This is a genomic window from Clostridium sp. CTA-6, assembly GCF_054768115.1.
This window is the reverse complement of record NZ_BAAAAU010000010.1, coordinates 57,672-115,342: the sequence shown is the minus strand read 5'-3', so window position 1 is coordinate 115,342 and position 57,671 is coordinate 57,672. Positions and strand designations below refer to the sequence as shown.

Here is a 57,671-nt window from a genome sequence, read left to right as displayed (position 1 = left end):
TTTTGGGTATTTTAGGTGAGACTTATGAAATAAAAATGCTGCTAACTTCTATAATAATTATTATAATAATTATTATGGTAGGATTTCCTTTATACCTTTTATCCTTTATATTTATACTTATTAAAAGTGGGTATAAACTTATAAAAAAAGAGGGTGCTCGTGTAACTAATTTTTTATCTTTATCCTTAGGAATATTTATTATATTATGGATTTGGTTTACACCAAATATTATACGAGGGGTTACAAATCCTATACTTACAGGAATTATAGGATTTATAACTTTCTTAATTAGTTATTTTTTTATGATGATGTTTATTTTTGCAATATCAGCAGCAATTAATACTTATATGCCAAAAAGAAAAAAATATGATTACATTATTGTTTTAGGTAGTGGTTTAATTGGTGATAGAGTTCCCCCTCTATTAGCTAGTCGAATAGACAAGGGGATTGAAATATACAAAAATCAGCTTGAAAAAGGTCATCCATCCAAAATTATATTTACAGGAGCTAAGGGTGCTGATGAGAAAATTTCAGAAGGGCTTGCCATGTGGAAATATGCAAAGGATAAGGGAATTCCAAATGAGCATATGATAATTGAGGATCAGGCAGTAAATACCTATGAGAATCTATCTAATTCAAAGAAACTTTTAGAAGAGGATTATGGCACAAGAGAAAAACAATATAGATGCATTGTAGTAACTAATAATTTTCATCTATTTCGTTCTTTAATATGGGCTAGAATAGTAGGGCTAGAATGTGATGGTGCAGGTTCTAAAACTAAACTATATTTCTCACTTAATGCACTTATTCGTGAATATATAGGAGTTATGTATATTTACAAAAAAATTAATATACTTATTATAAGTTTGGCATTTTTATTTAGTATCTTAATGACTATTATAGATTTTTATTTTGTTAGACCTTTCTTATAATAATTAAATTTTTTAGATATTATAATCATACTGTCAAATTAACTATTTTGGTAGTGTGATTTTTTTATCAGGATATAGTGTAATAAAAATTTACTGGGATAAAAATAAATTGTAAAGAAAAATATAACACCAAGTTTTTACAAAAAAGTATTGAAATATATTAGGTTTTATGATAGTATAATTTTAAAAATTAAATATTATAAAGCCCTTTAAATGATCCTGAGAGATTGTAAGGCATATAAGTAATAAGTCTATACAAATGTCTTGGCTAAGGGTCGAGACATTTTTTGTTTATATATAGATGAAAGGTGGAATTAGGGTGAATTTAAAGGCTGTAATAATGGATGAGGTAAAAATAAAAAGATCTATCACTAGAATCTCTCATGAAATAATAGAGAAAAATAAAGGTGGACAAGATATAGTATTGGTAGGAATAAAAAGAAGAGGAGTACCAATAGCTAAAAGAATTGCAGAGAATATAAAGAACTTTGAAGGTATAGATATTTCTGTAGGGATTTTAGATATATCCCTATATAGAGATGATTTATCTGAGTTATCACAGGATCCAATAGTTAAAAATAATAAATTAGATATAGATATTAAAGATAAAAAAATAATATTAGTAGATGATGTAATTTATACTGGAAGAACTGTAAGAGCAGCTATACAAGCAATATTTGATAATGGAAGACCAGGTAAAATTCAATTAGCTGTCTTAGTAGATAGGGGTCATAGGGAACTTCCAATAAGACCAGATTATGTTGGTAAAAATATACCTACTTCATTAAGCGAAGCTATTTTAGTAGAACTTAATGAAATAGATGGTAATGATTCAGTTAAAATCCTTGTACATCCTTTATATAGATAATATTAAAGGTTAATTGCAGAAAATTTTTATATTATATATAAATTTTGTACAGGGTTTTTATAAAGTTATTTTAAACTTAAAATTCAAGTTTAATTAACAATTATTATATTTATCTCGTTAAAAATTACAATATAATATTTAAATCAAGAGAAATGTTAATAATTGATAAAAAAGGTTAAATAATAGAATAAAGAAAATTAAACTGTGCTATTTTTGTAATGAACATTTTGGAGTTTTTAGAAATATATAGTGATTGTTAAAAAAATGACGAAATCTTGGGTAAAACTATGGTTAAATTTACCACATTGTGGCACAGAGGTTAAATTTGTCTTAAATAATGGAAGTAGACCATTTCTAAGTTAGAAATGGTCTATTTTTTTTGTTAAACTATTGTTATAACTGCAATTAATCTTTAAATATTAAATATAAAGGAGGAAGAAGATTGGAAAATAAATTAGCTTATATGAAAGAAAGAGAAGAAGTGTTTACACCTCTTTTAGCTATTGAAGAGGCATCAAGATGTTTGTTGTGTCATGATGCACCCTGTACAAAAGCATGTCCAGCAGGTACAGACCCTGGGAAATTCATACGTTCATTACGTTTTAGAAATTTTAAGGGTGCCGTAGCTACAATTCGTGAAAATAATATACTAGGAGGGGTCTGTGCAAGAGTCTGTCCTACAGATAAATATTGTGAAGGAGCCTGTAGTAGGTGTGGTATAGATAAACCTATTCAAATAGGAAAACTTCAACGTTATTTAACAGATTATGAACAATCAATAGGAATAGAAGCTTTAGAGGCTATAAAGGCAACAAAAGAAAAAGTAGCTATTATAGGTTCAGGTCCAAGTGGACTTGCAGCAGCTGCTGAATTAGCTTTAGAAGGGTATAAGATTACTGTATTTGAAGCCAGAAATCAATTAGGTGGATGGTTAACTTATGGAATACCAGAAGATAGGCTTCCACAATCAGTTGTTGAAAATGAAATCAGATTCATAAAAAAATTAGGTGTTCATTTTAGAACTAACTGTAAAGTTGGAAGAGATGTTAATATAGATGATCTTAGAAAAGAAGGTTTTGAAGCATTTTTAGTAGCAGTAGGGATGCAAAAGAGTAAAGATATAGAAATAAAAGGCAATGATTTAGAAGGAGTTATTGCTGGAACAGATTTTTTAGCAGAAGTTAAAACTTCTAAGGGAAAAGTTAAAGTTGGCAGTAAAGTTATAGTTATAGGCGGTGGAGATGTAGCTATGGATTGTGCTGTAACTGCTAAATTGTTAGGAGCAGAGGATGTGAAAATAGTTTATAGAAGAACTATAGAAAAAATGCCAGCTGATAGAAAAGAAATAGCTTATACTCAAGATTTAAATATACCGATATTTACAGGATTAAAACCAGCTGAAATAATTGGACAAGCTGGAAAAGTGGCTAGATTTAAAGCTACAGGAATGTTTGATGATTCAGAATTAAATCTTCCAGTAGATAGGATTATATTTGCTATTGGACAAGAAGCAGAAGAAATAAAAGAATTAAAAGAAGCAGTAAAAGAAGTAGCTGCAACAAAGGGAGTAACAACAGTAGAATTTAATGAAAAGGGAACAATTGAAACTATAGATTATAGTACAAATATAGAAGGAACTTTTGCTTCAGGAGATATAATTGAAGGAGATAAAACTGTTGTAAATGCTGTAAAAGAAGGAAAAGAAGCGGCAAAGGCTATAGTAAAATATTTATTAGCTAAGAAAGAAGGTGTAAGATAATGAAAAGAAGAGATCTTTCCATAGAATTTTGTGGAGTAAAATGTGAAAATCCATTTTTCTTATCATCATCACCAGTAGGAAACTGTTATGAAATGTGTGCTAAAGCTTTAGAAACTGGTTGGGGAGGTATAGTATTTAAAACTATAGGTTTCTTTATTGCAAAGGAAGTTTCTCCACGTTTTACGAATTTAGAAAAAGAAGGAACTCCATTTTTAGGATTTAAAAATATGGAGCAAATAGCAGAACACTCACTAGAAGAAAATTTAGAAGCTATGAAAAAACTAAAACAAAATTATCCCAATAAAGTTTTAGTAGCTTCAATCATGGGACAAAATGAAAAAGAATGGGAAGAACTTGCAAGGCTTGTTACAGAAGTGGGAGCAGATATAATAGAATGTAATTTTTCATGTCCACAAATGACCAGTAGCGCTATGGGATCAGATGTGGGACAAAATCCACAGTTAGTTAAAAAATATTGTGAGGCAGTAAGAAGAGGAACTGATATTCCAATATTAGCTAAAATGACTCCAAATATAGGGGATATGAGTGTTCCAGCAATAGCTTCTATGGAAGGTGGAGCAACAGGTATAGCTACAATAAATACAATTAAATGTATTACAGGAGTAGATTTGGATAAATTTATAGGATATCCTATTGTAAACGGAAAGTCATCAATTTCAGGATATTCAGGAAAAGCAGTAAAACCAATAGCTTTAAGATTTATACAACAACTTGTTACAGATGAAAGACTTAAAGATATTCCAATAAGCGGCATCGGTGGAATAGAAACTTGGGAAGATGCTGCAGAATTTATATTATTAGGTTCAAGAAACTTACAAGTAACTACTGCTATAATGCAATATGGATATAGAATAGTAGAAGATATGATAGAAGGTCTTTCATATTATATGGAAGAAAAGGGATTTGAAAAATTAGAAGATATGGTGGGATTAGCAAATAAAAACATAATTCCAGCAGAGGATTTAGATAGAGGATATATTGTGTACCCAAAATTTAATGAAGAAAACTGTGTAGGATGTGGAAGATGCTATATATCTTGCTATGATGGTGGACATCAAGCAATCAAGTGGGATGTTGAAAATAGAAAACCTATATTAGAAAAAGAAAACTGTGTAGGATGTCATTTATGTGCTAATGTGTGTCCAGTACAGTGTATATCAAAAGGAGAAATAGAGTTTAAAAAGGATGAAATAGCTAGGAAGGTAATACTTTAATATAAATAAAATACACAAATGTAAAAACATAGGAACGTAAAAAAATACAGCCAGTACTTTGGAGGTATAACTAATATGAGTTTATTAATGTGTATTTCAATAAGTGTAGGAATTTTGTCTGGACTTTGGGGATGTTTAAGTTCCAATTTTGGACTAATAACTTGGGTAGGTTTTATAGGATGTACAAGTTATTATGCCGCCGGTGGTAAGTTACAAGGATTAAAAAAATCTGTTGTTACTAATATGACTGGAGTTTTATGGGCTATGTTAATTATTATAACATCTAGTTATTTAGGTTTTCCATTAGAAGGAGCTATAATGATAGGAATATTTTCCTTTGTAATGTGTGCACAGGCAAGATTTCAATTGTTATCTTTTATACCTGGAACCTTTTGTGGAAGTTGTTCAACCTTTGGTGTTAATGGAAATTGGCAAGGAGTAATTATAGCTTTGCTTTGTGGAGCAATTTTAGGTTATACTTCTGAAATAGGGGGGATTTGGCTTCATAAATTAATAGGAAAAGAAGTACAAGACAAAAATAAATATTTAAGTAACTAGAAAAGAATATATAGTAATTAGCTAGAAAATTATTTAATTAAACATTAAGGAAATTTTAATTGTAGTAAATGGCATTAAATATCAACATGATATGAAAATTCAATAATTTTATAAAGAGATTAAAACCCACTAATCATAAGTGGGTTTTAATTTGTAATTCAGGTAGTTTAATATTATTTAAGCAAATATCTAGTATTTATTATAATAAAGAAAGATATGTTACTTTAAAAAATAGGTGAATTTTAAAATCCACTAGATTAAGAATTACTAAACTTTATTTATTCATAGGGTCTATTACGTATGTTTTTTATCTTTGCTATATTAAAATTAAGTCTATCCTTAATAGGATTTTTTATATTAAAATTTTTATGATGAATTCTATTTCAAAGTAAAAATAATGAATTAGAATAGATTAATATATATAATTAATGTAATCTTTAAAATACTTGTATTTAACTTTGGAGATTTTGATATAATTATATATAAGATATATTAAAATATAAGTTATATTTTAGAGAGGAATTCATACTTATGGATAGAGTTATTATGCACGTTGATATGGATGCATTTTTTGCATCTGTAGAACAAATGGATAATAAAAAACTTAAAGGTAAGCCTGTAATAGTAGGGGGAATAGGAGAAAGAGGAGTAGTTTCTACCGCATCTTATGAGGCAAGAAAATATGGTGTGCATTCTGCTATGCCTGTTTTTATGGCTAAGAAGAAATGTCCATTCGGTATATATGTACCAGGAAGACATAATAGGTATAGAGAAGTTTCAAATAATATATTTAAAATATTATATAAAGTTACTCCTATTATTGAACCTGTATCTATAGATGAGGCATATTTAGATATTAGCCATATTAAAGAAAAACCTATTAAAGTAGCAAAATATATAAAAAATAGAGTTAAAGATGAAATAGGATTGACTCTATCTGTAGGAATTTCATATAATAAATTTTTAGCCAAACTTGCTTCTGATTGGAATAAACCAGATGGTATAAAAATAATAAATAAAGATATGATTCCAAGAATACTTATGCCGCTTCCTATAAATAAGATTCATGGAATAGGTAAAAAGTCAGTGGAAAAATTACACAATATAGGTGTTTTTACTGTGGCAGATATGCATAAGTTATCTAAGGATTTTTGTATAGAGTATTTTGGAAAATTTGGAGTAGAAATATATGACAGAATAAGAGGAATAGATTATAGAGAAGTAAAAGTCAGTAGAGAAAGAAAATCTATAGGTAAGGAGATAACCCTTAAAAAGGATATAATAAATAAAGAGGAAATGAAAAAATATCTTTTGGACTTTTCAAATAAAATATCTACTAATTTATATAAAAGAAATAGTGCCGGGAAAACTGTTACCGTAAAAATAAAAACTTCTAATTTTAAAACTCATACAAGGAGTAAAACAGTAAATGATTATACAAGGGATAAAGATGAAATTTATAGTATAGCCTGTGATATATTAGATAATATAAATTTTAAAGAACCTATAAGACTTATAGGTCTTACTGTATCAAATCTAGGAGAAAATAAAATTAAGCAACTAACCTTTAATATTTATTAAGTTAAATAAAGTCCCTTAAATATGATTAAAAATCAATATTAATTTTAAATTTATACGAAACTGTAAATGATTTATAAATAATACGAAATATATTATAAAGATAAATAGTCTTATACTCTATGGACAGGATATGAAGTAACCAGCCACAGAGTATAAAATTATTTTAAAGCCTTATTAATTTTATCAACATAATGTTTAACTTGTTTATCTTCTAATGGAGCTTCTTTGTACCAAGGGGTCTCTATTTTACCTTTATTGTTAAAATATTTAGCTTTCATTATAATTTCAGGTCTATATTCAAAATGTAGTGTATCAAAATGGTTCCATTTTCCGCCCCATATAAAATTATTTTTTTCAAAGGTCTCTACAATTTCTTTTGGATAGGAAGCTATTCTTTTTTCTCCTTCACTTTCAGTAGCCCATTTCCAATAATCTCTATTATCCCTTACTAAATCAATGGCAATTCCAAAAGCATGAGGACTTAAAAGATTTGTCCCTGCAATATGTCTATAGTTAAAGGTCCCATTAAGAGGGGAGATATAAGAATTTAATTTGTTATTACTTTTTGAAATACTACTAAGTTCGTCTAAAGTATTTTTTAAGCTTTCTGCACCTTTACTGTTATTATTAAATTGAACTGTTCCATAAGCTGTATTAATGGTTTTTAAGTTTTTTTGAATTTTGCTAGAATTATTTCCATAAACATCTTCTAACAAAGGGTATACTCTAAATCTACCGGGATCAAAATTTTTATCCATTACTTTACCTGTTATATTCAAAGGATAAATTTGTTCCATCATATCCTGGATATCTGAATTATATATTTTTTCTTGAAAATTTTTTTCTTTTTTATCATCATAAAGAATCTTTTTACCAGATTCCATTACTATATACACTTTATCATTTTCACATTCAATATCTTTTATATATTCACCATAAGACATCATTAAACATAATATATCCTGTTTCATAGTTACATTATATGATTCTTCATCTTTATTATTACTTTTTATATTTGAAGCTTTAACTACATAAGTATTACTACAAAAAATAAAAAATAATATATTAAAAAAAATGATTTTTTTTAATAATTTTTTTATTTCAAATCACCTCTTTCTAAAAATGTACTCTAACTAACCAAAACTTTATTCCCTTATCATTCCAGCCTAAATCCCAAGGAACTTTATTTCTATCTGTATTATGACAACTTACTAAAGAGTAACCTTTGGAGTCTGCTCCAGTTACTACAGATATATGAGTTATATCTCCTTTTTTTTCATAGGCTACAAAATCTCCAGGTAAAAGATTGTAAGAAGCTTTATATACTTTTTCATAATCTCCATGAGCAATTACAGAAGCTCTACCACTATGAATCATATAATCTTTAAATCCATCTGCATTTATCCAAGCTCTAGTAGCTCCCTTAGAATCGTAGTTCCAGGCAGAGTTTTTTCTAAATTTTCCTCCCTCAAATAAAATTTGAGATGCAAAATTTGCACAATCTCCTCCTTGAGGGTTATAATTTCTATATTTTTTATTATATTTATATCCATATTTTCCATTACTAGCAGTTCCACAATATTTATCCGCATATTCTATAGAATTTAATCTTCTTTCATCTAAATCAGAAAAGTCTTTGGAACTATTGCTTAATATATATTCCCTTATATCATCTGGTTTTTTTAGATTATTTATATTAAGAGAATCTGCAAAGGGATCTTTATACCATTCCTTTGTAATTACCCATTCATCTTCTTGTTTAGCGAGATTAACTAAATGATTTGTACCTATGGTAGAGGTATTTACTTTTTCAGGGTCATTTTCATAAATATATTTATACTCAGTAGAACATAATAAATTAATTGAATATTTATCCTTATTTTCTTTTATATTTCTAATAACAACCTTAGGTTTTATATCAATAAATTTAACCCCTTGCTTTTTTTCCCAGTTATGAAGATATTTTATCTTTTTTTTCTCATGTTCATAGGCCCATACACCATATTTAGTATCAGTGTCATAAATAGATTCAATAAATTCTAAGTCCCCTTTTAACAATGCTTTATTTCTATTTTCAAAAATATCATCTATTAATTTAGTAATTTCAGTATTATGAATATTATCATTAGCTTTATAAACTAAAACATTTTTCCATTGAAATAATGATATAAAAGAAATTGATAAAATTATTACTATAATAAAGTTAACTATAATTTTATTAGTTTTATTTCTTTGAAAAAATCCCATAATCTTTATCTCCTTTATCTGGTATTATAAAGCATTTTCCCAAGTTTATTTTATAATTTAAGTCTATAATATTATGGTTTAAAATCTATTAAAATAAACATTTTAATTTTTCATAATTATATAAAAAAAGGATTAATTTCAAAATTTATAAAAAATAAAATACAAAAAATACTATCTAAAAATTAAATACATTTTGAGATAGCATTTTATCTAGTAAATATATGGTTTAGCTTATGTAATTTAATGTTTATATTTAAGAATAAGAAAGATATAATTATTATTTATAACATAACTTTATAGTAAACTTAGCACCTTTCCATTCACTTTCACTAGCTATTATTTGACCATTGTGTTTATGGGTAATAATATCATAGGCTAAGGATAATCCTAGACCGGTTCCTAGTCCAAAGGGTTTTGTTGTGAAAAAAGGTTCAAATAGCTTTGGTGCAATTTCATCAGAAAATCCCATACCATTATCGGATATTTCACAAACTAAAAAATTGTCTTCACTATAGGTTTCTATTTTTAAGATATTAGTATTAATTTCTTTATTTCCACCTAAAAATTCTATTTTTTTATTCATTTCATAGATAGCATTTTTAAGTATATTCATAATAACTTGACTAATTTCTATTTTATTACATAGTATAGAAGGTAAGTTTTCTGAAAGATTTAAATGGATTTTATCAAAAATCATCATATCAAAATTTAATATATCTAATACATAATTTATTATTTCATTAAAATCTTCTTTACTTAAACCTATTGGCTTTGATAGTTCTTTGCTTTGACTAAGTTTAAACATTTCTTCTTGCTGAATAAGTTGAGCTTTTAAGCTGTGAATGTTTTTTTCATTTTTTATTAGCTCTTTAGCAGCATATTCAAGTTCTTTTTCATGGTCTAATCTTGCCAAAGCTCCAGAAAGCATTTCCGAAATTAGTTTTAATAAAAATTGAGTATCTTCATTCCAACTTTTATTTTGAAAGTTATTGTCTAATCCTACATATCCCACTAAATTATCTTTGTAGCATATAGGTAAAACAATAAGAGATTTTATTCCTTGTTCTGAAAGAATTTCTTTTTCTATCTCTGCAGTCATCTTTTCTACATTTTCAATAATAATAATTTTATTATTTTTTAATTCATTCATCCACCAAGGAAATAATGAAGTTTTTAAATCTTGAAGATTATTTTTTTCAGAGCTAATTCCTTTAGCGCACCATTCATAAACATTATCCATGTACTCTAAATTATTTCTGAATAAAAATATATAAGCTCTACAGGAATTCGTTTTTTTACCCAGTTCTTCTAAACATTCCTCAATTAAATATTCTTTACGCAAGTTAATATTTACAAGTTTAGATGAAATATTTGAAAGTATTTCTATGAAAATTTTAGATTTTTCACAACAGTTATCATTAGATTTCCACTTGATTTTCCTATTTTCTTTCATAGCTAAATTCTCCTTTATATTGATTTAAGATAATATATAGTAAATTTCTTTATTAGGTCTTTAAAGTTATTAATAAAGCATTTTATATTGTTAGTAATTTTAAGAAAAACTATTTCTTTTAGATTGTTGAAAATATTAAGTTTTTATAGTTACAAAACTTAGGTAATTAATAAATTATATATCGGCTAATTCATCTAAATCCTTTAAAGAACAATTTCCATAATTTAAACATAATTTGATTTTTTATTTATAAAGAATTTATAAAAAGCTAAAAAGAAATTATAAAATTTATAATTTGTGGAAAACTCTATAATAAAAAATATACAATATATAGTGAAAAAATAAGATCTTTATACAATATGTAGAGTTTATCTTATTAAACAATGGTTCTATGATATTGATTTTGAAGATAATTACTTATATAATTTATTTAACAATAGTTATTTTATAATATATTCTATTGATTAAATAAATTTTTAGAAAGTAAGGTTTTAACAATGAATATTAAAATAAAAAAGAGAAATGGACAATATGAACCACTACAAGTAGAAAAAACCAAGAAAATGGTTAAGTTAGCCTGTGAGGGCATAGAAGGCTGTGATCCTCTTGAATTAGAATTGGATTCTAGAATTCAATTTAGAGATGGTATGACTACTAAGGAAATTCAAAGAACTTTGATACAAACTGCTATCGAAAAGGTTATTCAAAATAGTAAAGATAACAATGGAAATAATATAAAAAAAACTAATGCTAATTGGCAGTATGTTGCTGCAAGGCTTTTATGCTTTGATTTATACAAGGAAGCTAAAATCAGCCGACACTATAATAGCTTTGGTTATGGTGATTATTATGAATTAGTAAAAAAGCTAGTTAAAATGAAACTTTATGGGGAATATTTAATCGAAAATTATTCTGATGAAGAAATCAAGGAATTATCAAAATACATAGTGCCAGAAAGAGATGAACTATTTAATTATGAAGGATTAAAACTATTAAATGACAGATATTTAATTAAAGGACATAATGGAGAAGTACTAGAGCTACCTCAAGAACGTTTTATGACTATAGCTATGCATTTAGCTATTCCTGAAGGAGATAAAAAAATTTTTTATGCAAAAGGGTTTTATGATATTTTAAGTGAGCTAAAGGTTACAGTGGCAACTCCTACGCTAGGAAATGCAGGTACCCCCTTTTATCAGTTAAGTAGTTGTTTTATTTCCACTGTAGGAGATAATTTATGGTCAATTTATGATGTTAATCAAAAGTTTGCACAGGTTTCAAAACATGGCGGAGCACTAGGCATTTATATGGGAAAAATAAGAGCTTTAAATAGTGAAATAAGAGGACATAAAAATGCATCTGGTGGAGTTGTACCTTGGATAAGACTTTATAATGATACAGCTGTAGCTGTAGATCAGCTTGGCAAGAGAAAAGGTGGAGCATCTATAACTTTAGATATATGGCATAAAGATATATTTGATTTTTTAGACCTGAAAACTAATAATGGAGATGATAGAAGAAAGGCTCATGATATTTTCCCTTCTGTAAGTATCCCAGATTTATTTATGGAAAGATTAGAAAAAAGAGAACAGTGGTCCTTATTTGATCCTTACATGGTAGAGAAGATAATGGATTATAAGCTTGAGGATTATTTTGATGATGTGGATTGTAAAGAATTTACAAAAAGGTATTTAGAATGTGAAAAAAACATTAATATCCCAAGGAATACAGTACCAGCCCTTGACATCATGAAAAAATTAATGAAAAGTGCAGTAGAAACAGGAACTCCTTTTATTTTCTTTAGGGATACTGTAAATATAGCAAATCCTAATAAGCACAAAGGTATGATATATTCATCCAATCTTTGTCATGAAATAGCTCAAAATATGAGTGAAAGTGAACTTGTAGAAGAAGAAATAATTGATGAGAATGGTTATTCAGAGGTTGTTCAAAGAATTAAGGCTGGAGATATGGTAACCTGTAACCTTAACTCAATAAACCTTAGCAAAGTAGAAAAAGAAGATTTTAGTAAGTGTATCCCTCTCCAAATAAGGATGCTAGATAATGTTATATCTCTTAATAAGCTTCCTGTTAAAGAGGCCAGAGTTACCAGTGACAAGTATAGAGCTATTGGTTTAGGAACAAGTGGATATCATCACTTCCTTGTAAATAACAAGATAAGATGGGAAAGTGATGAGCATATTAAAGTAGCAGATGAAATCTATGAAGAAATAGCATATACGGCTATAAAGGCTTCTATGGAATTAGCTAAGGAGAAGGGCAGTTATCCAGCCTTTAAAGGTTCAGAGTGGGAAACAGGGAAGTATTTTGAAAGAAGAGGTTATAATTCTGAAAAATGGCAACAACTTCAAAGTGATATCAAAAGATATGGTATGAGAAATGGTTACATTACAGCTATTGCCCCTACAGGTAGTACTTCCAATATAGCTAATACAACTGCAGGAATAGATCCTGTATTTAAGAAGTTTTTTATGGAAGAAAAGAAGGGTAGCTTTACACCAAAAACAGCACCAGATTTAAATGAAGAAAATTTTTGGTATTACAAAGAAGCTCATACTATAGACCAGCAATGGAGTATTAAGGCTTGTGCTGCGAGACAAAAACATATAGATCAGGCTCAATCCTTTAATTTATATATAACTCCAGAAATAAAAGCTAAAGAAATTCTTAATATGTATATGGAATCTTGGAAACAAGGAGTTAAAACCATATATTATGTAAGAAATAAATCTTTAGAAATGGATGAATGTACAAGTTGCTCAAGTTAACTGAATACCTAAGATTATAAATATAAAAATATTATAATCTTGTAGTAGATAAGGTCATAGTATTAAAGTATATATTTAATATGATAACTATACACGTATGTAGAATGATTTATTAGTTAGAAAATTGTTAAATATACTTTTAAAATAATAACCATACTTACAAAATAGATAGTAAAGAAAGGAGCTCTATATTTAATGCTTAAAAAAATGATATTTAACGAAAAGGGTCAACGGGGAACGGAATCAATGATAAATGGAAACACTACTAACTTAAGAGAATGGAATAGAATAAAATATAGTTGGGCCAGCGATTTTTATAGAACAATGCTTAATAATTTTTGGATACCAGAGGAAATTTCTTTAAATGAGGATGTAAAACAATTTCCATACTTAACAGACGGAGAGAGAAATGCCTTTGATAAGATTATTTCTTTTTTAAATTTCCTTGATTCCGTGCAAAGTGAAAATCTTCCTAATATATCAAGATATATAACTGCTGCAGAAGTTTCTTCTCTTTTAAATATTCAAACCTTTCAAGAAGAAATACATGCACAAAGTTATTCATACATACTTGATACAGTTACAAATCCAATTACTAGAGATAAAATATATGATCAATGGAGAGAAGATGAACAGCTTTTAGAAAGAAATAAATTTATAGCAGGTATTTATGAAAAGTTTAATAAAGAACCTGAAATTTATAATTTTTTAAGAGTAATAATGGCAAATTATATATTAGAGGGAATATACTTTTATTCTGGTTTTAGTTTCTTTTATACCTTAGCAAGACAAGGGAAAATGACTGCCACTAGTACAATTTTTAAATATATAAATAGAGATGAAGTTACTCACCTTGTGCTTTTTCAAAATATTATTAAAGAACTAAAAAGTGAAAATCCAAATATTTTTACAGAAGAATTAGAAGAAGAATTTAGAGAAATGATGAGAATGGGTGTAGAGCATGAAATAAAATGGGGACAGTATGTTACTAATAATGAAATCTTAGGCCTTAATGATGAATTAATAGATAAATATATTAAATATCTTTCTAATCTAAGATTAACAGCTATAGGTTTGAAGCCTCTATATCCAGAAATCAATAAACATCCTATGGAGTGGATTGATAGTTTTTCAAAATTAAATAGTACAAAGACCGACTTCTTTGAAGCAAAGGTTACAAACTATACAAAAGCAGCGGTCTTTGATTTTGATGATCTTGATTAATTAAATCAATAATTATAAATGAAGTTATAAAAATAGCCTAACAAAGTTTTAAAATACATTTTGTTAGGCTATTATTTATAATATTTATAAATAATTATTGTCTTTAGATGGAGTTTTTAATTTTAACTGAAGGTTAAAATGGGTTAGATAGGTACTTATTATTCTTACTTTAAAAATCACATCTAGGCAATCTATGATTTTGTAAAATTTGTTTTTATATATTAAATAAGACTATTAGGGATGATAGCAATGAAATATGTATTTTAAGGTTTATTTAAGGTACAAGTGATAATTAGTTAAGATTAGCTTTATATAATGGTATCATATTAATGATTTAGGAGGATAATTATGAAGGAAAAAGGACTTACAGGATTTCAGTTAAAGCTAATAGGATTATTTTTAATGATATTTGATCATATTCATGAAATGTTTGGATTCACAAACAGCATACCTGTAGCATTTAATTGGGTAGGAAGAATAGTAGCACCTATATTTATATTTATGACAGTACAAGGATTTATTCATACAAGAAATAGAAAAAAATATGCAACAAGACTTTATATAGGATCAGTACTTATGAGTTTGGGAAATTCCTTTATACCAAAATACTTTGAAAGAACAGATAGTTTTGGATTGATGAATAATATATTTACTACACTTTTTGTAATTGTTATGTACCTATCTATTATAGAGTATTTAGGAAAAGCTATAAAGGAAAAGAAAGTTTTAGGCATTATTAAAGGAATATGCTTGTTTATACTACCTATAGTTATAGGATTTGTAATGATTATGAATATTACAGCACCAGGCATGATGTATGCTATGTTTTTAATTCCTACTCCATTACTTGTAGAAGGTGGACCTGTATTTATATTACTTGGAATAATAATGTACTTATTTAAAGAAAAAAAGAACATGCTTATAATAGTATATTCAGCTTTGAGTATTATTATTATGTTAACAGGTGGAGATATTACTATACAAGGACTTTTATTTAAAAATTATCAATGGATGATGATATTCGCAGCACCTTTATTCTATTTATACAATGGTAAAAAGGGAAAGGGCATGAAATATTTATTCTATGTATTTTATCCAGCACATATCTATATATTTTATATAATTTCTGTGTATATGATGAAAAGATAAAATTTAATTCACATAGATATTTTGTATCAATTTTAATTGAATTAATTTAAGAACTAATTATAATATTCCTTATTTTAAAAGGGAAAGCCATGAAATTAAGGTTAATAACTTAATTTCATGGCTTTTATTTATTATATAACAACTTATAAAATTTCTTATTTGTAGAGGACTCTATAATATTTTAAAATTTACAAAAAAAGATAGTATTTAAAAGGAAGATGCAGTTTAACATTAAGTATGTTTAAAAGTCTATTTGAGAAAGCTTAGTACCTTCAAAAAAATATATATTTAATTTTTTATATAATTTAATTTTAAATTTACATAAAAAATAAGCTTAAAATTTGTTTTAAAAGAATTTATTACTATATTTTTGTTAAAAAATAGACGAAAAATTGAAAAAAATATTTAAATTTTGTATTTTCTGATATATAATGAAAATAGCAAAAAATAATGGCGTAAAATCTAGTGGAAAAGGGGAGGAAACAAGATTTTTACCAAGTAAAAAGGGGGAAAATAAATGAAGGTTAAAAATATTGTCCAAAAGAGTATTTTTGCTAAGATGATGTTGTATATTCTTACAGCAGTATTGGTTGTGTTTTTAGCTTCTGGTATTTTTTTAGAGCTAAAGACTAAAGATATTGTGACTAAGATGAATTATGAGCATCTTCTAACGGAAGCAAAGGCAGCTTCTAATCAAAACAATGAATTTTTTAAAAAGAATGAAGTTTTAGTAAGACAAATGGCAACTAATCAAGATATTATAAAATTAATGAAGGGTGTAAAGACTAGGGATAAAGTTCGAAGTCATCCAGATTATAAAGATGTAATAAATTCTTTACAGCAAATAAAAAAAATGGATAAAAATCTTGCTACAGTATGGATTGGTCTACAAGATGCTAGTTATTTAGTTACCCAAGATCAGTGGGACTCTCCAACAAATTGGATTATTAAGGAAAAATCTTGGTATAAAGAAGCCTTAAAATTAAAACCTGGGGAAGTGCTTTACACAGAACCTTATGTAGATTCTGTAACAGGAAAGATGGTAATTAGTGTTATACAGGTAGTATATGATGAAAAAGGAACTAGTTTAGGTGCAGTGGCTATAGATGTACTACTTGATGAATTGCCTAGTATTATGGAAAAGTATAAGATCGGTAAAAGTGGATTTGTATTCTTAATAAGTAAAAAAGGGGAACTAGTTTATCATCCTGTAAAAGAAATGATTTTGAAAAATAATATGACAAAAGAAAAAGGAGAAATGGGAGACATAGGAAGAAATATGGTTGCACAAAAGCAGGGTACAGGAATGTATTCTTATAAAAATAACCATAAATATGTAGGCTATTATCCTATATCATCTAATGGATGGTCTGTTGCAGCGGTAATAGATCAAAGTGAATTTAATGAAAAAGTTTCTATGGTAAGAAAATTACTTATTATCTCCTATGCACTAGGAGGAATTATTATTGCAGCGCTAATTTTCCTAGTAGGAAAAGCTATAGTAAAACCTATTAAAAGTCTTGAAGGATATGGACAGAAAATGGCAGACCTAGATTTTACAGAGGATATATCAAAGGAACTAGTGGAAAAGGAAGATGAAATAGGACTATTAGCAAAGGCTTTTGAAAATATTTCTGTAAATTTAAGAGATTTTGCTAGAAAAACTTTAGAAAGTGCAGAGCAGGTAGCAGCTTCCTCAGAGGAGCTTACTTCTACTAGTCAACAAACTGCAGAAGCAGCAAATGAAATTACTAAAACTATAGAGGAAATGGCTAACTCTGCAGAGGATCAGGCAAGGCAAACAGAGAGTGGCGCTATGAATGTAAATGTTCTTGGAGAGACAATTTCAAAAAATCAACAGATGATGGGGAGCTTAAATAAGGCTATAGAAAAAGTAGATATTTTGAAAAATGAAGGGGTAACTACTTTAAAAGAATTAGTAGAAAAGACTATGGATAGCGAAAAGATATCGAAGGAAGTATATAAAGTAATTATTGATAGCAATAAGAGTGCAGAAAAAATTGAAAATGCTAGTGAAATGATAAAAAGTATAGCATCTCAAACTAATCTTTTAGCTTTAAATGCAGCTATTGAGGCCGCTAGAGCGGGAGAATCAGGTAAAGGTTTTGCTGTGGTAGCGGATGAAATAAGAAAATTAGCAGAGCAATCTAATGCTTTCACCGATGAAATTTCTTTGGTAATTAATGAATTAGCGGTTCAGACAGAAAAAGCAGTTGAAAGTATGGAAATAGTTAGTGACAATACCAAAAAACAAACTAAGAGTGTAGAAAACACAAATAAAAAATTTGAAGGTATTTCTATAGCTATTGATGAAATGCAGAAAGTAGTACAAACATTAAATGAATCAGGAAAGGATATGGAAAGCAAGAAGAATGAGATAATTGCAGTAATTGATAATTTATCTGCTATTTCCCAGGAAAATGCTGCGGGGACAGAAGAGACAGTGGCTGCAGTAGAAGAACAAACTGCTTCTATTTCAGAACTAGCTAATGCCAGTGAGTCTTTAGCTAAGTTAGCAGAGGATATGCAGGTGAGTATTTCTAGATTTAAATATTAAATACTTCTAAATTAAGTATTATATAGGCTGAATGGTATTTAAGATAAATATTGTTCAGCCTATTTTTATACAATACATAATATGAAGAAATTAATAAAATATGGTAAAATAATACATAAGAAGCAACTAAATGAAAAAATTATTTTGCCGTTATGTCTAACTGTACTAGTGTTGGTAGGCTGTGGAACTAAAAGTGCAGTAAATATCAAAAATTATAACAAGTTAAAATATGGAATGAATTATAATGAAGTTAAGAAAATCCTAGGAGAAGGTCAAAAAAAGGTAGTGAAAATCATAAAAACTTCAAGCATTCTATTTTTTTATGGGGAGTTTCTTTATATTTAAAAATCACTAACAAATGGAATTACTTCTATAAATTTTATGTATTTTAACACTTATTAAGTTTAAGATTCATATATTTGTTAGTGTAGTTAATTAATATTTATATAGATATATAATTTTTATCTAGCTAGTAAACATGATATAATAATAAAACATTGAAAAATTAATTATTATGGTATAATATAAACATAATTTTAATAAATAATAAAGTGAAGCTTAGTTTAGAATAAGCTTTTATTTATTGGAAATTTAACTAAAGAAAATTAATGCCTTTACAAATATTACTTTTATATTATAAAATAGAAAGTATTAGAATTGTAAAGTGTATAGCAAATATAGTGAATTTTAGATTTGCAGATAAATTATAGGAGAGTGATAAATTGAATAAAAAAGTTTTATCTTTTATTATAATGTTAACCCTAATTTTAAGTACAAGTACTAGCAGTGTATTGGCCGCACCAGATACTAAAGAGTCAGGGGATTTAAAAGAAACTAGAGAGCAAAAGAAACAAATCCAGCAAAGAGTTGAAAAAATGGACAGTGAAATTGATAGTGTAATAAATGAAATTGATAAAAATAAGCAACTTATGAATAAAATTAATAATGATGTTAAAGATACAGAGAAAAAATTAACTCAGGTAAAAAACAACGTAAAAGCCAAAGAAGAACTATTTGGGAAAAGAGTAAGGGCTATGTATATAAGTGGTGGAGATAGCTACCTAGATATACTTTTCGCCTCAGAAAGTTTAAGTGATTTTATGTCAAGGATAGATACAGTTTCAAAAATAATGAAATTTGATAAAAATGTTGTTATTAAGTTAAAGGAAGAAAAAGAAGCTATAGTAAAGGAAAAAGAAAACTTAGACCAAGAGAAAAATAAATTAGTATCCTTAAAGAAGAGCAATGAAGTTACTTTATTGAGGCTTAATAAGAGTGTAGAAGAAGAAAAGAAAGCTCTTAGTAACGTAAAAGAAAAAGAAAATCAAATAGTAGCTAGTGAAGCTGCAAAGGCTAAAGAAGCTCAAGAGAATAGTAAACGAGCTAAAGAAGCTGAAGAGAATAGTAAGCAAGCTAAAGAGGTTGCATCTAATAATAGCAACAGTTCAAATGGGGAAACTTTATCTCGAGGAGAATCAAACTCTACGTCCTATTCGAAAGTAATGGTAATGGAAGCAACTGCATATGCAGGAGATGGCATAACTGCTTCAGGAAACGGAACAAGTAGAAATCCTAATGGATATAGTACCATAGCTGTAGATCCTAGAGTAATAAGTATAGGAACTAGAGTGTATGTGGAAGGTTATGGATATGCTATTGCCCATGATACTGGTGGTGCTATTAAAGGTAATAGAATAGATTTATTTATGAATTCAGAGGCTGAATGTAATAGTTGGGGAAGAAGAACTGTAAAAGTTTATGTAATAGGATAGTAAGTATTTATTTTAGAAATAAATAAAAATTATTTTATATGTAGTAATAAATAGTGGCAATTAATTTATGTAGAATAATATTGTTTTAAAATTAAATTTTAATGTGAAAATATTTAACTTTATAATAATATACCCTGTAGAATAGATGAGTAAAAAGGAATCTATTTTATAGGGTATATTTTATTTTATAGGAATTTATAAAATTTTTTAAGTATTAAAAGTTATTTGTAGTATAAGATTATATTAAAGTAAGTTTAATAATTCTAAAAATATATTAATATAATTTTTATAAAACAAAAATTAGCTTAAAAAAATTATATAAAACATGTATAATTATTATATAACATAATATTATAAGGATTAGGGAGAAACATATATGAACAGACTACTTAGGACGATTATAGAAAATAATAGAAAGTGGATAGGGGAAGGAAAGGTTGCTTCATATATTCCCGAACTTTCTAAAATGAATAAAAACTTATTAGGCATTTCTGTATGTACCTTAGGGGGAGAGGAATATTGGGAAGGAGATGCTGAAGTCAAATTTACAATTCAAAGTATATCAAAAATAGTAACCTTAATGTTAGCTATAATAGACAATGGAGAGGATTATGTTTTTTCAAAGGTAGGAATGGAACCTACAGAAACAGCTTTTAATTCTATAGTAAATTTAGAAGCAAAAGAATCTCAGAAACCTATAAATCCAATGATAAATGCCGGTGCTATAGTTGTAGCTTCTATGGTAGCTGGAAAAGATTCTGATGAAAAGGTTGAAAGAATTTTAAAGTTTACTAGAAAAATAAGTGGTAACAATAACATTGATATAAATCTAAATGTATATGAGTCTGAAAAAGAAACGGGACACAGAAACAGAGCACTTGCTTACTTTATGAAAAGTACAGGAGCCCTTGAGGGGAATGTAGAAGAAGTTTTAGATGTATATTTTAAACAATGTTCCATAGAAATTACTTGTAAAGATTTAGCTAGAATAGGAGTTATGTTGGCCAATGATGGTGTATCTCCTTATACTGGTGATAGAATAGTTCCAAGGTATGTGGCTAGAATTGTAAAAACTATAATGGTGACCTGTGGTATGTACGATGCATCAGGAAATTTTGCTGTACATATTGGAATACCTGCTAAAAGTGGAGTTGGAGGAGGCATACTTGCCTGTGCTCCAAGAAGAATGGGTATAGGAGTTCTAGGTACAGCTTTAGATGAAAAAGGTAATAGTATAGCTGGAATTAAGATATTAGAAGAGCTTTCAAAGCAATTAGATTTAAGTATTTTTTAAAAGAGAAGAATATTTAAATTTGAAATAATACTAGATAAAAAATAATAAAATATTTATTAGGCTTAAAAAATTTTACAATAAAGTAAGGGGATTTTAAAATTTTATTTAGGAGGCAATAAGTGGCATACAATATTGTAGATTTAATAGATAGAGCTATAGATACAGGGAATAAGGTTATTGAAATATATATTGATATGAATAAAGAATATGATGATATTAATTCTTTCAAAATATTTTCCAAGATATTTATGAAATATGAAAAGGAAAAGATAGATTATTATCATTCATTAAAAATCAGGCTAAATAAAGAAAAAATAAAAGAAATAGATTTATATATATATGATAAGATATCTTCTTTAATTGCTCAGTTTAATAATAAAATCTCAACAAATTGTTATAAAGATAAAACCATAAAAGAATTTATAGAATGTGTATTAAATATGAATAAGGATATAAGAGCACTATTTATAGATATAAGAGGTAGAATGATACAAAAAAATGGAGATGGGGATAGTTATGAATATAAAATATTAACGGATATTATAAAAATGGAAGAAAAATATATAAAGGATCTAGAAAGAGTATATAAAAAATAAGGGGTTTATCATTAAATATAAATTTATTTAGTGATAAATCCATTTAATCTTACTATGTAGAAATTTATAAAATTTCTCATTTATAGATTCTTATACAATATTTTGAATTTCATTATCTTATGGCATTTTTAGGACAAATATTTATACATTTTCCACATTGGATACAATCAGGATGCTCAATTGGATTTCCTTTATAATCATAAGGAACTATACCCATAGGGCAAGTTGTTTTGCAAAGTTTACAAGAAATACAACTTGAAGATACAGTTAATTTTTTTCTATCCTCTTTAAAATAAGATATTAGAGATGCAATACTTCCCATAGGACAAAAGTTACACCACGTTCTATTATTATAGAAAAAACTTAATATAATACCTATAAAGGTTGTAACTACAATCATTCTATAAAAAACCATACCTATACCTACAGCATTTCCCCAGTTTTTATATATTCCACTTCCAAACATATAAAACATAAATATAATAACAGATGTTCTGAAAAGTTTAGATTTAAGAAATTTAGGAACCTTATTTTTTCTACTAAAATTAATTAGAACATTGTCAAAGAAACTACCTCTTGGACATATATTTCCACACCAAAACCTTCCTTTACCTAAAATGGCTAAGAAAATAGGACCTAGCATACAAATAATAGCTGTCAAAGCTATTGTAGGATTAAACATACCTGCTATTATAAAAAATATAAGAATAATATAACTATATTTTTTCAAAAAACTAAAAAAAGAAAATTTCATTTAATCACCTCATAAAAAATAATAATATACCCATATGGGGTATGCAAAGATTTTAATATATTACAAAAACTATGTCAATAGAATATATTAGAAAAACAGTCTAAATATAACAAAATATAAGCTTAAACTTAGTTTTATTTTTCAACTGAGTAGCATTTCATATTAAATCAGTACTTTTTAAGGAATTCACATCAAGTTTTAACTCTGTGTAAGAATCATAGAGTTTGGTTCTCTATTTAAAGGAAATGATATCTTTTTGCTTCGGTGAGTAAGGAAATTACATAACTCTAGTTATTATTAAAATTGGTTTGGTACTTAAGATTAGGTTTCTTTGATTAATAGAGAGTAGTATAATTTTTAGATAATTAATAGATAAAAAAATAACATAATTTATTGATTATATTGTTGAATTTTAATAATTTAATATAAAATATAAACAATAAATAATACAAGTTAAACAATAGACTTTTCCTATAACATATTAAAATTTCATATGATATATAACTTTTTAATAAATAATAAGTTTTTTTAAACAAGAGTAAACTGTTGATATATATGATGAATAAGAGGATTGCTTTTTTGCTATTTTAATCATATTTTATTGCAAATTGTTTTAAATAATATGCTAAACATAATTAATATAATATTATTTAGATAATATGTTGAAATTATACTTATAGTATGTTAATATAATAACAAGGATATTGTTAATAATATAACAAATAGCTTTCATCTAAATTTCAATATTATTATATAAAGAGGTGTATATAAGATGGAAAAATTAAAAGTTTTAGTTCCAGTGGATTCATCTGAAAGAAGCAATTATTCTTTAAATTTATTAAAAAATATGTTTGATAAAAAACAGGTGGAAGTTACTTTAATAAATGTTAAAGAAGTTCAAGTAAATAATATTTTTTTAATTCAACAACAAATTAACAAACTTAAAAGTAAAAGTGAAAAGGTTATGGAGGAAGCAAAACAAAAGATTAAAAATATTGGATATGAATATGAAATGTATTCATGTTTTGGGATACCAGCGGATAAAATAGTAGAAAAAGCAGAAAAAGATAATTTTGATATGATAGTTATGGCTAAATCTAATAGAAAAGGCTTAGAAAAAATGAAGGGTTCTGTGACTACCAAAGTAGTTAAAACTTCTGAAGTGCCAGTAATTGTTGTTTAAAATAAATTAAGCTCTTATTTTTTAAACTATTAAAATAAAAACATTATGAAATTAGTTTTAAACTAATTTCATAATGTTTTTTAATTTAAAACAAAATTTTAAATTAAAACCTATATATTAAAAATATGATAATTAATTCGATATTATATGTATAAATTACTAGGAAAATAATTTATATATAATTAGGAGGTGGGATATGAAACTCAGAAAAAAACTTGTACTGTCTTTTTCAATAATACTTTTTTTATTTTGTATAATTATGTTTTCAACGGTTTATATTACAGTTAATAACATGGCAAATAAAAGTTTTTTGAAAAATATAAAAGATAATGCTAATTTAGGATACTCTTATTTAGATTCAAAGTATCCTGGTAAATGGAATATAAAAGGAGATAAACTTTATAAAGGAGAAGAATTAATTAATAATAATTTTTATGTGGTTGATAACATAAAAGAACAAACAAGAAGCTTAGTAACTATATTTATGAAGGACACTAGAGTATCTACAAATGTAATTAGTAGTGATGGAAAAAGAGCTGTAGGAACTAAGGCTTCAAAAGAGGTATTAGAAAAGGTTTTAGATAAAGGTGAGGAGTTCCAGGGTACTGCGAAGGTAGCTGGCAAGGATGTTTTAACTTACTATAAACCTATAAAAGATTCTAATTCTAAAATTATAGGTATGTGGTTTATAGGGGTAGAAAAAGAAGCTATTAAAAAAGAAGTTTGGAAAATATTAAGTTACATTCTTTTGATTATATTAATTGTATTAATTATAGGAATAATATTATTTAATTTTATAGGTAATAGCATAGTCAAAAATATATATTCCTTTAATGAATATCTTAAAAATATGTCTCAGGGAGATTTTAATAAGGAGTTAAATGCTAAATATTTAAAACTAAAAGATGAATTAGGGCAAATGTTTAATAATTTAGAATATATGCAAATAGCCATAAAGGATATATTAAAGGAAGTAATTAGTGATTCAAAAGATTCTATAAAGTCTAATGAAGATGTATTTATACTTATAGACAAATTATCATCAAATGTAGAGCAAGTTACATCAACTACAGAAGAAATATCCGCGGCAATGGAGGAGACCGCAGCTTCAGCAGAAGAAATAAACGCTACAGCTAATGAAATAGAAAAGTCTATAGAAGTAATAGCTAATAAAATAGGAGAAACCTATAAAAAATCTGATGATATAAGCAATAAAGCAAATAAATTAAAAAAAGATGCTGAAAACTCTAGGAAAGAAGCCTTTAATTTGTATAAAACTAATGAAAAAGAATTAAGTGAAGCTATAGAAAAATCAAAATCAGTAGAAAAAATTAATGTATTGTCAGAAGCAATACTTAAAATAACAGAACAAACTAATCTGTTAGCTTTAAATGCTGCTATTGAAGCTGCTAGAGCAGGGGAAGCAGGAAAAGGATTTTCAGTAGTAGCAGAGGAAATAAGAAAACTGGCAGAAGAATCTAATAATACAGCTAATGAAATTCAAGAGATTACAAAAATTGTAGTTAGCGCAGTAGAAAATTTAGCAAACAATTCTAATAAGATATTGACATTTATAGATGGAAAAGTAGTAAAAGACTATGAGAATTTAGTTACAATAGGTGAAATGTATAGTAGTGATGCAGAATACTATAAGGTTGTATCTGAAAATATAAGTTCAACTACAGAAGAAGTCTTAGCCTCTATGAAAAACGTTATAGAATCTATAGATAGTGTAACTATAGCCGCTAATGAAGCAGCAGATGGTACAAGTAATATAGCTAAAAGTGCAAATGATATATTGGAAGAAAGCAACAATGTTAAATGTAAGTCAGAAGAATCTATGTCTAATTCCGAAAAATTAATAAACTCAATTTCTAAATTTAAAATATAAAAATTAAAAAGCTATGTATTTGTAATATGGGGTTACAAATATATAGCTTTTTAATAGCTAAATTTTAAAATTAATAAATTATTTAGTTTCTTTATACTTATTTTCAGTTTTTTCTTTTATGTTTTCATAAAAATCATTAGAATCTTCTTTAACATCCTCATAAAGATCCTTTGGGCATTACTTTAAATCCTCATAAAAATCCCTAGAATCTTCCATAGTTTCCTTTAGAGTTTCTTGGAATTCATTTTTACCTTCTTCATATATGTTATTTATATCTTCGCCAGTTATATTTAGTTTTCCTTCTGTTTTTTCAGATTTATCTTTTAAATTTTCTTTAATATTCTTTCCTTTATCTCTTATTTTATTTTTGAGGTTATCCCCTTCATTTTTTATGTTATGAATTTTGTTTTTAAAAGCTTTATTATACTCCATTTTTTCAAAATTATTTTTTTTACGTTTGTTGTTAAGTTTTTTAGCTATAAATACAGAACTTGCTACAGCTATTGTAGCACCTAGAATTTTACCTATAGTATTCTTATTTCTTTTCATAATGTAACCTCCTTAAAAATATATAAATTGAAAAATTTATATAATTGTATATTTATATTATGTATGTTTTTAAAATAAATACTTTTATAATACAATTATAACAATTAGAACAGAAATTTTTTATGTAGGGGGCAAAATATTAAGAATTAAAAATTATTGAAATAGGTGTATAATATTAATAATTAAGTAAAAAATAAAATACAGATAATTTAAAAAAAATGAATATATACTAATGGATAATAATTGTTTATTATTATACCATAAAAAACATATTTAAAAAACAGCTTTAAAATAAATAATTTTAAAATATATTGCATATAAAATTTATTTATGCTATTCTATAGAAGGTGATTTAATAAGATAAAAACTAGGTTCTTCTTTTTTAAGAAGTATAGATTTTTGTTTATTAAATTAAAATAATTTTTCTTAAAAAAGGAGAGATATACAAATGGCAGATAAGAATATCACATGTAAAGATTGCGGAAAAGAATTTGTTTTCACAGAAGGAGAACAAGAATTCTACAAAGAAAAGGGATTCGAAAACGAACCACAAAGATGCCCAGATTGTAGAAGAGCTAGAAAACAAGCTAGAAACAACAACAGATCTTTTAGATAATTAGAAAAGATTTTTTATTGGCTGTTGATTATATGTCAACAGCCATTTTTAATTAACAACCAGAAAGGAACATTATATGGAAAATAAAAACTTTGAAAATTTAAACTTAAATGAAGATGTACTAAAAGCTATACAACATATGGGATTTGAAACTCCATCTGCAATACAAGAAAAATCAATTCCAGTAGTATTAGAAGGAGCAGATGTTATAGCTCAAGCTCAAACAGGAACAGGCAAAACTTTAGCTTTTGGAGCTCCTGTAATAAGCACTTTATGTGACGAAGGAAAGAAAAAAGGCGTAAAAGCTTTAGTATTAACGCCTACAAGAGAATTAGCCCTTCAAATAAAGGATGAGTTAAAGAGATTATCTAAATATAGTAAAACAAAGGTACTTCCTGTTTATGGAGGAGAGTCTATAGAAAGACAAATAAAAGATATTAAAAGTGGAGTAGATATAGTGGTTGGGACTCCGGGAAGAGTATTAGACCATATTAATAGAAGAACTTTAAAACTTGGAGGTATTGATTTCCTAGTTTTAGACGAAGCAGATGAAATGCTTAATATGGGATTTATAGAAGATATAGAAACTATAATGGCAAGTACTCCTGAAGAAAAACAAACTATGCTTTTTTCAGCTACAATGCCAGCACCCATTAAAAAATTAGCTTTAAACTACATGAAAAAAGATGTAGAGCATATAGCTATATTAAAAAAATCTTTAACAGTAGATAAAATAGCACAACATTATTTTGCAGTGAAAAATAAGGATAAACTAGAAGCTATATGTAGGATAATAGATTCAGAAGAACCAGAAAGTGCTATAATATTTTGTAGAACAAAAAGAGGCGTTGATGAATTAGTTGAAGCTATGCAATCAAAGGGATACAATGTAGAAGGTATGCATGGAGACATGAGCCAAAATCAAAGAATAAATACTTTGAAAAAATTTAAAAAAGCTACCTTAAACTTTTTAGTTGCAACAGATGTAGCGGCTAGAGGTATAGACGTAGAAAATATATCTCATGTAATAAATTATGATATACCTCAAGATGCGGAATCCTATGTTCACAGAATAGGAAGAACAGGAAGAGCTGATAAAGAAGGAACAGCCTATTCTTTAGTTACCCCTAGAGAAGTATCTTCTATTAGACAAATAGAAAGAATAATTAAGAGCAAAATCACCAAAAAAGAATTACCTACTTTAGAGGATATATTAGAAAAGAAATACGATAATTTATTAAATGATATAACTTCTAAAATAGAAGAAAACAAATATGAAAAATTTATGCCAATGGTAAAAACTTTAGAACAAAACTTTGATTTATCTGAAGTGTCAGCAGCTTTAATGGAAATGTTATTTAGTAAAGAAATGAGCTTTGACTATACAAATGATAAATTAGAGGCAGAAGTGCCAGTAAGATTATTCTTAAGTGTAGGAAGAAAAGATAGTATAAATGTAAAAAGCTTATTAACATTTATTCAAGATGAAGCTTCTGTAAGAAATCATGAAATTGGAGATATAGACATATTAGATAAATTTACTTTTATGGATGTATCATCAAACACTGCAGAAAAAATAATAAATAAATGCTCAGGTAAAAAATTAAATAGAAGAAAAGTTAATATCGAGATAGCTAAAAGTAAAAAATAAATTATTTTAATTTTAGTTGTTTAAAGGGGAATTACTAGAGAATTTAGAAGCTAAGAGGTGAATTTTATTTGTTTCTTAGCTTTTGTTATTTTTTGATATAATAAAGTCATATATTGCTATAAATCCTAATCTACTATACTAACAAATCTAAACTCATTTTATTGAAATATCCTAAAAATTCCGAATTCACTATAGCTCAAACATGAGATTTTCTTAAAGACTCTTTGAATAAAATAAATTAAGAATTGTTAAGTTTGTTTAAATAACATTTTACATAATATATAAGTTTTTTATTTATAATGAAAAATTAAAAGAGAATAATTTAATTAATAATACTAATACTAAAAAATAGAGTAATCCTAAATAACTAATATAACAAAAATTTAGGAGGTATATGTTTAAATGAATACTAAACTTAAAAGATCTATTTATTTACTCTTATTTTTAACTTTAATTTTTAGTGGATTCATTGCATTTAACTATAAAGTTAAGGCTGATAAGAAAGAAGATATAAGTGATAAGAAAGAAATTTATTTAACTTTCGATGATGGTCCTAGTGATAAAACTACAGAAGATATACTTGATGTGCTGAAAGAAAATGACGTAAAAGCTACTTTTTTTATAATAGGAAAATATATTGAGGGTAGAGAGGATGTTCTAAAAAAAATAGTTAAAGAAGGGCATAGTTTAGGTTTACACACATATAGTCATAATTATAAGACTATCTATCAAAATAACAAAGTTTTTATAGATGAAATGTTAAAATGCCAAAATGAAATTTATAAGGCCACAGAAGTTAAAACTAATATAATTAGATTTCCTGGGGGAAGTGTAAAAAGGTTAGATGAAGAATTTAAACAGGAATTAGAAGAGAAAGGTTTTAAAATATACGACTGGAATATGGCATTAACAGATGGTATAAATCCTAAGGCACCTGTAAGTAAATTTTATAAAGAGGGAACTAAAAGAAAAAAACCATTATCTAAAATTATATTACTCATGCATTGTGATCATTTAAATAAAAATACCTGTAGAGCTTTACCAGATATAATTAATTTTTATAAAAATCAAGGCTATGAATTTAAAATTATTGATAAGAGTACTCCAGAATTCATATTTCCTTATAAAAAATAGAAATGTTTAGGTTTATCCATGTTTTATTTTTTGCAATTAATATTAATATGTATACTCAAGGTGTTAAAAATAAATTTATTATGGATTCTAAATAATTATTTAAAAATACTTTTAGAAATTGATATAATTTCTAAAAGTATTTTTTATGTACACCTAGTAGTGAGAGGAATTTGGAGGTGAAATTCTATTTTGAATCTAGTAGTGAAAGATCCATAAGGGAAATCGTAAGAATAGTTTTAGCACTAAGTAGAAAAAAATAATCTCTATTTTAAATGTATGGATACAATTGAGGTGTTGCTAATCTTATGAAATAATGATATTGATTAATTTGAAAATGCATAAAAGGGGGATATATTTATGGAAAAGAGACATGAATTAAACAAAAATTTAGCTCAAATGCTTAAGGGTGGAGTTATAATGGATGTTGTGAACCCAGAGCAAGCAAAAATTGCAGAAGAAGCTGGGGCTGTAGCTGTTATGGCATTAGAAAGGGTTCCATCAGACATTAGAAAACAAGGGGGAGTAGCTAGAACTTCCGATCCTAAGATGATAAAAGAAATAATAAATGCAGTTTCAATACCGGTTATGGCAAAGGTTAGAATAGGTCATTTTGTAGAAGCTCAAATATTAGAAGCTATAGGAGTAGATTATATAGATGAAAGTGAAGTTTTAACACCAGCAGATGATTTGTTCCATATAAATAAAAAAGATTTTAAAGTTCCTTTTGTTTGTGGCGCAAGAAATTTGGGAGAAGCTTTAAGAAGAATAGGAGAAGGAGCTTCTATGATAAGAACTAAAGGGGAAGCAGGTACAGGAAATGTAGTGGAAGCGGTAAGACATATGAGAACTATAAGCTCAGAAATGAGAAAACTGCAACTTACGCCAAAAGAAGAGTTAATGACTGCAGCTAAAGAAATGGGAGCACCATTTAATTTAGTAGAATATGTGGCAGAAAAGGGTAAACTTCCAGTAATAAATTTTGCAGCAGGTGGTATAGCAACACCAGCAGATGCAGCTTTAATGATGCAGTTAGGGTGTGATGGAATATTCGTAGGTTCTGGAATATTTAAATCAGATAATCCAGAAAAAAGAGCAAAAGCTATAGTTAAAGCAACAGCTTATTTTAAAGATCCAGAGGTTTTAGCTAAGGTTTCAGAGAACTTAGGAGGAGCAATGTCAGGTTTAGAAATTAGTAAGCTAGAAACAGAATTTGCTGAAAGAGGCTGGTAAAATGATAAAAGTAGGGGTGTTAGACTTACAGGGCTCTGTGGCGGAACATATGAAAATATTAGAAAAAATAGAGAATGTAGAGCCTGTTAGAGTGAAGTATAAAGAGGATTTAGATGATATTCAAGGAATAATATTACCAGGGGGAGAAAGTACAACATTAGGTAAGCTTTTAAAAGATTTTAATATATATGATACGTTAAAAGAAAAAATAGAAAAGGGCTTGCCAGTTTGGGGAACCTGTGCAGGTATGATATTATTAGCAAAAGATATACAAGGACAAAAAGAGTCATACTTTAAAGTTATTGATATAAAAGTGAAGAGAAATGCCTATGGTAGTCAATTAAATAGTTTTTCTATAGAAGAAATGTTAGAAGATATAGATAAAGAACCTGTAGAATTGGTGTTTATAAGAGCACCTTATATAACAACCGTTGGTTCTAATGTAACTATATTAAAAAGGGTAAGAAAGAATATAGTTGCGGCGAAAGAGAAAAATGTTTTAGTAACATCTTTTCATCCAGAACTTACAGAGGATACAAGATTTCATAAATATTTTATAGATAAATTTATAAAAAATAAATAAAGTATTTTTTATACTTATTAGTATGTATTTTAAATAAATATAATTATATAAAATAAACTTATTTAAATATAAAAAACTCTTTTTAAGTGTGTACATCAAATATGCAACTTAAAAAGAGTTTCTTACTTGGAAAATTCCATAGCAATTTCAATAAAATTATTATAGAATGCATAATTAATTATAAATAATTGAAAAAAATTACCAAAAGATGTATAATATAAATATGATTTGGAATTTTATTCAAATGGAGGGTGTGCATTATGCTAGACAGGGGATTTATACAAAATGGATACGTTTATAATGAATACGGGGATAGAATGTATTTTATAGAAGATATTTATATTTATAATTTAAATAATATGCTTTGCGAATTTTATATTAAAGATAATTTAATTTGTGAAATGGAAGGCTCAGGGAAATACTGGTTAAATAATAACTCTATATATTTTTTAGGTAAACAAGCTATATAATAAAAGAACATGTTAAAAGAAAAATATTAAAGGATTTCTAATTCTAGATATGGTAGAATGCTTTACATTAAGTTTACTAGAATTTATAAAGTATAAAAGCACTATGAAAATTTATTATTTAAATAAATTTTCATAGTGTTTTTTAGTAGAAATTTATTTAAATAATTATTTAAATAAATAGGTATTTTATGAATAATATAATTAAATTTGGTGATTCTGCACATAATATATGATAAGTATATACAAATCATATAAGAAAGGATAAAAAATGAGAGATAAATTAGATGATAAAATAAAACCTATTTTAGATAAACTTAATGCTCCGGATAAATTTAATGTAAAAAAAATAAATTTAGGTAAAGGAAACAATATAAAAATAGCATTAGTTTATGATAAGGATTTAATAGATAGAAATATAATAAGTGATTACATATTAAAACCATTAATGCTTCATGTGGAGGAAAGTTTTACAGGTAAAGAAAATATTACAGAAATTTTAATGGAAAAATATATATGTGTAGATGATACTATTTTAAAAACAGATAATGAAGAAATAACAGATCTTATAAAGAAGGGATCTACAGCAGTCTTTGTTCCTAATAGTGAAAATACTATAATTATTAACACTGTTAAAAAAGATTATAAACCTATACTTCCACCAGAAATAGAGACTTCTATAAGAGGGCCTAAGGAGGCTTTTACAGAAAGTATAGAAAGTAATTTATCTGTAATTAATAGAAGAATAAAAGACAAAAATTTAAGAATTGAAAGGTTTATAGTTGGAGAAAGATCACAAACAGAAGTAGCAATTATATATATAGAGGATATAGCAGATGAGAAATTAGTAAATAAGATAATGGAAAGAGTAAATTTAATAAAAGTAGATCATATAAAAAACGCAGGGTATATAGAGGAATATATAGAAAATAATTCCTATACTGTATTTCCCCAGTCTTTTACTACAGAAAGACCAGATGTAATGGCAGTTAATATCATGGAGGGGAAAATAGGCATATTAATGGAAGGATCTCAGCAAGGGATAACTTTACCAGCTATTTTTATAGAATTTTTTCAAACTGTAGAAGATTATAACCAAAAATTCATGTTATCCACAGTTATAAGATTTTTTAGAGTAATAGCTGTAGTTTTAGTATTAAGTTTAACCTCTATATATTTAACTCTCGTAAAATTCAATGTGGAATTACTGCCAGATAAATTGTTGCAACCTATTGTTCAATCTAGGGTTGGGATTGCTTTCAGTCCAGTAATGGAGATAGTTTCAATGGAACTTATAATAGAATTTTTAAGAGAAGGAGGATTAAGATTACCTTCAAAGATAGGGCAAACTTTAAGCGTAGTTGGTGGTATTATAATTGGAGATGCGGCTATAAAATCTCATTTTGTAAGTTCTACCACCCTTTTAATGGTAGGTATTTCTACGGTGGCTACCTTTCTTATTCCAAATTTTGAAATGTCGTTGGCCATTAGGATATTAAAATTTCCTATATTGTTTCTTACTAATGCCTTAGGAATAATAGGAGTTTCCATAGGGTGGTTTTTTATATTGGTTGAATTATGTTCTTTAGATAGTATGGGGGTTCCATATCTTCAGTTTAAGAAATCTGATATGAAGGATACATTTATGAGAGCTCCTTTATGGAAAATGAATAAAAGACCAAAGGCTATACCAAATAAAAATCCTGTACGGCAAAAGGATTTTAGAAAAAAATTTAGGGGAAATGATAATGGAAAATAATAGAAATGATGTTTTAACTACGAGTCAAACTATGGTTATGATAGCGGGATCTATGATAGGGATAGGAATATTATCTCTTCCAGCTAATTTAACTAAGGTAGCTCACAATGATGGTTGGATCGGAGTAATTATAGGAAGCTTATATCCCTTTTATATGGTGTTTTGTGCCCTTATAATATTTAAAGATAATTCTTACAAAAATACTAATATAATAGAAATAAGTAAAGCATATTTTGGAAAGTTTTTTGGAAACTTGCTAGGACTTATATTCACTATTCAATTTTTAGCTTATATAATCATTACTGCTGCTAATATAAGCAATATGTTAAGAGTTTATTTAATTTTATTTTTAGAGCAATATAAATTAGCAATTCCAATACTATTAATTTCAGTATACACTGCTTCTAAGGGAATAAGAGCCTTAGGAAGAATAAATGAGGTTATTTTTTATGCATCCATTCCACTAATATTATTAACTGTATTGGCATTAAAACAAGGAAATATATTAAATATTAAACCTATATTGGGTACTCCTATTTCCACTATTTTAAAAGCTAGTATAGAACCTATATATTCTTTTGTAGGCATAGAGATTATTTTTTTAATAGTTCCCTTAATGAAGGATAAAACTAAGATAAAGAGCTCATTTTTAGAAGCCACTGCAATTATAGTTTTTTTGTATATATGGTTAAGTTTTGTATCTATATATTATTTAGGAGCAGATGTAGCAAAAAATTTATATTGGCCTACGTTATCTATTGCAGAAACAATTTCTATACCAGGCATAAGTAATTTTAAATTTGTATTTATGTTTTTATGGAGCAGTATAATTTTTAAAACTATAGCTAATCAGAATTATTTTTTTTATTATTCACTTTCTAGTATATTTAAAAAAATAAATTCCACCATTTTGTATATGATAGTATTTTTGTTTGCTACTATAATTGTTAGTAGGTTAGATAGTTTTATATTCCTTAAAAAAATTAATGAAGGTGTTAGTATATTTTATTTAGTATTCAATTTAATTTTTATAACTATCATAACTATTATAACCCTTATAAAGAATGGAGGAAAAAATGAAACAACTAGTACAAAAACTAATGAAAAGTTTAGAGAAGAATAGAATTAATATAATAATTATTATAATAATTACTTTAAATATATATTATTATAATCCCAATATAAAATATGCAGAGGAATTAGACATACCCGCTGGAATAGGTTATGATTTTCAAACCAAAATAGATGATATAAGATATTATAAAATACCTATAAGTACATATATTTTTAATTCAAATGGTACTACTACAAGTACTGTACACGAAGGAAAAGGAGAAACTCTCTTAAAAACTCGCCAATATAGACAAAGAAAATCTAATAGAAAATTCTTATTGGGTAATGAAAAAGTTTATTTAATTAGCGAAAAATCTGCTTATGATGGAATAAATGAAATTACTAATCTTTTGTTTTTTAATCCTTTAGCTAATTCGCAGGCAATTTCATTAGTTTGTGCTGGAAACCCAAAAGATATGTTAAATTATAAAATACAGGGATATCCTAATTCTGCAGATTACATATATGGATTGATTCAAAATTCACCACAATATAATTTTTTTCCTGTGAAAGCCTATACTACTAATGCAAATTATTACCATATGAAAACAGAGGGAAAAAGTTTAGTCCTTCCTTATATAGAAGCAACAAAGGATGGGATAGAAATCACAGGAATGGCACTTTTTAAGGGAGATAAAATGGAAAGAAAAATAGATGTAAATGAAATGCAAGTGCTAAATAGGCTAAGAGAAGACAAAACTAAAGGAATTATTAGTATTGAAAAAAATTATAAAAACTTTGCAGAAATGGACTGTTATATAAAAAGAAAGGTAGAATGTTATAAAGAAAAGGGTAAATATAGATTTGTAATAAAACTAGATATAAAAGGAGATATGATTAACTGTAAGTCTTGTAAGGATGAATTATGCAATCAAGAAGGAAAAGACGTTGTAGTAAAAAAATTTGAACAAAAAATATATAAAGAGTCTTATAAATTTATTAATAAAATGCAAAATGAATACAAGGTAGATGTTTTAAACCTAGGTAGTGTGGCAGCGGCTAAATATGGTAGAAACACTGGAGTAAATTGGGATGATGTGGTAAGTAATTCAGAAATAGAATTAGACATAAATATGAGACTAATTCGTGGGGTTAGAGGAACTTTCTAATTAATTAGTTTCAATGATAAAGCTAAATATTATTTAGTTAGTTTAAATTAATATATTTAATAAAAAGGTTAATTAAAAAAAATAAACTTTCAATTAAATATAATTAAATTGTTATAAAACATTTAATAATTAAAAACGGAAAAGATATGAATCTGGGATATAATATTACAAATTCATATCTTTTTCATTTGAAAATAAGGTGAAACCTAATTTAGATTAAGTTTTTATTCAAGATAAATTTTATTTGAATCACTTTAGAGACTAACAATTTTTATTTATCTAGCATAAAAGAGGGTTTTAAAATTGTTAGTTATAGGATAAGGTTTGTATCTTAATAAATCTTATATAGAGTTATTTTATAGAACATAATATTTTTTATTTAAAATGCCCAATCACCTTTTTTGAAAATTTCAATTTCTTCGCCCTTTTTATTTTCACCTATAATATCTAAATCAGAAGATCCTATCATAAAATCTACGTGGGTTAAAGAATTGTTAGCTCCAGCCTTTTCTAATTCTTCTTTTGTCATATTATCACCATTTTCAATACAAGTAGGATAAGCTTCTCCAAGGGCTAAATGGCAAGACGCATTCTCATCAAATAGTGTATTATAAAAAATTATATTTGAATCTGAAATAGGAGAATGAAAAGGTACCAGAGCCACTTCACCTAAATAGCAGGAACCCTCATCTGTTTCTATCAATTTTTTTAAAGTTTCATAACCTTCCTCAGCGGAAAAATCTATTATTTTTCCATTTTTAAATTTTAGAATGAAATTATTTATGAGATTTCCACTATAATTTAAAGGTTTTGTGCTTTTTACTATACCATTTACACCAGTTTTTAAAGGGAGAGTAAAAACTTCTTCCGTAGGCATATTAGCAACAAAATATCTTTTATTTTTATTATATTCTCCTCCACCGCACCATATATGTCCTTTAGGTAATTCTATAGTTAGATCTGTATCTTTTGACTTATAATGCAGTTTAGTTAATTTTTGATCATTTAAAAAATTAACTTTATCAGCTAAATTATTTAAATGTTCTTCCCAAGCTTTAACGGGATCTTCTTTATCTATTCTAACTATATTGAATATGTTTTCCCAAAGCTTTTCTACAGCCATATCTTCTTTTAAGTCTGGGAATACTTTTTTTGCCCAAGCTTTTGTAGGAACAGATAAAACGCACCAAGATACAAAACTATTCATTATATATTCATAGTATTTTTTTAATGCTTTACCTCTAGTTTTATTAGCAGTAGCAATTTTTTGAGGATCAACATTTTTTAACAATTCAGGATTTGAAGCAGATATAGATAGAAAAGCTGCATTTTCTTTTGCCAAGCTTTCTAATTCCTCTACTTCCCAAGTTGGAAATTCTTCGAAAGTTTCAAAGGGAGCTTTCATATATTTTATAAGGGATAGTTCCTCATCATTCCATTTTACGTGTACATTTTTTGCACCAGCATCATAAGCTTTATTAGCTATAATTCTTACAAACTCTGCGCACTCTATAGGTGAATTTATAACAAGTGTTTGGTTAGGTTCTATATTTATACCTATCTTAATGGCTATATCAGCATATTTCTCTAAAAGCTTTTTAAAATCATTCATAAAAACACTCTCCTTACAATATGTGCTTTGGCTTAGCACATATTTCTTTTATTATTAGTTTATACCAATAAACATATAAGTCAATAATATTTGTAAATTAATTAGGAATATATATCTATAATATATAAGTTGAATTATAAGTATAATTACATTATATAAAAAACATATAAAACCTTTGTAAACAGGTGAAATAGAATGGAAAAATATTATAAATAATGAAATTAAGTGAAAATATTTAACAAAAATATAACATTAAGTGAAAAATAATGTATAATATATGATATTTATACAAAATTTATCAATAATATAATTAATAGGGGGACAATATGTTGGATAAAGTAAAAATTAAAGGAAAAATGTTAATATTAACAATAATAATGTTAATGTCCATATTAATTGTTGGAGTTTTAGGTGTATTTAATATATGGAAGAATAATAGGGATATAAATTCTTTATATGAAAAAACTTAATATCTGTAAAGTTCTTAATGATAATAGGAATCAATCTAGGGCTTTAGAAGCGGACATATTATACATAATGCTTAACCAAAATAACAAAGAAGAGCAAAGTAAAAGAATAGAAGATATAAAAGTAAGGGAAAAAAAAGTTTAATGATAATTTTAAAACATTACAATCTACTAAATTGGATGAGCAGGAAATAAAACTGATAATTTGAATTTACTATCTGAAGGGGACTTTACTGAGGATATAACAGATGAATATTTAGATAGAAGTGATGAAATTGGTATAGTTTTTATCTCACTTAAAAAAATGCATAGCAATATAAAAGAAATGATATTTAAAGTAAAGGATGAAGTTGAAAAATCTATGGAGTTTAATGCTGATATATCAATTTTATTTAATGAATTAAATAAGAATATTGAAGAAGTATGATCCACCACAGAGCAGTTGTCCGCTGAAGTAGAAGAAACTGAAGCTTCGTCAGAAGAAATGAATTCTACATCAAATCAAATAGAAAGAGAGTTATAGAATCTGTTCCAGAACAGGCAAAGGAAGTATCAGATAGATCTATTACTATAAATAAAAGAGCTAAAGATCTTAAAATTGGGGTTGAAAATTGAAGAAAAAATACTTTGAATGTATATGAAATGAATAAAGGAAAATTATCAAAGGCCATAGAAGATACTAAATTTGTGGATGAAATAAATAAGTTATTAGAAACTATACTTGATATAACAGATCAAACAAATTTATTAGCACTAAATGCAGCTATTGAAGCAGCAAGAGCAGGGGAAGCTGGAAAAGGTTTTGCCGTAGTAGCAGAAGAAGTAAGGAAATTAGCAGAAGAATCCAGTAATACAGCGGGACAAATACAAAAAATAACAGAAACTGTAGTAAGTTCTGTAAAAGAACTTGCTAATAATTCATAACAGCTATTAGATTTTATGAATGTAAATTAAAGAAAAGTCAGAGCAATCTAAAGAAAGAGCTGAGCTTTTAATGGAGCTAGTTAATAAATTTAAAATATAAGTTTTGTTAAGCAAACTTTAAATAAAAATATTCAATATAAAAATCTTATAAATAAAGTAAAACACTATACAATTTTTTTATTTGATAAAACTTGCATAGTGTTTTATATTAAATTAATTTTTAAATCTAATAATTATATTATTATGAAAAAGATATAAATTTACCTAAATTATAATAAGTCTTAAGACGATAATATTAGTAATAAATTTTTTATTGTTTTTTATAAGTAAAACAATAAAAAATATAAGAAATTATAGATCCTACAAGATCTGCTATTAAATCTACCATGGTATCCGTAACACCACAACATTCTACTCCTTGCATATCTAAATTAAATAAAGTGTCAATGGTAAATTCGTAAATTTCCCATATAACACCACATAAGGCTGCAAAGGATAAGACAAAAATAAATACAAAAATTGGATTATAACTGTTCATGGAGTTGTGAGGATTATGCTTTTTTAATATAATAATAGCAAAAAATCCTATTATTATACCAGATACAACATGAAGCATAGTATCCCACCATTCATATCTATAAAAATTATTTAGGGTGCCTAAGTAAAGAGAAATGAATATAAAAAATATAATAGACAAGTATAAGCTTTTATCAGGTTTAATTTTCATTATTTTAAAAATTAAAGAAGGTATAAAAGTTAATACAAAAGCAGCAACTCCAATTAGTGTAAAATAGTAATCTTTTTTTGTAAAATTATTTATTACATTAATAAAAATAAGAATTCTTATAATATATTTACATAGATTATAAGTTAATGTTTTTATTTTATAATTAATGTTCAAAATATCACCTAACCTTTCATTTTGCATTATCTAATTTATAATATTATATGGTTATTAATAATTTATTATCATTAGGAAAATATTTCATAAATATTAGGAATATATTTTAAATTTAGAGGGGATTTATAAATTAAATGTGTAAAGCTAAACTTAATTTAGAGTGATTTTTTACTTTGCTTCAATTTTAGATGAAGGACACTTAGTATATTAGAATTGTGAAATTAACGGATAAAAATTAAATAATGAGGTGAGACATAGTGTTAAAAGACATAAAAATTAGAGGAAAAATTATAATTCTTACATTAATAATGATTTTAGTTTCAGTAATTATAGCTGCTACAGGATTTTATTATATAAGATCTGGTAACAAAGAAATGAGTAAGATGTATACTGATCAGTTAATGTCTGTAAAATTAATTAATGACAATAGAAATCAAACTAGAGGCATTGAAAATGATTTATTATATATGATAATTAAAAATAATGATAAATCTGTTTTAAATGAAAAAATTAAGAGTATTAATAATAGAAAAAAAGTATTTAAAGAAAATATGGACTATTTAAAAAAACAGGAGATGGAAGAGGAAGAAAAAAGTATATTTCAAAAGGTAGAAATAGGATTTTCAGAATATGAAAAAAATATAGCTAATATAATTTCATTAATAAATAATAATAAACTTAAAGAAGCTAATGAAGCTTATATAAGCACCAGTAAATCTTTAGAACAATTCCATAATGATTTAAGAACTTTATCAGAACAAAATTCTAAGGAAGCTGAAGAAACAAATACAAATAATGATAAAGATTATGGTAAAATAAAAATAATTTTTTTAACTGTTTTTTTATTAGCAATAGTAATAGCAATAATATTAGCATCTATTATATCTAGGTCTATAGTAGATCCTATAGGAAGAATGGTGAAATATTTAAATGATTTTTCAGAGGGAGATTTTACTGCAGAAATTCCTAAAGAAAGACTTAATAGAAAAGATGAAGTAGGTTATTTAGCTAAATCTCTTGTTAATATGCAAGAATCAATGAGGGGAATGGTTAATAGTGTAAAAAATGAATCTGAAAAATCACTAGAGTTTAGTGAGATTGCTGTAGGTTTAATAAATGAATTAAATATGAATATAGAAGAAGTTTCCTCAACTACAGAAGAATTATCTGCTGGAATGGAAGAGACAGCTGCTTCTGCAGAGGAAATAAATGCCACATCTATTGAGATAGAAAGAGCAATAGAAGGAGTAGCAAGAAAAGCAGAGGAAGTTGCTAATAGGTCTACAGATATAAGTAAGAAAGCAGAAGAGTTAAAAGTAAGTGGAGAAAATTCAAAAAATAATGCTATACATATGTATCAAAATAATGCAAAAGAATTATATTCTGCTATAGAACAATCTAAATCTGTAGAAAAGATAAATGAATTATCTGAAGCTATACTTGAAATAACAGATCAAACAAATTTATTAGCATTAAATGCCGCTATTGAAGCTGCTAGAGCAGGAGAAGCAGGAAAAGGATTTGCAGTAGTTGCAGATGAGGTAAGAAAATTAGCAGAAGAATCTAGTAACACAGCTTCACAAATAAAAGAGGTAATAGCCTTAGTTATAGATTCAGTAGGAAATCTTTCTGGTAGTGCTAAAAAATTACTAGAATTCATAAATGGACAAGTAATAAAAGATTATGAGAAGTTCGTTCAAACTGGGGATATGTATAGTGAAGATGCTAATTACTATAATGATGTTTCTCAAGGGATAAGTGCTACTTCAGAAGAGCTATTAGCTTCTATAAAAAATATAGTGGAAGTTATAAATACTGTAGCCCTAGCTGCCAATGAAGGTGCAGAGGGCGCTACTAATATAGCTAATAAATCTTCTATAGTAGTAGAGAAGGCTAATGAGGTAAAGGAAAAATCAGAAGAATCAGAACATAGGGCAGAGATTTTACAAGAATTAGTATCCAAATTCACTGTATAAAGAAATTACGACTTAAAAAGGAATTATACTGCCCATAGTTAAAAAAAGGATATATGGTTAGAAAGGCAGCTCACTTCGATAAGAGCTTCTAATTTATTTTTTTATTGTAGGTTTTCCTTTCAGTAGGAAATTATTATAACAACCTTTAAAGGTGTTAAAACAAGAAATACTTTTAGAGAAAATAGATATCTAGAAAAATAATCAGAATACTTTATTTTTATAGCTATCTATTGACTAAAAGTATTTTTTGTTTTAATTTTCAACATTTAAAGGCTGTTAAGTCGTAATTTAATTATTTAGTTCATGAACATTTTTATATCTTCATCTACTGAGGATATAGTTCCTATACCAAAGTTTTCTACTAATATTTTAGCCACATTTGGTGATAAGAAGGCTGGTAAAGTTGGTCCTAAGTGAATATTTTTAACACCTAAGTGAAGTAATGCAAGTAATACTATTACAGCTTTTTGTTCATACCATGCTATATTATAGGAAATTGGTAATTCGTTAATGTCTTCAAGTTCGAATACTTCTTTTAATTTAAGAGCTATTACAGCTAATGAATAAGAATCATTACATTGACCTGCATCTAATACTCTAGGTATTCCATTTATATCTCCTAAATCTAGTTTATTATATTTATATTTTGCACAACCTGCAGTTAATATAACTGTATCCTTTGGAAGTGCTTTAGCGAAATCTGTATAGTAATTTCTACTTTTCATTCTTCCATCACAACCTGCCATTACAAAGAATCTCTTTATGGCTCCAGTTTTTACTGCATCAACCACTTGAGGAGCTAAAGCTAAAACTTGGTTATGAGCAAATCCACCTATAATTTCACCTTTTTCTATTTCTTTAGGGGAGGCACATCTTTTCGCATGTTCAATTATTTCTGAAAAATCTTTTTTACCGTCTTTTGAAGGATTAATATGTTTAACTCCTTCAAAACCAGTTACACCAGTAGTGTACATTCTATCTTTGTAAGAAGCTTTAGGTGTAACAATACAGTTTGTAGTCATTAAAATCGGTCCATTGAAGGATTCAAATTCTTCGTTTTGTTTCCACCAAGCATTACCGTAGTTACCAACAAAATGTTTATATTTTTTGAATGCAGGATAGTAATTTGCAGGAAGCATTTCACTGTGAGTATATACATCTACTCCAGTACCTTCTGTTTGTTTTAAAAGTTCTTCCATATCCTTTAAGTCATGTCCACTTATTAATATACCAGGATTATTTCTAACACCTATATTAACCTTTGTTATTTCAGGATTTCCATAAGTTGATGTATTAGCTTTATCTAATAGAGCCATAACATCTACACCATATTTTCCACATTCTAAAACTAAAGCAGTCAATTCATCTGCAGAAAGGGTATCATCTAAAGTAGCTACTAAAGCTTTTGCCATAAAGGCATGGATACTATCTTCATCATAACCTAAATTGTTAGCATGTTCTAAATAAGCTGCCATTCCTTTTAATCCGTAAGTTAAAAGTTCTCTTAAAGATCTTATATCTTCATTTTCAGTAGCTAATACTCCTACTGTTTCAGCTTTCTTTTTAAAATCTTCAGGATTATTTGCAGCCCAAACTGCAGCATCGTGAATTTCTTTTTCATCTTTATCATTTTTTATTCCTAAAACACTTAAGAATTTAGAAGTCCAACTTTTATTTTCCTTAGAATTATAAGAACAACCAGCTTTTATAATAGCATCCTTTAAATCTTGTCTTATTTTTAGACCTTTTTGAACTCTAGCATTTAGAGCTTTACCATCAAAGTTAGCATTAGTTATAGTAGAGAAAAGACTTTCAACTATAAATTTATCAGCTTCATCAGTATTTAGACCTATTTCTCTAGCTTGAGAACTATATATTGCTATTCCTTTTACAACGTATATAATTAAATCTTGAGTTTTAGCTATATCCTCAGTTTTACCACATACACCTTTCACAGTGCAACCACGGCCACCAGCAGCTTCTTGACATTGATAACAAAACATACTCATTATTAATACCTCCATATATTTAAAATTATTTTTAGTTACTAATTTAGTAGAGTAAGTATATCACTTAACTCTGAATTAATTGTATAAAAAAAATATGATTAATTCTGTAACCTATGTTACAAGTAAAACAATTTCTAAAAATTTTATTAGAGATTATTTGTTATATAATTTTGAAAAAACAATATGAAGCAGTCCTTAATGTTAGTTGAAGAATGTTAGCTGAAGTTTGTTTAATAGTAAGAGCTTTTTAATTAAAGGTTAAAAATTTTATAAAGCAATATATAATAATTTTGTTGACAATAGTTAAAAGTTTTAGTATATTATAAGTGTATTAGTTGTAGTAGTACACTTAATACTTTATACACACCTTATTTTTTACAGATGGTAGATATAAGAGAAAATTAATAATTGTTTAAATTCTTAAAGAATGGGATGATTTCAGAATGAAGAAAAAAATAATTAACATTTTATTCACTATAGGATTTGTATTTTATATTTTATTCCTACTGTGGAATATTCCTTTTAAATATGTATCGCCATTAGAAGTATTTAGTACTAATAGATATTTTTCTAGAACACTTAATTTGATTCCTTTTTATGATATCTTTAATGGAAATTATAACAGTTTAGATATTTGGGGCAATATAATTTTATTTATTCCATTAGGAATTTATATGAATATAATCAATAAAAACAACGCTATATATAAGAGAATTTATAAAATTTTTGCAATAAGTTTAATCTTTGAAGCTAGTCAGTATATATTTGGCATAGGTGCCAGTGATATAACAGATGTTATTACTAATACTATTGGAGGAATTATTGGTATAGGTATATATATGGTAATTGAGAGAGTTTTCAAAGAGGATAAGAAAGTAAAAAATTTCATTACTATTTGTAGTATTGTAATTATGATACCAGTTGCAATTATATTAATAGCGCTATTTATATACAATTAGATTATAAACATAATCTATAGTAAATTTATAGAGTGATTTTAATGTTAGATAATATAGCATAGAAGAAAAGACAAATGTAATTTATATTTTAATTTTAAATATTATTAATAGTTTAAAACATAGATTAAAAAATAAATGTATTAGTAATAACAATAAAGTAAGGTGGTGAAGAAATGATAAATATAGATAGCAGAAGTAGCAAACCCATATATGAGCAAATAATAGACGGTATAAAAGAAAATGTTATAAGAGGAATATTGAAACCTGGAGATAAATTGCCTTCTGTAAGAGAACTAGCTGTAATGATAACTACAAATCCCAATACAGTTAGTAAAGCTTATAAAGAATTAGAAAGAGAAAAAATCATAGAGGTTTTAAGGGGAAAGGGAACTTATATATCAGATTTTAATCCTAGGGAGGATGAAGAAAAAATGAGTTTTTTAAGAAAAGAATTAAAGCAACTTTTGATAGAGGCACAATATATGGGAATAGATAAAAAGGAATTTTTAAAGTTAATAGAAGAAATTTATGAAGATTTAGATGGAAAGAGGTGATTAAGTTGATAAGTATAAGTAATGTATCAAAAATGTTAGGAGATAAAAAAGCTTTAAATAACATTAACTTAGATATAGAAAAAGGAAGTATATTTGGAGTTATAGGAGAAAATGGAGCGGGTAAAACTACCCTTATAAAATGCATGCTAGGAATATATAAACAGGATGAAGGAGAAATAAAGGTAGATGGAAAACCTGTTTTTGAAAATACTTTAGTAAAAGGCAAAATAGGTTATGTAGCATCAGAAATTCAATATTATTCATCTTTTAAAGTAAAGGAACTTGTAAAATTCTATACTTTAACCTATAGCACTTTTTCTTATGAACGTTTTAAAGAGCTTAATAAGATATTTAAAATACCAGAAAACAAGAGAATAAGAGAACTTTCAAAAGGGATGAAAATGAGAGTTTCTTTAATGTTAAATTTGAGTATATATCCAGAAATATTAATATTGGATGAACCTACTTCCGGATTAGATCCTATAATAAAAAGAAAATTAATTAACATATTATTAGAAGAGGTTTCAGAAAGAAATACTACTATATTTATAGCAAGTCATCATTTAGATGATTTAGAAAGAATATGTGATTCTGTAGCTATTATAGAAAACGGACAAATAAAATACACAAATAATATAGAGGATATGAAGAAATATATAAAGAAACTTCAAGTTTTATTTAAAGATGAAAATAAAATAGAGGAAATAAAAGCCTGGGATGAAATAATGACAGTAGAAAATGTAGGGAGAATAAATTATTTAATAACAAATAATTATTCAAACGAACTGCAAGAAAAATTAATAAAATCAGGAGCGGAGTTTGTAGAAGAAATAGATTTGAGTTTAGAAGATATGTTTATATACTCCATGGAAGGAGAAAAAGAGAATGAAAAGCTTATTTAGAAATCCTTTGTTTTATAAAGAATGGAAAAATAGTAAATGGATTTGTCTACTTATGACTTTAATTTTATTTTGGGATAAGCCTAATAATGTGCTTGAACAAATCAGCTATCAAAAATATAGCATGCTTATAGATAAAGATTTTGTATTGGATAAAATGTGGTTTAATCAATGTTTATTAGGTTGGAATAGCGGGAAACTGATACTTATATTAGGAGTAATAGCGTTATTTTCCATACTATTATTTAAAGGAGAAAAACAGAGTTCCACATGCGATTTATTACATTCTATGCCTTTTACAAGAAAGGATATTATATTATCTAAGATTAAAGTGGGTATATTAACTGTAGCTATACCATTTTTCATTAATTTTACAATAATGACGGTTCTTTATTTTAACAATAAACCCCATATAGGAACTTCTTATTTAGATATACCTAAGTTTTATTCTATAAATTTATTGTTTTGTTTATTTTTCTTTATATTTTTGACGTTTATGCAAAGTTTAGTAGGACAATATTTTGCAGCAACTATAGTTGCACCAATAACTTTATACGTACCATATATAGTAGTAGGATATGTAGTAGATTTAATAAGATTAAGTCAAAACTTACAGTATGAAAGTCCTAGGCTGATGGCATTAGAGAAATTTGTTAGGAATTTATATATATATGGAATAGTAGATACTAAAGGATTGGAAAGAATTGAAAAAGCGCCAAATGGAGAAGAGATAAGAAATACCTATAAATTTATATATGAAAATTTTGATATTAAAATAATGGTACTTATAGTTTTAATAGTTATTTTCTCTATTTTAGCAGTAATTATATATAACAAGGTCAAATTAGAAAGAATAAATCAATTAATTATATTTAAACCTGTTGAAACAGCATTTAAATTAGGGGTAGGCATATGTGTAGGAATGATTTTTTCACAAATGTTTGGATATCCAAAAGGACCAGAACCAGTTACTAATATGCCACTAATATATATAACCTTATTAATAGGTACAATTATAGGATATTTCATATCAAAATTGGTTATAAAATTTTGCAGTAAATAGAGTTTAAGGAAAGTGCTATGCATTTTCCTTAAATAATAAATTTCAAATATAAATTATAAAGAAATATACATGATAGTATTTAAATTAAATATTATTATGTTCAATGATACTTGTTTTGCAAGGAGATGATAACTATGCAGGGTATTGAAATTTTATTGAGAAATGTGATAATATCTATTATTATTATACTTATACTTTTAAAGATAAATAAAAAACAACAGAATAAGATAGGTCATATAATTGGAGTATTATTTTTTATATTTATAATGAATGTAATTTTTGGGTTAACAGGTATTTCTCCTATTAGTGGATTTCATACAGATATTCGAATTGATGAAATTTCATATATTCCAGTTGTAAGCACTTTGGGAATGGTTAAAGAGGTATTTAATATGGCAGTTGTTGAAAATATACCAAGAAATGAGACTATATTATATCTAGGGGCAAATATATTTGGAAACATTTTAATGTTTGGACCACTGGGGTTATTATTACCTTTACTATGGAAATATTTTAGAAAATTTTCGAAGACTGTTTTATTTGGTTTTTTAGTTTCTTTTACAATTGAGTTTTCTCAGTTATTTTTGGCACGTGGAACAGATATTGATGATTTAATATTAAATACTATAGGAACAATGCTTGGATACTTAACATTTGTTGTTTTTCACAAATTGTTTCCAAAATTTACCGAAAAATTCTCTTTAGAACATGGTGTGGAGAAACCATTATGGAATATATTACCTGTAATTTGTGTAATAATTCCATATTTAGTTACTGTAATATTAGGTTTTCATGACAGAGCTATTTTATTTTCAAGATAAATTGTTTTTACTAGTTATAATCTATTATCCTTAATAAATATAAAAATGCTAGTAATTAATAACTAAGTTAATATTACTAGCATTATTTTAATATTAAAAATTAAGTTAATTGCTATTCAGTTATAACTCCAGTACCAGAAGCTGTTACCATAAGCATTCCCCCACCCTGACCTAAAACCTCATAATCTATATCTACTCCTACTATTGCGTTACAACCTAATGAAGCAGCTCTATCCATCATTTCATCTATAGCTTCATTTCTTGCGCGAATTAACTCTTCTTCATAACCTTGAGATCTTCCACCTACTAAGTCTCTTATTCCAGCCATGAAATCTTTTAAAAAATTAACTCCTGTAATAACTTCACCACAGACTATTCCTTTATATTGTTTTATTTGTTTACCTTCTATGTTATTAGTAGTAGTAATTAGCATAATTAAAACCTCCTAAAAATTATTAATAGAAACAATTCTATATAGTTTATGTAAATCCTTTAAAATTAATATTAAAAATTTCTTAAAGTAATATTAGTTTTAAATTAGCCAGCATATACTAAAAGTGTAAAGTATATTAAATATAATTCAAAGTCAATATTAATTCTTTAATATATAAATTTAATTGAATAAGTTTAAATGGGGGGAGGGAAATTCTTAGTTATTTTTTATAGAAGAGCACATATTATAAATTTTGGTGAAAAACTCTATAGTGAATTAACATTTGGTTGTATTTAAACTAGTATGTAGTAAATTAAAAGTAAAATAATTACAATGTTTTCGAATTTTATATTTTTTGTATAATTAATTTTAAAAAAATGAAAAAATATATATTGAAAACGTAAACAAAAGATGATAAAATAAAATAAATTTAATATTTTAAGGCGGAGATAAGAGAGCCAATTCATTACATTTCAATAGGTGAATTGGCTCTATTTTTGTCTTTTCCAAAATTAAATAATTTTAACAGGGGGAGTAAAAATTATGTCAATTTATATGGCGGAGTTTTTGGGTACTATGATGTTAATTTGGTTAGGAGACGGTGTTGTAGCCAGTGTAGCTCTTAATAAAAGTAAGGGAAAAGATGGTGGTTGGATTGTTGTAACTGCAGCCTGGGGATTAGCTGTTGCTATACCTGCATATATTTTTGGAGGTATAAGTGGAGCTCATATGAATCCAGCAGTTACTATTGGTAATGCAATAGCAGGAAATTTTCCTTGGGCAAATGTAGCAGGTTATATTATAGCTCAAATGTTAGGGGGATTTGCAGGGGCAGTTTTAGTTTGGCTTACTTACCTTCCACATTGGAAAGCTACAGAAGATAAAGCTACCAAGTTAGGTGTATTTTGTACAGCTCCAGCAATAAGAGATACAAAGGCTAACTTTATAACTGAATTTTTAGCAACTGCATTTTTAGTATTTGGTTTAATGGGTTTTGGCCAGGCTAAAATGGTAGATGGTTTTGGTCCATTAACTGCAGGTGCATTTATATTTGTTTTAGGACTTTCTTTGGGTGGACCAACAGGATATGCTATAAATCCAGCCAGAGATTTAGCACCAAGAATAGCTCATGCAATTTTACCTATAGATGGTAAAGGAGATTCTGATTGGAAATATGCATGGATACCAGTATTAGGTCCAATACTAGGAGGAATAGCAGGAGCATTATTATTTATGTTAGTTTTTTAATCAAAACTTTATGAAGACATTTAATCAAATTATTTTATCATGATATAATAAAACAAAAATAATATTAATAAGTTATATATAGTAGAAAAATATTTAAAGAACTTTGTTGTTAATAAGGTTGCATATTATTTATAATTATTTTTACAGTTGAAAGTTTAAATATAAGAAAGTTATGTTTAAAAAGAATTATTTTACTAGTTTTTTATCTTAATATTTTTAAAAGAAATTTATATTATTAAAAAGCAATTTTAAATAGTATACATGATTTAAAAGGGGAAGGTGGAGTTTGTAATGGAAAAATATATAATGTCTTTAGATCAAGGAACTACTAGTTCAAGATGTATAATATTCAATAAAAAAGGTGAAGTAGTAAGCGTTGCTCAAAAGGAATTTACACAAATATATCCTAAAGCAGGATGGGTAGAACATGATCCACTAGAAATATGGGGAAAACAAGCAGGTGTAGCAGGAGAAGCATTAAATATAGCTAGAATTTCTCCAGAACAAATAGCAGGTATAGGTATAACTAATCAAAGAGAAACTACAGTAGTTTGGAATAAAAGAACAGGAATGCCAGTATATAATGCTATAGTATGGCAATGTAGAAGAACTGCTGGTTATTGTGATGAGCTAAGGGAAAAAAACATAGATAAGACTATAAAAGAAAAAACAGGGTTAATGTTAGATGCTTACTTCTCTGCTACAAAAATAAAATGGATATTAGATAATGTAGAAGGAGCTAGGGAATTAGCAGAAAAAGGTGATTTATTATTCGGAAATATAGATACTTGGCTAATATGGAATATGACTAAAGGTAAGGTTCATGTAACGGATTATACTAATGCTTCAAGAACTATGTTATTTAACATACATGAATTAAAATGGGATGAAGAATTATTGGAAATATTTGATATACCAAAATCTATGTTACCAGAAGTAAAACCATCTAGCTGTGTTTATGGTGAAACAGATGAAATATTATTTGGAGTATCAATCCCAATATCAGGAGATGCAGGAGATCAACAAGCAGCCTTATTTGGACAAACTTGCTTTAATGCGGGCATGGCTAAAAATACTTATGGTACAGGTTGTTTCCTATTAATGAATACAGGAGAAAAAGCAGTAGATTCTAAGAATGGACTGTTGACTACTATAGCTGTAGGTATAGATGGAAAAGTTGAATATGCTTTAGAAGGAAGTGTATTCATAGGAGGAGCAGTAATTCAATGGTTAAGAGATGAACTTAGAATGGTAAAAACTGCTCAAGAAACAGAAAAATATGCTACAGCAGTAGAAGATAATAATGGAGTTTATCTTGTACCAGCTTTTGTTGGAATAGGTGCACCATACTGGGATTCTTATGCAAGAGGAACTATATTAGGTCTTACAAGAGGAGCTAAAAAAGAACATATAATAAGAGCTGCATTAGAATCTATGGCATACCAAACTCATGATGTTTTAAAAGCTATGGAAGAGGATTCAGGCATAGAATTAAAAGCATTAAAAGTAGATGGAGGAGCCTGTCAAAATAATTTCTTAATGCAATTCCAATCAGATATACTAGGTGTACAAGTAGATAGGCCAGAGGTAGTAGAAACTACAGCATTAGGAGCAGCTTATCTTGCAGGGCTTGCAGTAGGATACTGGAAAGATAGAAATGAAGTATCACAAAATTGGGCAATCTCAAAAAGCTTTGATCCAGCAATGGAAGATGAAAAGAAAGAAAAACTTATAAAAGGATGGCATAAGGCAGTAACAAAATCAATGGATTGGGAAGAAAAAGAATAAGATAAAAAAGGAAAGTGCGTGGCACTTTCCTTTTTTAGAGTACAGAGTATAGATGAAAGAGTACAGATAAGGGATATGTGTCTAGAAAGACAGCTCAATTTGCTAATATATTATAAATTTGTTTTTGCAAAATATATTGGAAAAAATGATAACCCGCTAATGCTTAAATAATCAGTTTTTCTTAATATATTTTCAGAAAACAAATAATAGTATCTAAGCTTTTTCCAATGTGTTTTATAACACATATCCCAATTTTTAATTGTATAGCGTCAATTTAAATGACTCCTGATTCAAGTATAGAAAAACTTTTTTTATTACAATCAATTTGTGCCATTGCACCATAGGGTATACACATCATTGGTTCATTATGCCCAAAGGACATATTATAGATGATAGGTATATGGTAAAGTTCTAATTCAGATATTATTTTCATAATTACGTTCTTATATTCTTTATAATATTTTTCTTGGTATGGTTTGCCGAAAATTATTGCCTTTGAGTTTTGTAATATACCTTGACTACCATAATTTCTAAGCCAATATTCTACATAAGTAGGGGGTGGCATATTTTCTGAGGTTTCAAAGAATAAAATAGTATCTTTAAATACATCATTTGATGGCCATAATGTAGTACCTTTTATCATTTCTAGTACTTCCATGCAACCACCTATTAATTGTCCTTGAATTATTCCATTGCCTTGCAAAAATTCATATCCTTGATTTTTCACCATGTTTTTTGCAATAGATGAGTTACTTTCAATCCATTCTATTCTTTCACCAGTCCATTCATTGGCTGCTGGTATTAATCCAATTGGAGAAGTTTCAAAAAGAACTTTTTTTAGCCAATGGGTAGTATAATCAAATATTTTAATGTTTTCAGCCAGTTCCGCAAGAACGGATGCGCCATAGAAACTAGAGAGATTTCCTTTAAGACATATAAAATGTGATACAGTTGTATCAGAATATCCTATAAATATTTTAGGATTATTTCTTATAATATTGAAATCAATATAGGGTAACATTCTTATACTTTCTTCACCGCCGATACAAGAAAAAATTCCTTTTATAGATGAATCAGAAAAAGCTGACATTAAGTCTTCTGCACGTTTTTCTGGATGATGATATAAATAATCTGATCCTTTTAAAGTGTTTGGCATTTCTACAACTTCTAGACCAAATTGTTCTTGTAATCTCTTTTTTCCTAATTTATATCTCCAAAGTAAGTCTGCATCACCAGCACCGCCCCATGAAAGACTTACTGTAGCTATTTTATCGCCAGGTTTTAATCTTTTTGGTTTCGCTAATTTTAGCATTTATTCCACCTCACAAATATAAATAAATTTTTTGGATTTAGATAAAGTTTTTATTCTTATTAAAGCTTAGTGAATGATTATATAGATACATACTTGCTCTTTAATATTAACTTTAAGAAAATTGAAGTATTAGAGTTAGTGGTTATTAGATAAATCATTTAGTTTAATAAAAATTTTTAATAAAAAGTTAGTGTGAATTTGGTAGATTAAAAATAATAATTAAAGTTGTAACCGAGTATAAACAATAATTTAATTGTAAATATTATACATTGTAGCTATGATAATTTCAACATAATATTATTTTGATATAATATTGTTGTAAGATTAAAACAGGAACATAAATAACTTTATTTAAATTATGATATAATAGACACAGTTAAAAACTGATAGGAGGAAGTTTATGCCAAGAGAATTTGTAGAGTATACAAATGATTTACCTATAAAAGTTTCTATGCAAAATATAAAAAAAAGTCCTATTCATTGGCACAATGCTATGGAAGTTATATATGTTTTAGAAGGTAGCATAAAAATAACTATAGAAACAGAAAGTCATAGGGTAAATAAGCAGGAAATAGGAATAATAAATCCAGAGGAAGCTCACAGTATAAAAAGTATAACTAATAACAATAAAGTCCTTATATTTCAAATAGATACTAGTTTTTTTAATAAATATTATGATATAGAGAATATGTTTTTTTATACGGATTTTTCTGCGCCAGAGGCTCAAAAGCATGAAAAGTATGATATATTAAGAAAATATCTTTCTATAATGCTTTGTGAAATAGCTCAAAAGGGTGATAATTATGAAGATGTAGTAGAGGAAATTTTAGTAGATCTTTTATATCATCTTATAAATAATTTTCACTATTTAATATATGATGAAGAGGAATTAAAAGAAAATGAGGTACAGTTTGAAAGATATGATAGAATAATAAAATATATATATTCTAATTATAACAATAAAATAAGTATTCAAGATATAGCTAGATTAGAATTCTTAAGCTCTCATTATTTATCTAATGAAATGAAAAATAAGGTAGGATATAGTTTTAACGATTTTGTAAATTTAACTAGAGTAGAAGAAGCTATAAAATTACTTTTAGATACAGATAAAACCATATCTGAAATATCCGAAGAACTAGGCTTTTCACACACCAGGTATTTTAATAAACATTTTAAGAAACATTATAAATGTACTCCAATGCAATATAGAAAAAAATATAAAGTAGATGAAGAAACCTATGAAAAACTAAAACTTTATGAAAAATTAAAATTAAAGGATGCATATGAGTATTTAATGCATTATTTAGAGGATTATCCACGATTTAATTATGAAGGTAAAATTATAAAAATTCATGTGGATTTATCCAAGGATACAGGAGAGTTAGATGAGAATTGGCATGACATTATTAATTTAGGCAGTGCTAAGGAAATATTAAAAGGTAATCATGTAAAGCTTATAAAAGAATTTCAAAAATATGTAGAATGTGAATATGCAATTATACAGAATATATTTTCAAAGGATATGAATGTTTTTTCAACAGAAAAGGACAGATTCTTTAATTGGTATGAGATAAGACAAGTATTTGAATTTATATATGATTTAGATTTAAAACCTGCTATACTAATAGATTTTCATAAGTATGAAGTAGAATTTTTCTTGACGCTTTTTAAGGATTTTATTGATTATTTCACAGATTTTTTTGGAGATAAAGAGATTAAAAAATGGAGATTTTATTTAAAAAATTCCTTAGATGAAAATAAGAAGAGTTTAGAAAGCTTCCTAAAAGAATATGAGGATATAGAATTTATAAATTGGGATTTAGATTATAAGGAAGTAAATAATATTTATGATACTGCCTACATGGTTCCCTACATATTAAACCAATACTTAAATAAAAAATCAAATGTAATTTTTTTAACTACTTTTGATGAAATATATGGAGGAGAGTATATAAATAATGAATTGTTTTATGGTGGTTCTGGAATAATAAATCGTCAAGGAATAAAAAAGCCTTCTTACTATGCTTATTATCTTTTATCTAAATTGGGTAATGAGGTAATAGAAAAGGGAGATGGATATATAATTACTAAAGAAGACGATGATATTCAAATTCTTGTTTATTCTCATAGTGAAGAATTAGAGTCCTTGATTTCTCTAGATGATTTGTATAAAAGAAGAGGTTTAAAAGAGACTGCAGAAAAGAAATTTTCTATAAATATAGCAGCACTACCTTATAATTATAAAATAGTTACTTATAAAATAGATGAAGGAAAAGGATCTTCTTATAATAACTGGTTATCTATGGGTAAGCCAAAGAGGATTGATGAATATGAGAGAGATTTATTAATAAAAAGTTCTGTACCCAATATAAAATTAGGTTTTGCTAAAAAATCTCCTATATATAATATAGTTTCAAAGATAGAAGGATATGGAGCATTTTTATTTATATTGCAAAGAGTATAAATATATTCTTAGATAAAACTTTCTTAAAAATAAAGAACTTTTCAAATGAAGAATAGTATGATAAAGGATATTATAAACACATGGTTCTCATCTATATAATGTTAAATATAAAAGTATAATATTAAAATAGTACTCAATTATATATACAAAAAGTACAAAAATACTTTTTTCAGTTTATTTATTTCAAAATTCAAATTAAATATAAAAAAATATGTACAAAAAGTACAAAAGCACCTTAAATAAGGTGTTTTTTTGTTTATTGATAATAAATGGAAAAAACTATAGTCCTTAATTATATACCTTATAGTCCTTAGCATAGTGAATGAAAATATATATTTAAAAGAATATAATATTAATATAAAGAAAATAAAAGTACATTTAAAATTATGACCAATAATATATTTTAAAAATATAGAACATAGTAGGTTCTTCTTAATTTTAAGGATTTTTATATTAAATTTAATGTATTTTTTTATTAAATATTAGAAGATAGATATTTAAATAAATAAAATAATTTTTAATATGTGTAAATAATATGGTTAATTTATATAAGATTATAATTTTAAAAAGGAGTGGATAACAAAATGAGTGCAAAAATGTTACCTAAAAATACAAAATCTATTAGAACGGGGTGCTTAACATGGGAATTGACTATAAGTTATTTTCAAAGGAAAAGGTAGAAAAAGCTTTATTAAAATTTGCAGTTCCAGCTATGATTTCTTTATTAGTTATGGAATTATATAATATGGTAGATACATTTTTCGTAGGCTTAGCTATAGGGCCGAAAGCCATAGGCGCATTAACTATAGCCTTTCCAGTACAAAGACTTATGTCTTCACTGGGTATGATGATAGCAGTGGGTGCATCTACTGCCGTAGCTAGAAGTTTAGGCAAAAAAGATTATGATAATTTAAAATCAGTAATATTAAATGCTATAAATATTACCATAGTCATAATGGTAACTTTAACTTTTATAATTTCAATTTTTAAGAAAGACATGATTACAGGCCTATTAGGTGCTAGTCAATCTATTTATCCTTATGCGGAAAAATACATTTCTATAGTAGTACTTGGTGGACTATTTCAAGCCTTAACCTTAGTTATTTGTTATATAATGACATCTTTAGGTTATACAAATATAACATTAAAAGCTACTTCAGTAGGAGCTATATTAAATGTTATAATTGACTATTTCTTAGTTATGCATTTAAACTTTGGAGTAGCAGGAGCAGCTATAGCAACTGTGGTTTCACAAACAGTTGCATTAGTATATGCGATATATAAGTTTGATAAGGTTAAAAAGAAAACAGGATTAAATTTAAAATTAAATTTTCAACTTAAATTAGATATATTAAAGCCAATTTTAGCAGTAGGATTTTCAACCTTTATTATAGAAATATCTGATGCAGTGGTGGCAGTAATATTAAATAATATACTTTCTATTTACGGAGGAGATAAGGCTTTGATTATAGTAGGGGTAACTACTAAAATATCAATGTTCTTGTTCATAACAGTTATAGGTATAAGTTCGGCAATGCAACCTATAGCGGCATTTAACTATGGTGCAAAAGATTTAGTTCGTGTAAAAGAAGTAGTTGTAAAGACTATAGTAGCTGTAACAGGAGCAACTTTAATATTATGGGCAGTAATGCTTATATTTGCAAACCCTATAATAGGATTATTTTTAAAGGATAGAAGTCTTTTAGGTGAAACTGTAAAAGCTTTTAGAATAATAATATCCCTATTTCCGACTATAGGAATATATTATGTATCTATATATTATTATCAATCTATGGGGAAAGCAAGAACTTCACTTATACTATCTGTATATAGACAAATGATAATATTTATACCATTATTATTTATATTAGTTGGCAAATTTAATATTATGGGAGCTTGGATAGCTTACCCAATTTCAGATTTAATATCAGCTATTACAGGAGTAATATATGTAAGAGTAGCGTTAAAAGAAAAAGATAAGGCGATAGAAGCTCAAGAATATGAAAAAGAAAGAAAAGAGAAAGCATTCAAAGGAAGATCCGTAGAAGTAGGTGGTCTTTAAAGTCTATAATAATAAAGAAGATGAAACAGCTTAGATAAAGTATATAGTAACAATAGGAGTAAAAAATTTAATAATTAATTAAAACAAAAAGTATTTTTATTA

The 57,671-nt window shown here is 26.7% G+C and carries 48 protein-coding genes and 1 pseudogene (1 of these 49 only partly in view); 39 read left to right on the top strand and 10 right to left on the bottom strand.

Annotation, left to right across the window (positions count from 1 at the left end; all coding sequences use genetic code 11):
* The 6 genes from ACYUDJ_RS16155 to ACYUDJ_RS16130 all read left to right on the top strand — a co-directional run.
* Positions 1-932, top strand: the 3' portion of a protein-coding gene (locus ACYUDJ_RS16155) for a YdcF family protein (RefSeq protein ID WP_003484198.1). The gene continues 124 nt to the left of window position 1, outside the view; the window shows 932 of its 1,056 coding nt (coding positions 125-1,056); its start codon lies beyond the left edge, outside the window; the stop codon is at positions 930-932.
* Between the two features lie 319 nt (positions 933-1,251).
* A complete protein-coding gene (gene pyrR, locus ACYUDJ_RS16150) occupies positions 1,252-1,800 on the top strand; it encodes a bifunctional pyr operon transcriptional regulator/uracil phosphoribosyltransferase PyrR (protein ID WP_042384476.1) in 549 nt (182 codons plus the stop codon).
* 442 nt (positions 1,801-2,242) lie between these two features.
* Positions 2,243-3,559: an FAD-dependent oxidoreductase gene (locus tag ACYUDJ_RS16145; RefSeq protein WP_043032225.1), complete on the top strand. Its 1,317-nt coding sequence runs from the start codon at positions 2,243-2,245 to the stop codon at positions 3,557-3,559.
* Positions 3,559-4,794, top strand: a complete 1,236-nt coding sequence (preA, locus tag ACYUDJ_RS16140) for an NAD-dependent dihydropyrimidine dehydrogenase subunit PreA (protein WP_003484204.1) — start codon at positions 3,559-3,561, stop codon at positions 4,792-4,794. Before ACYUDJ_RS16145 ends, preA begins: the two co-directional genes overlap by 1 nt.
* 75 nt (positions 4,795-4,869) lie before the next feature.
* Positions 4,870-5,352 (top strand): DUF1097 domain-containing protein, encoded by a 483-nt coding sequence (locus ACYUDJ_RS16135; protein ID WP_003484206.1) that lies wholly within the window; start codon positions 4,870-4,872, stop codon positions 5,350-5,352.
* Between the two features lie 531 nt (positions 5,353-5,883).
* A complete protein-coding gene (locus ACYUDJ_RS16130) occupies positions 5,884-6,933 on the top strand; it encodes a DNA polymerase IV (RefSeq protein ID WP_003484208.1) in 1,050 nt (349 codons plus the stop codon).
* Between the two features lie 158 nt (positions 6,934-7,091).
* Here ACYUDJ_RS16130 and ACYUDJ_RS16125 read toward each other — a convergent pair whose 3' ends face one another.
* The 3 genes from ACYUDJ_RS16125 to ACYUDJ_RS16115 form a co-directional block, all read right to left on the bottom strand.
* The gene (locus ACYUDJ_RS16125) at positions 7,092-7,880 is read right to left on the bottom strand and encodes a M15 family metallopeptidase (RefSeq protein ID WP_080333565.1); all 789 of its coding nucleotides are present in this window, start codon (positions 7,878-7,880) and stop codon (positions 7,092-7,094) included.
* A 169-nt stretch (positions 7,881-8,049) separates the two neighbouring features.
* Positions 8,050-9,180, bottom strand: a complete 1,131-nt coding sequence (locus ACYUDJ_RS16120; RefSeq protein ID WP_003484211.1) for an amidase domain-containing protein — start codon at positions 9,178-9,180, stop codon at positions 8,050-8,052.
* Between the two features lie 277 nt (positions 9,181-9,457).
* Positions 9,458-10,633, bottom strand: coding sequence for a GAF domain-containing sensor histidine kinase (locus tag ACYUDJ_RS16115; RefSeq protein ID WP_003484214.1), 1,176 nt, complete (start codon positions 10,631-10,633; stop codon positions 9,458-9,460).
* A 497-nt stretch (positions 10,634-11,130) separates the two neighbouring features.
* Here ACYUDJ_RS16115 and ACYUDJ_RS16110 point away from each other — a divergent pair, with 497 nt between their 5' ends.
* From ACYUDJ_RS16110 to ACYUDJ_RS16075, 8 genes are all read left to right on the top strand, one after another.
* Entirely contained in the window at positions 11,131-13,422 is a 2,292-nt protein-coding gene (locus ACYUDJ_RS16110) for a ribonucleoside-diphosphate reductase subunit alpha (RefSeq protein ID WP_003484216.1), read from the top strand.
* 195 nt (positions 13,423-13,617) lie between these two features.
* Positions 13,618-14,646 carry a ribonucleotide-diphosphate reductase subunit beta gene (locus tag ACYUDJ_RS16105; protein WP_003484217.1) on the top strand — a complete coding sequence of 343 codons (1,029 nt, stop codon included), beginning with the start codon at positions 13,618-13,620 and terminating at the stop codon, positions 14,644-14,646.
* A 348-nt stretch (positions 14,647-14,994) separates the two neighbouring features.
* Entirely contained in the window at positions 14,995-15,795 is an 801-nt protein-coding gene (locus tag ACYUDJ_RS16100; RefSeq protein ID WP_003484219.1) for a TraX family protein, read from the top strand.
* A gap of 517 nt (positions 15,796-16,312) precedes the next feature.
* Complete coding sequence (locus ACYUDJ_RS16095; protein WP_003484221.1) at positions 16,313-18,373, top strand: methyl-accepting chemotaxis protein; 2,061 nt, start codon at positions 16,313-16,315, stop codon at positions 18,371-18,373.
* A gap of 81 nt (positions 18,374-18,454) precedes the next feature.
* Positions 18,455-18,718 carry a hypothetical protein gene (locus ACYUDJ_RS16090; protein ID WP_003484222.1) on the top strand — a complete coding sequence of 88 codons (264 nt, stop codon included), beginning with the start codon at positions 18,455-18,457 and terminating at the stop codon, positions 18,716-18,718.
* A 377-nt stretch (positions 18,719-19,095) separates the two neighbouring features.
* Positions 19,096-20,145, top strand: coding sequence for a 3D domain-containing protein (locus ACYUDJ_RS16085; protein WP_042384483.1), 1,050 nt, complete (start codon positions 19,096-19,098; stop codon positions 20,143-20,145).
* A gap of 376 nt (positions 20,146-20,521) precedes the next feature.
* Complete coding sequence (glsA, locus tag ACYUDJ_RS16080) at positions 20,522-21,439, top strand: glutaminase A (RefSeq protein ID WP_003484226.1); 918 nt, start codon at positions 20,522-20,524, stop codon at positions 21,437-21,439.
* A 119-nt stretch (positions 21,440-21,558) separates the two neighbouring features.
* On the top strand, positions 21,559-22,035 hold the full coding sequence (locus tag ACYUDJ_RS16075; RefSeq protein WP_003484228.1) for a hypothetical protein: 477 nt from the start codon (positions 21,559-21,561) through the stop codon (positions 22,033-22,035).
* A gap of 112 nt (positions 22,036-22,147) precedes the next feature.
* Here ACYUDJ_RS16075 and ACYUDJ_RS16070 read toward each other — a convergent pair whose 3' ends face one another.
* Positions 22,148-22,789 carry a 4Fe-4S binding protein gene (locus ACYUDJ_RS16070; protein WP_003484230.1) on the bottom strand — a complete coding sequence of 214 codons (642 nt, stop codon included), beginning with the start codon at positions 22,787-22,789 and terminating at the stop codon, positions 22,148-22,150.
* Positions 22,790-23,561: 772 nt separating this feature from the next.
* Here ACYUDJ_RS16070 and ACYUDJ_RS16065 point away from each other — a divergent pair.
* Together ACYUDJ_RS16065 and ACYUDJ_RS16060 are read left to right on the top strand one after the other, a co-directional pair.
* Positions 23,562-23,972: a universal stress protein gene (locus ACYUDJ_RS16065; RefSeq protein ID WP_003484232.1), complete on the top strand. Its 411-nt coding sequence runs from the start codon at positions 23,562-23,564 to the stop codon at positions 23,970-23,972.
* Positions 23,973-24,168: 196 nt separating this feature from the next.
* Positions 24,169-25,863 carry a methyl-accepting chemotaxis protein gene (locus ACYUDJ_RS16060; protein WP_042384486.1) on the top strand — a complete coding sequence of 565 codons (1,695 nt, stop codon included), beginning with the start codon at positions 24,169-24,171 and terminating at the stop codon, positions 25,861-25,863.
* A 177-nt stretch (positions 25,864-26,040) separates the two neighbouring features.
* On the opposite strand, the gene ACYUDJ_RS16055 is transcribed toward ACYUDJ_RS16060, so the two are convergent.
* Positions 26,041-26,412, bottom strand: coding sequence for a hypothetical protein (locus ACYUDJ_RS16055; RefSeq protein WP_003484235.1), 372 nt, complete (start codon positions 26,410-26,412; stop codon positions 26,041-26,043).
* A 448-nt stretch (positions 26,413-26,860) separates the two neighbouring features.
* Here ACYUDJ_RS16055 and ACYUDJ_RS16050 point away from each other — a divergent pair, with 448 nt between their 5' ends.
* The 9 genes from ACYUDJ_RS16050 to ACYUDJ_RS16010 all read left to right on the top strand — a co-directional run bounded on the left by ACYUDJ_RS16050 (position 26,861) and on the right by ACYUDJ_RS16010 (position 36,074).
* Positions 26,861-27,028, top strand: a complete 168-nt coding sequence (locus ACYUDJ_RS16050; RefSeq protein WP_003359149.1) for a zinc-ribbon domain-containing protein — start codon at positions 26,861-26,863, stop codon at positions 27,026-27,028.
* Between the two features lie 76 nt (positions 27,029-27,104).
* A complete protein-coding gene (locus ACYUDJ_RS16045; protein ID WP_003484237.1) occupies positions 27,105-28,679 on the top strand; it encodes a DEAD/DEAH box helicase in 1,575 nt (524 codons plus the stop codon).
* Between the two features lie 402 nt (positions 28,680-29,081).
* Complete coding sequence (locus ACYUDJ_RS16040) at positions 29,082-29,813, top strand: polysaccharide deacetylase family protein (protein WP_003484238.1); 732 nt, start codon at positions 29,082-29,084, stop codon at positions 29,811-29,813.
* A 357-nt stretch (positions 29,814-30,170) separates the two neighbouring features.
* Entirely contained in the window at positions 30,171-31,043 is an 873-nt protein-coding gene (pdxS, locus tag ACYUDJ_RS16035; RefSeq protein WP_003484240.1) for a pyridoxal 5'-phosphate synthase lyase subunit PdxS, read from the top strand.
* A 4-nt stretch (positions 31,044-31,047) separates the two neighbouring features.
* On the top strand, positions 31,048-31,626 hold the full coding sequence (gene pdxT, locus ACYUDJ_RS16030) for a pyridoxal 5'-phosphate synthase glutaminase subunit PdxT (RefSeq protein ID WP_172953399.1): 579 nt from the start codon (positions 31,048-31,050) through the stop codon (positions 31,624-31,626).
* A 260-nt stretch (positions 31,627-31,886) separates the two neighbouring features.
* Positions 31,887-32,096, top strand: coding sequence for a hypothetical protein (locus ACYUDJ_RS16025; RefSeq protein ID WP_003484243.1), 210 nt, complete (start codon positions 31,887-31,889; stop codon positions 32,094-32,096).
* Positions 32,097-32,364: 268 nt separating this feature from the next.
* Positions 32,365-33,852 carry a spore germination protein gene (locus ACYUDJ_RS16020; RefSeq protein ID WP_003484246.1) on the top strand — a complete coding sequence of 496 codons (1,488 nt, stop codon included), beginning with the start codon at positions 32,365-32,367 and terminating at the stop codon, positions 33,850-33,852.
* Positions 33,842-34,975: an endospore germination permease gene (locus tag ACYUDJ_RS16015; RefSeq protein WP_042384490.1), complete on the top strand. Its 1,134-nt coding sequence runs from the start codon at positions 33,842-33,844 to the stop codon at positions 34,973-34,975. The genes ACYUDJ_RS16020 and ACYUDJ_RS16015 overlap by 11 nt, the downstream gene beginning before the upstream one ends.
* A complete protein-coding gene (locus ACYUDJ_RS16010; protein ID WP_052303000.1) occupies positions 34,929-36,074 on the top strand; it encodes a Ger(x)C family spore germination C-terminal domain-containing protein in 1,146 nt (381 codons plus the stop codon). The genes ACYUDJ_RS16015 and ACYUDJ_RS16010 overlap by 47 nt, the downstream gene beginning before the upstream one ends.
* 379 nt (positions 36,075-36,453) lie before the next feature.
* On the opposite strand, the gene ACYUDJ_RS16005 is transcribed toward ACYUDJ_RS16010, so the two are convergent.
* On the bottom strand, positions 36,454-37,686 hold the full coding sequence (locus ACYUDJ_RS16005; protein WP_003484252.1) for an aminopeptidase: 1,233 nt from the start codon (positions 37,684-37,686) through the stop codon (positions 36,454-36,456).
* A 329-nt stretch (positions 37,687-38,015) separates the two neighbouring features.
* Between ACYUDJ_RS16005 and ACYUDJ_RS16000 the strand changes: the two genes are divergently transcribed.
* The 4 genes and pseudogenes from ACYUDJ_RS16000 to ACYUDJ_RS15985 all read left to right on the top strand — a co-directional run.
* On the top strand, positions 38,016-38,156 hold the full coding sequence (locus ACYUDJ_RS16000) for an MCP four helix bundle domain-containing protein (RefSeq protein ID WP_242651466.1): 141 nt from the start codon (positions 38,016-38,018) through the stop codon (positions 38,154-38,156).
* A complete protein-coding gene (locus ACYUDJ_RS15995; protein WP_003484257.1) occupies positions 38,143-38,298 on the top strand; it encodes a hypothetical protein in 156 nt (51 codons plus the stop codon). The genes ACYUDJ_RS16000 and ACYUDJ_RS15995 overlap by 14 nt, the downstream gene beginning before the upstream one ends.
* Positions 38,299-38,358: 60 nt before the next feature.
* Positions 38,359-38,580: a methyl-accepting chemotaxis protein gene (locus ACYUDJ_RS15990; RefSeq protein ID WP_003484259.1), complete on the top strand. Its 222-nt coding sequence runs from the start codon at positions 38,359-38,361 to the stop codon at positions 38,578-38,580.
* Positions 38,581-38,876: 296 nt separating this feature from the next.
* Positions 38,877-39,029: pseudogene (locus tag ACYUDJ_RS15985) on the top strand (methyl-accepting chemotaxis protein); the annotation flags it as partial.
* A 358-nt stretch (positions 39,030-39,387) separates the two neighbouring features.
* On the opposite strand, the gene ACYUDJ_RS15980 reads toward ACYUDJ_RS15985, so the two are convergent.
* Positions 39,388-39,978, bottom strand: a complete 591-nt coding sequence (locus ACYUDJ_RS15980; RefSeq protein WP_042384493.1) for a hypothetical protein — start codon at positions 39,976-39,978, stop codon at positions 39,388-39,390.
* 257 nt (positions 39,979-40,235) lie between these two features.
* Between ACYUDJ_RS15980 and ACYUDJ_RS15975 the strand changes: the two genes are divergently transcribed.
* On the top strand, positions 40,236-41,954 hold the full coding sequence (locus tag ACYUDJ_RS15975; RefSeq protein WP_003484265.1) for a methyl-accepting chemotaxis protein: 1,719 nt from the start codon (positions 40,236-40,238) through the stop codon (positions 41,952-41,954).
* Positions 41,955-42,250: 296 nt separating this feature from the next.
* Here ACYUDJ_RS15975 and hcp read toward each other — a convergent pair whose 3' ends face one another.
* Positions 42,251-43,963 carry a hydroxylamine reductase gene (gene hcp, locus ACYUDJ_RS15970; protein WP_042384498.1) on the bottom strand — a complete coding sequence of 571 codons (1,713 nt, stop codon included), beginning with the start codon at positions 43,961-43,963 and terminating at the stop codon, positions 42,251-42,253.
* A gap of 443 nt (positions 43,964-44,406) precedes the next feature.
* On the opposite strand from hcp, the gene ACYUDJ_RS15965 reads away from it, so the two are divergent.
* From ACYUDJ_RS15965 to ACYUDJ_RS15945, 5 genes are all read left to right on the top strand, one after another.
* Positions 44,407-44,922, top strand: coding sequence for a VanZ family protein (locus ACYUDJ_RS15965; protein WP_003484270.1), 516 nt, complete (start codon positions 44,407-44,409; stop codon positions 44,920-44,922).
* A gap of 173 nt (positions 44,923-45,095) precedes the next feature.
* Positions 45,096-45,476 carry a GntR family transcriptional regulator gene (locus ACYUDJ_RS15960; RefSeq protein WP_003361249.1) on the top strand — a complete coding sequence of 127 codons (381 nt, stop codon included), beginning with the start codon at positions 45,096-45,098 and terminating at the stop codon, positions 45,474-45,476.
* 5 nt (positions 45,477-45,481) lie between these two features.
* A complete protein-coding gene (locus ACYUDJ_RS15955) occupies positions 45,482-46,378 on the top strand; it encodes an ABC transporter ATP-binding protein (protein WP_042384504.1) in 897 nt (298 codons plus the stop codon).
* Positions 46,362-47,438 (top strand): ABC transporter permease subunit, encoded by a 1,077-nt coding sequence (locus tag ACYUDJ_RS15950; RefSeq protein ID WP_003484274.1) that lies wholly within the window; start codon positions 46,362-46,364, stop codon positions 47,436-47,438. The genes ACYUDJ_RS15955 and ACYUDJ_RS15950 overlap by 17 nt, the downstream gene beginning before the upstream one ends.
* A gap of 134 nt (positions 47,439-47,572) precedes the next feature.
* Positions 47,573-48,259 carry a VanZ family protein gene (locus ACYUDJ_RS15945; protein ID WP_003484276.1) on the top strand — a complete coding sequence of 229 codons (687 nt, stop codon included), beginning with the start codon at positions 47,573-47,575 and terminating at the stop codon, positions 48,257-48,259.
* A gap of 112 nt (positions 48,260-48,371) precedes the next feature.
* Here the strand turns inward: ACYUDJ_RS15945 and ACYUDJ_RS15940 are convergent, their stop codons facing one another.
* Complete coding sequence (locus tag ACYUDJ_RS15940; RefSeq protein ID WP_003484279.1) at positions 48,372-48,692, bottom strand: YbjQ family protein; 321 nt, start codon at positions 48,690-48,692, stop codon at positions 48,372-48,374.
* Positions 48,693-49,235: 543 nt separating this feature from the next.
* Here ACYUDJ_RS15940 and ACYUDJ_RS15935 point away from each other — a divergent pair.
* Both ACYUDJ_RS15935 and glpK read left to right on the top strand, forming a co-directional pair.
* A complete protein-coding gene (locus ACYUDJ_RS15935) occupies positions 49,236-49,940 on the top strand; it encodes an MIP/aquaporin family protein (RefSeq protein ID WP_042384507.1) in 705 nt (234 codons plus the stop codon).
* 291 nt (positions 49,941-50,231) lie between these two features.
* Positions 50,232-51,728, top strand: a complete 1,497-nt coding sequence (glpK, locus tag ACYUDJ_RS15930) for a glycerol kinase GlpK (protein WP_042384509.1) — start codon at positions 50,232-50,234, stop codon at positions 51,726-51,728.
* Between the two features lie 274 nt (positions 51,729-52,002).
* Here glpK and ACYUDJ_RS15925 read toward each other — a convergent pair whose 3' ends face one another.
* Complete coding sequence (locus ACYUDJ_RS15925; protein ID WP_043032224.1) at positions 52,003-53,040, bottom strand: S66 family peptidase; 1,038 nt, start codon at positions 53,038-53,040, stop codon at positions 52,003-52,005.
* Between the two features lie 400 nt (positions 53,041-53,440).
* Between ACYUDJ_RS15925 and ACYUDJ_RS15920 the strand changes: the two genes are divergently transcribed.
* Complete coding sequence (locus tag ACYUDJ_RS15920; RefSeq protein ID WP_003484289.1) at positions 53,441-55,507, top strand: helix-turn-helix domain-containing protein; 2,067 nt, start codon at positions 53,441-53,443, stop codon at positions 55,505-55,507.
* Between the two features lie 640 nt (positions 55,508-56,147).
* Positions 56,148-57,569: an MATE family efflux transporter gene (locus ACYUDJ_RS15915; RefSeq protein ID WP_003484291.1), complete on the top strand. Its 1,422-nt coding sequence runs from the start codon at positions 56,148-56,150 to the stop codon at positions 57,567-57,569.
* Positions 57,570-57,671 lie beyond the last annotated feature (102 nt).

Excerpts from the sequence above, each read along its gene's own strand:
- preA (WP_003484204.1), top strand. The coding sequence starts at position 3,559 with ATGAAAAGAAGAGATCTTTCCATAGAATTTTGTGGAGTAAAATGTGAA.
- ACYUDJ_RS16135 (WP_003484206.1), top strand. The coding sequence starts at position 4,870 with ATGAGTTTATTAATGTGTATTTCAATAAGTGTAGGAATTTTGTCTGGA.
- ACYUDJ_RS16130 (WP_003484208.1), top strand. The coding sequence starts at position 5,884 with ATGGATAGAGTTATTATGCACGTTGATATGGATGCATTTTTTGCATCT.
- ACYUDJ_RS16125 (WP_080333565.1), bottom strand. The coding sequence starts at position 7,880 with ATGATGTCTTATGGTGAATATATAAAAGATATTGAATGTGAAAATGAT.
- ACYUDJ_RS16120 (WP_003484211.1), bottom strand. The coding sequence starts at position 9,180 with ATGGGATTTTTTCAAAGAAATAAAACTAATAAAATTATAGTTAACTTT.
- ACYUDJ_RS16115 (WP_003484214.1), bottom strand. The coding sequence starts at position 10,633 with ATGAAAGAAAATAGGAAAATCAAGTGGAAATCTAATGATAACTGTTGT.
- ACYUDJ_RS16110 (WP_003484216.1), top strand. The coding sequence starts at position 11,131 with ATGAATATTAAAATAAAAAAGAGAAATGGACAATATGAACCACTACAA.
- ACYUDJ_RS16105 (WP_003484217.1), top strand. The coding sequence starts at position 13,618 with ATGCTTAAAAAAATGATATTTAACGAAAAGGGTCAACGGGGAACGGAA.
- ACYUDJ_RS16100 (WP_003484219.1), top strand. The coding sequence starts at position 14,995 with ATGAAGGAAAAAGGACTTACAGGATTTCAGTTAAAGCTAATAGGATTA.
- ACYUDJ_RS16095 (WP_003484221.1), top strand. The coding sequence starts at position 16,313 with ATGAAGGTTAAAAATATTGTCCAAAAGAGTATTTTTGCTAAGATGATG.
- ACYUDJ_RS16090 (WP_003484222.1), top strand. The coding sequence starts at position 18,455 with ATGAAGAAATTAATAAAATATGGTAAAATAATACATAAGAAGCAACTA.
- glsA (WP_003484226.1), top strand. The coding sequence starts at position 20,522 with ATGAACAGACTACTTAGGACGATTATAGAAAATAATAGAAAGTGGATA.
- ACYUDJ_RS16070 (WP_003484230.1), bottom strand. The coding sequence starts at position 22,789 with ATGAAATTTTCTTTTTTTAGTTTTTTGAAAAAATATAGTTATATTATT.
- ACYUDJ_RS16065 (WP_003484232.1), top strand. The coding sequence starts at position 23,562 with ATGGAAAAATTAAAAGTTTTAGTTCCAGTGGATTCATCTGAAAGAAGC.
- ACYUDJ_RS16060 (WP_042384486.1), top strand. The coding sequence starts at position 24,169 with ATGAAACTCAGAAAAAAACTTGTACTGTCTTTTTCAATAATACTTTTT.
- ACYUDJ_RS16055 (WP_003484235.1), bottom strand. The coding sequence starts at position 26,412 with ATGAAAAGAAATAAGAATACTATAGGTAAAATTCTAGGTGCTACAATA.
- ACYUDJ_RS16050 (WP_003359149.1), top strand. The coding sequence starts at position 26,861 with ATGGCAGATAAGAATATCACATGTAAAGATTGCGGAAAAGAATTTGTT.
- ACYUDJ_RS16045 (WP_003484237.1), top strand. The coding sequence starts at position 27,105 with ATGGAAAATAAAAACTTTGAAAATTTAAACTTAAATGAAGATGTACTA.
- ACYUDJ_RS16040 (WP_003484238.1), top strand. The coding sequence starts at position 29,082 with ATGAATACTAAACTTAAAAGATCTATTTATTTACTCTTATTTTTAACT.
- pdxS (WP_003484240.1), top strand. The coding sequence starts at position 30,171 with ATGGAAAAGAGACATGAATTAAACAAAAATTTAGCTCAAATGCTTAAG.
- ACYUDJ_RS16025 (WP_003484243.1), top strand. The coding sequence starts at position 31,887 with ATGCTAGACAGGGGATTTATACAAAATGGATACGTTTATAATGAATAC.
- ACYUDJ_RS16020 (WP_003484246.1), top strand. The coding sequence starts at position 32,365 with ATGAGAGATAAATTAGATGATAAAATAAAACCTATTTTAGATAAACTT.
- ACYUDJ_RS16015 (WP_042384490.1), top strand. The coding sequence starts at position 33,842 with ATGGAAAATAATAGAAATGATGTTTTAACTACGAGTCAAACTATGGTT.
- ACYUDJ_RS16010 (WP_052303000.1), top strand. The coding sequence starts at position 34,929 with ATGAAACAACTAGTACAAAAACTAATGAAAAGTTTAGAGAAGAATAGA.
- ACYUDJ_RS16005 (WP_003484252.1), bottom strand. The coding sequence starts at position 37,686 with ATGAATGATTTTAAAAAGCTTTTAGAGAAATATGCTGATATAGCCATT.
- ACYUDJ_RS15995 (WP_003484257.1), top strand. The coding sequence starts at position 38,143 with ATGAAAAAACTTAATATCTGTAAAGTTCTTAATGATAATAGGAATCAA.
- hcp (WP_042384498.1), bottom strand. The coding sequence starts at position 43,963 with ATGAGTATGTTTTGTTATCAATGTCAAGAAGCTGCTGGTGGCCGTGGT.
- ACYUDJ_RS15965 (WP_003484270.1), top strand. The coding sequence starts at position 44,407 with ATGAAGAAAAAAATAATTAACATTTTATTCACTATAGGATTTGTATTT.
- ACYUDJ_RS15960 (WP_003361249.1), top strand. The coding sequence starts at position 45,096 with ATGATAAATATAGATAGCAGAAGTAGCAAACCCATATATGAGCAAATA.
- ACYUDJ_RS15950 (WP_003484274.1), top strand. The coding sequence starts at position 46,362 with ATGAAAAGCTTATTTAGAAATCCTTTGTTTTATAAAGAATGGAAAAAT.
- ACYUDJ_RS15945 (WP_003484276.1), top strand. The coding sequence starts at position 47,573 with ATGCAGGGTATTGAAATTTTATTGAGAAATGTGATAATATCTATTATT.
- ACYUDJ_RS15940 (WP_003484279.1), bottom strand. The coding sequence starts at position 48,692 with ATGCTAATTACTACTACTAATAACATAGAAGGTAAACAAATAAAACAA.
- ACYUDJ_RS15935 (WP_042384507.1), top strand. The coding sequence starts at position 49,236 with ATGTCAATTTATATGGCGGAGTTTTTGGGTACTATGATGTTAATTTGG.
- glpK (WP_042384509.1), top strand. The coding sequence starts at position 50,232 with ATGGAAAAATATATAATGTCTTTAGATCAAGGAACTACTAGTTCAAGA.
- ACYUDJ_RS15925 (WP_043032224.1), bottom strand. The coding sequence starts at position 53,040 with ATGCTAAAATTAGCGAAACCAAAAAGATTAAAACCTGGCGATAAAATA.
- ACYUDJ_RS15920 (WP_003484289.1), top strand. The coding sequence starts at position 53,441 with ATGCCAAGAGAATTTGTAGAGTATACAAATGATTTACCTATAAAAGTT.
- ACYUDJ_RS15915 (WP_003484291.1), top strand. The coding sequence starts at position 56,148 with ATGGGAATTGACTATAAGTTATTTTCAAAGGAAAAGGTAGAAAAAGCT.